General features: G+C 65.2%; 58 protein-coding genes and 1 pseudogene (2 of these 59 only partly in view). 32 read left to right on the top strand and 27 right to left on the bottom strand.

Features of this window, described 5'->3' with window-relative positions; all coding sequences use genetic code 11:
• The 9 genes from ACNJYA_RS07465 to ACNJYA_RS07425 form a co-directional block, all read right to left on the bottom strand.
• Window positions 1-241 carry the 5' end (the start) of an ATP-binding cassette domain-containing protein gene (locus ACNJYA_RS07465; RefSeq protein WP_439402316.1) on the bottom strand. 596 nt of this gene lie to the left of the window's left edge, so the window shows 241 of its 837 coding nt (coding positions 1-241); it begins with the start codon at window positions 239-241; its stop codon lies beyond the left edge, outside the window.
• A 20-nt stretch (window positions 242-261) separates the two neighbouring features.
• Window positions 262-1,068 carry an aliphatic sulfonate ABC transporter permease SsuC gene (gene ssuC, locus ACNJYA_RS07460; protein WP_439402315.1) on the bottom strand — a complete coding sequence of 269 codons (807 nt, stop codon included), beginning with the start codon at window positions 1,066-1,068 and terminating at the stop codon, window positions 262-264.
• Window positions 1,065-2,228 (bottom strand): FMNH2-dependent alkanesulfonate monooxygenase, encoded by a 1,164-nt coding sequence (ssuD, locus tag ACNJYA_RS07455; RefSeq protein WP_439402314.1) that lies wholly within the window; start codon window positions 2,226-2,228, stop codon window positions 1,065-1,067. Before ssuD ends, ssuC begins: the two co-directional genes overlap by 4 nt.
• Window positions 2,229-2,238: 10 nt before the next feature.
• Complete coding sequence (locus tag ACNJYA_RS07450; RefSeq protein ID WP_283813578.1) at window positions 2,239-2,361, bottom strand: hypothetical protein; 123 nt, start codon at window positions 2,359-2,361, stop codon at window positions 2,239-2,241.
• A 2-nt stretch (window positions 2,362-2,363) separates the two neighbouring features.
• Window positions 2,364-3,314 (bottom strand): sulfonate ABC transporter substrate-binding protein, encoded by a 951-nt coding sequence (locus ACNJYA_RS07445; RefSeq protein ID WP_439402313.1) that lies wholly within the window; start codon window positions 3,312-3,314, stop codon window positions 2,364-2,366.
• A 520-nt stretch (window positions 3,315-3,834) separates the two neighbouring features.
• The gene (locus ACNJYA_RS07440; RefSeq protein ID WP_439402312.1) at window positions 3,835-5,001 is read right to left on the bottom strand and encodes a cytochrome P450; all 1,167 of its coding nucleotides are present in this window, start codon (window positions 4,999-5,001) and stop codon (window positions 3,835-3,837) included.
• Between the two features lie 229 nt (window positions 5,002-5,230).
• Window positions 5,231-5,779, bottom strand: a complete 549-nt coding sequence (locus ACNJYA_RS07435) for an ABC transporter substrate binding protein (protein ID WP_439403389.1) — start codon at window positions 5,777-5,779, stop codon at window positions 5,231-5,233.
• 29 nt (window positions 5,780-5,808) lie between these two features.
• Window positions 5,809-6,243 carry an ABC transporter substrate binding protein gene (locus tag ACNJYA_RS07430; protein ID WP_439402311.1) on the bottom strand — a complete coding sequence of 145 codons (435 nt, stop codon included), beginning with the start codon at window positions 6,241-6,243 and terminating at the stop codon, window positions 5,809-5,811.
• 564 nt (window positions 6,244-6,807) lie between these two features.
• Entirely contained in the window at window positions 6,808-6,984 is a 177-nt protein-coding gene (locus ACNJYA_RS07425; protein WP_439402310.1) for a hypothetical protein, read from the bottom strand.
• 339 nt (window positions 6,985-7,323) lie between these two features.
• Here ACNJYA_RS07425 and ACNJYA_RS07420 point away from each other — a divergent pair, with 339 nt between their 5' ends.
• Window positions 7,324-8,436 (top strand): helix-turn-helix transcriptional regulator, encoded by a 1,113-nt coding sequence (locus ACNJYA_RS07420; protein ID WP_439402309.1) that lies wholly within the window; start codon window positions 7,324-7,326, stop codon window positions 8,434-8,436.
• 312 nt (window positions 8,437-8,748) lie between these two features.
• Entirely contained in the window at window positions 8,749-8,952 is a 204-nt protein-coding gene (locus tag ACNJYA_RS07415) for a hypothetical protein (RefSeq protein ID WP_172784677.1), read from the top strand.
• A 37-nt stretch (window positions 8,953-8,989) separates the two neighbouring features.
• Here ACNJYA_RS07415 and ACNJYA_RS07410 read toward each other — a convergent pair whose 3' ends face one another.
• Window positions 8,990-9,772, bottom strand: coding sequence for a helix-turn-helix transcriptional regulator (locus tag ACNJYA_RS07410; protein WP_172784678.1), 783 nt, complete (start codon window positions 9,770-9,772; stop codon window positions 8,990-8,992).
• Window positions 9,773-9,992: 220 nt separating this feature from the next.
• Between ACNJYA_RS07410 and ACNJYA_RS07405 the strand changes: the two genes are divergently transcribed.
• The 4 genes from ACNJYA_RS07405 to ACNJYA_RS07390 all read left to right on the top strand — a co-directional run bounded on the left by ACNJYA_RS07405 (window position 9,993) and on the right by ACNJYA_RS07390 (window position 12,640).
• Window positions 9,993-11,267 carry an SDR family oxidoreductase gene (locus tag ACNJYA_RS07405; RefSeq protein ID WP_439402308.1) on the top strand — a complete coding sequence of 425 codons (1,275 nt, stop codon included), beginning with the start codon at window positions 9,993-9,995 and terminating at the stop codon, window positions 11,265-11,267.
• Window positions 11,267-11,746 carry a DUF2269 family protein gene (locus ACNJYA_RS07400; protein WP_212254331.1) on the top strand — a complete coding sequence of 160 codons (480 nt, stop codon included), beginning with the start codon at window positions 11,267-11,269 and terminating at the stop codon, window positions 11,744-11,746. The genes ACNJYA_RS07405 and ACNJYA_RS07400 overlap by 1 nt, the downstream gene beginning before the upstream one ends.
• Window positions 11,747-11,883: 137 nt before the next feature.
• The gene (locus ACNJYA_RS07395; protein ID WP_439402307.1) at window positions 11,884-12,336 is read left to right on the top strand and encodes a YidB family protein; all 453 of its coding nucleotides are present in this window, start codon (window positions 11,884-11,886) and stop codon (window positions 12,334-12,336) included.
• Between the two features lie 40 nt (window positions 12,337-12,376).
• Window positions 12,377-12,640 (top strand): GlsB/YeaQ/YmgE family stress response membrane protein, encoded by a 264-nt coding sequence (locus ACNJYA_RS07390; protein ID WP_172784682.1) that lies wholly within the window; start codon window positions 12,377-12,379, stop codon window positions 12,638-12,640.
• A 187-nt stretch (window positions 12,641-12,827) separates the two neighbouring features.
• On the opposite strand, the gene ACNJYA_RS07385 is transcribed toward ACNJYA_RS07390, so the two are convergent.
• Window positions 12,828-14,033, bottom strand: a complete 1,206-nt coding sequence (locus ACNJYA_RS07385) for an LLM class flavin-dependent oxidoreductase (RefSeq protein WP_439402306.1) — start codon at window positions 14,031-14,033, stop codon at window positions 12,828-12,830.
• Between the two features lie 267 nt (window positions 14,034-14,300).
• Here ACNJYA_RS07385 and napE point away from each other — a divergent pair, with 267 nt between their 5' ends.
• The 6 genes from napE to ACNJYA_RS07355 all read left to right on the top strand — a co-directional run bounded on the left by napE (window position 14,301) and on the right by ACNJYA_RS07355 (window position 19,878).
• Window positions 14,301-14,486 carry a periplasmic nitrate reductase, NapE protein gene (gene napE, locus ACNJYA_RS07380; protein WP_439402305.1) on the top strand — a complete coding sequence of 62 codons (186 nt, stop codon included), beginning with the start codon at window positions 14,301-14,303 and terminating at the stop codon, window positions 14,484-14,486.
• A gap of 26 nt (window positions 14,487-14,512) precedes the next feature.
• Window positions 14,513-14,857, top strand: coding sequence for a chaperone NapD (locus tag ACNJYA_RS07375; RefSeq protein WP_439365786.1), 345 nt, complete (start codon window positions 14,513-14,515; stop codon window positions 14,855-14,857).
• 16 nt (window positions 14,858-14,873) lie between these two features.
• Window positions 14,874-17,387: a nitrate reductase catalytic subunit NapA gene (napA, locus tag ACNJYA_RS07370; RefSeq protein WP_439402304.1), complete on the top strand. Its 2,514-nt coding sequence runs from the start codon at window positions 14,874-14,876 to the stop codon at window positions 17,385-17,387.
• A complete protein-coding gene (locus ACNJYA_RS07365) occupies window positions 17,384-17,854 on the top strand; it encodes a nitrate reductase cytochrome c-type subunit (protein ID WP_260382177.1) in 471 nt (156 codons plus the stop codon). The genes napA and ACNJYA_RS07365 overlap by 4 nt, the downstream gene beginning before the upstream one ends.
• Complete coding sequence (locus ACNJYA_RS07360) at window positions 17,851-18,504, top strand: NapC/NirT family cytochrome c (RefSeq protein ID WP_172784687.1); 654 nt, start codon at window positions 17,851-17,853, stop codon at window positions 18,502-18,504. The genes ACNJYA_RS07365 and ACNJYA_RS07360 overlap by 4 nt, the downstream gene beginning before the upstream one ends.
• Window positions 18,505-18,762: 258 nt before the next feature.
• Window positions 18,763-19,878, top strand: coding sequence for an ATP-dependent DNA helicase (locus ACNJYA_RS07355; protein WP_172784688.1), 1,116 nt, complete (start codon window positions 18,763-18,765; stop codon window positions 19,876-19,878).
• Window positions 19,879-20,008: 130 nt separating this feature from the next.
• Here the strand turns inward: ACNJYA_RS07355 and ACNJYA_RS07350 are convergent, their stop codons facing one another.
• Window positions 20,009-21,697: a caspase family protein gene (locus ACNJYA_RS07350; protein ID WP_439365785.1), complete on the bottom strand. Its 1,689-nt coding sequence runs from the start codon at window positions 21,695-21,697 to the stop codon at window positions 20,009-20,011.
• Between the two features lie 266 nt (window positions 21,698-21,963).
• Here ACNJYA_RS07350 and msrA point away from each other — a divergent pair, with 266 nt between their 5' ends.
• From msrA to ACNJYA_RS07330, 4 genes are all read left to right on the top strand, one after another.
• The gene (gene msrA, locus ACNJYA_RS07345; protein WP_172784690.1) at window positions 21,964-22,668 is read left to right on the top strand and encodes a peptide-methionine (S)-S-oxide reductase MsrA; all 705 of its coding nucleotides are present in this window, start codon (window positions 21,964-21,966) and stop codon (window positions 22,666-22,668) included.
• 30 nt (window positions 22,669-22,698) lie between these two features.
• Complete coding sequence (gene msrB / locus ACNJYA_RS07340) at window positions 22,699-23,118, top strand: peptide-methionine (R)-S-oxide reductase MsrB (protein WP_439365783.1); 420 nt, start codon at window positions 22,699-22,701, stop codon at window positions 23,116-23,118.
• Between the two features lie 106 nt (window positions 23,119-23,224).
• On the top strand, window positions 23,225-23,389 hold the full coding sequence (locus tag ACNJYA_RS07335) for a DUF3309 family protein (RefSeq protein WP_172784692.1): 165 nt from the start codon (window positions 23,225-23,227) through the stop codon (window positions 23,387-23,389).
• 212 nt (window positions 23,390-23,601) lie between these two features.
• Window positions 23,602-23,895 carry a hypothetical protein gene (locus ACNJYA_RS07330; RefSeq protein WP_024337713.1) on the top strand — a complete coding sequence of 98 codons (294 nt, stop codon included), beginning with the start codon at window positions 23,602-23,604 and terminating at the stop codon, window positions 23,893-23,895.
• 224 nt (window positions 23,896-24,119) lie between these two features.
• On the opposite strand, the gene ACNJYA_RS07325 is transcribed toward ACNJYA_RS07330, so the two are convergent.
• Window positions 24,120-24,662, bottom strand: coding sequence for a DUF4112 domain-containing protein (locus tag ACNJYA_RS07325; RefSeq protein WP_212254323.1), 543 nt, complete (start codon window positions 24,660-24,662; stop codon window positions 24,120-24,122).
• Between the two features lie 45 nt (window positions 24,663-24,707).
• Window positions 24,708-25,133, bottom strand: coding sequence for a DUF5413 family protein (locus ACNJYA_RS07320; RefSeq protein WP_172784695.1), 426 nt, complete (start codon window positions 25,131-25,133; stop codon window positions 24,708-24,710).
• A gap of 143 nt (window positions 25,134-25,276) precedes the next feature.
• Between ACNJYA_RS07320 and ACNJYA_RS07315 the strand changes: the two genes are divergently transcribed.
• The 3 genes from ACNJYA_RS07315 (at window position 25,277) to ACNJYA_RS07305 (ending at window position 26,302) form a co-directional block, all read left to right on the top strand.
• A complete protein-coding gene (locus tag ACNJYA_RS07315) occupies window positions 25,277-25,519 on the top strand; it encodes a cysteine rich repeat-containing protein (RefSeq protein WP_172784696.1) in 243 nt (80 codons plus the stop codon).
• A gap of 35 nt (window positions 25,520-25,554) precedes the next feature.
• Window positions 25,555-25,770 carry a hypothetical protein gene (locus ACNJYA_RS07310; RefSeq protein WP_172784697.1) on the top strand — a complete coding sequence of 72 codons (216 nt, stop codon included), beginning with the start codon at window positions 25,555-25,557 and terminating at the stop codon, window positions 25,768-25,770.
• Window positions 25,771-26,029: 259 nt separating this feature from the next.
• A complete protein-coding gene (locus tag ACNJYA_RS07305; protein WP_246570588.1) occupies window positions 26,030-26,302 on the top strand; it encodes a hypothetical protein in 273 nt (90 codons plus the stop codon).
• 127 nt (window positions 26,303-26,429) lie between these two features.
• Here ACNJYA_RS07305 and ACNJYA_RS07300 read toward each other — a convergent pair whose 3' ends face one another.
• Both ACNJYA_RS07300 and ACNJYA_RS07295 read right to left on the bottom strand, forming a co-directional pair.
• Entirely contained in the window at window positions 26,430-28,019 is a 1,590-nt protein-coding gene (locus ACNJYA_RS07300; RefSeq protein WP_439365782.1) for a hypothetical protein, read from the bottom strand.
• Between the two features lie 37 nt (window positions 28,020-28,056).
• Entirely contained in the window at window positions 28,057-29,349 is a 1,293-nt protein-coding gene (locus tag ACNJYA_RS07295) for an adenylosuccinate synthase (RefSeq protein WP_439402303.1), read from the bottom strand.
• A gap of 423 nt (window positions 29,350-29,772) precedes the next feature.
• Between ACNJYA_RS07295 and ACNJYA_RS07290 the strand changes: the two genes are divergently transcribed.
• Window positions 29,773-30,705, top strand: a complete 933-nt coding sequence (locus ACNJYA_RS07290; RefSeq protein WP_212254321.1) for a DMT family transporter — start codon at window positions 29,773-29,775, stop codon at window positions 30,703-30,705.
• Window positions 30,706-30,872: 167 nt separating this feature from the next.
• On the opposite strand, the gene ACNJYA_RS07285 is transcribed toward ACNJYA_RS07290, so the two are convergent.
• Window positions 30,873-31,274: a DUF1330 domain-containing protein gene (locus ACNJYA_RS07285; protein WP_439365781.1), complete on the bottom strand. Its 402-nt coding sequence runs from the start codon at window positions 31,272-31,274 to the stop codon at window positions 30,873-30,875.
• Between the two features lie 93 nt (window positions 31,275-31,367).
• Here ACNJYA_RS07285 and ACNJYA_RS07280 point away from each other — a divergent pair, with 93 nt between their 5' ends.
• Window positions 31,368-32,303, top strand: coding sequence for a DMT family transporter (locus tag ACNJYA_RS07280; RefSeq protein ID WP_439365780.1), 936 nt, complete (start codon window positions 31,368-31,370; stop codon window positions 32,301-32,303).
• Window positions 32,304-32,401: 98 nt separating this feature from the next.
• Entirely contained in the window at window positions 32,402-33,379 is a 978-nt protein-coding gene (locus ACNJYA_RS07275) for a Bug family tripartite tricarboxylate transporter substrate binding protein (protein WP_212254319.1), read from the top strand.
• 111 nt (window positions 33,380-33,490) lie between these two features.
• Here ACNJYA_RS07275 and ACNJYA_RS07270 read toward each other — a convergent pair.
• Window positions 33,491-35,175: pseudogene (locus ACNJYA_RS07270) on the bottom strand (methyl-accepting chemotaxis protein).
• Between the two features lie 250 nt (window positions 35,176-35,425).
• Here ACNJYA_RS07270 and ACNJYA_RS07265 point away from each other — a divergent pair.
• The 5 genes from ACNJYA_RS07265 to ACNJYA_RS07245 all read left to right on the top strand — a co-directional run bounded on the left by ACNJYA_RS07265 (window position 35,426) and on the right by ACNJYA_RS07245 (window position 41,321).
• Entirely contained in the window at window positions 35,426-36,469 is a 1,044-nt protein-coding gene (locus ACNJYA_RS07265) for a C-terminal binding protein (protein WP_439402302.1), read from the top strand.
• A gap of 86 nt (window positions 36,470-36,555) precedes the next feature.
• Entirely contained in the window at window positions 36,556-37,896 is a 1,341-nt protein-coding gene (locus ACNJYA_RS07260) for an ABC transporter substrate-binding protein (RefSeq protein ID WP_439402301.1), read from the top strand.
• A gap of 133 nt (window positions 37,897-38,029) precedes the next feature.
• Window positions 38,030-38,986, top strand: coding sequence for a carbohydrate ABC transporter permease (locus ACNJYA_RS07255; RefSeq protein WP_439402300.1), 957 nt, complete (start codon window positions 38,030-38,032; stop codon window positions 38,984-38,986).
• Window positions 38,979-39,881 carry a carbohydrate ABC transporter permease gene (locus ACNJYA_RS07250; RefSeq protein ID WP_212254314.1) on the top strand — a complete coding sequence of 301 codons (903 nt, stop codon included), beginning with the start codon at window positions 38,979-38,981 and terminating at the stop codon, window positions 39,879-39,881. Before ACNJYA_RS07255 ends, ACNJYA_RS07250 begins: the two co-directional genes overlap by 8 nt.
• A gap of 84 nt (window positions 39,882-39,965) precedes the next feature.
• Complete coding sequence (locus ACNJYA_RS07245; protein ID WP_439402299.1) at window positions 39,966-41,321, top strand: esterase-like activity of phytase family protein; 1,356 nt, start codon at window positions 39,966-39,968, stop codon at window positions 41,319-41,321.
• Window positions 41,322-41,440: 119 nt separating this feature from the next.
• Here the strand turns inward: ACNJYA_RS07245 and ACNJYA_RS07240 are convergent, their stop codons facing one another.
• The 6 genes from ACNJYA_RS07240 to ACNJYA_RS07215 form a co-directional block, all read right to left on the bottom strand.
• Window positions 41,441-42,271 (bottom strand): TonB family protein, encoded by an 831-nt coding sequence (locus tag ACNJYA_RS07240; RefSeq protein WP_439402298.1) that lies wholly within the window; start codon window positions 42,269-42,271, stop codon window positions 41,441-41,443.
• Entirely contained in the window at window positions 42,271-42,711 is a 441-nt protein-coding gene (exbD, locus tag ACNJYA_RS07235) for a TonB system transport protein ExbD (RefSeq protein WP_172784711.1), read from the bottom strand. Before exbD ends, ACNJYA_RS07240 begins: the two co-directional genes overlap by 1 nt.
• Window positions 42,712-42,714: 3 nt before the next feature.
• Window positions 42,715-43,491, bottom strand: a complete 777-nt coding sequence (exbB, locus tag ACNJYA_RS07230; protein ID WP_439402297.1) for a tonB-system energizer ExbB — start codon at window positions 43,489-43,491, stop codon at window positions 42,715-42,717.
• Window positions 43,492-43,517: 26 nt separating this feature from the next.
• Window positions 43,518-44,027, bottom strand: coding sequence for a heme utilization cystosolic carrier protein HutX (hutX, locus tag ACNJYA_RS07225; protein WP_439402296.1), 510 nt, complete (start codon window positions 44,025-44,027; stop codon window positions 43,518-43,520).
• Window positions 44,028-44,056: 29 nt separating this feature from the next.
• Window positions 44,057-44,392 carry an antibiotic biosynthesis monooxygenase family protein gene (locus ACNJYA_RS07220; protein ID WP_035998838.1) on the bottom strand — a complete coding sequence of 112 codons (336 nt, stop codon included), beginning with the start codon at window positions 44,390-44,392 and terminating at the stop codon, window positions 44,057-44,059.
• 136 nt (window positions 44,393-44,528) lie between these two features.
• The gene (locus tag ACNJYA_RS07215) at window positions 44,529-46,928 is read right to left on the bottom strand and encodes a TonB-dependent hemoglobin/transferrin/lactoferrin family receptor (RefSeq protein ID WP_439402295.1); all 2,400 of its coding nucleotides are present in this window, start codon (window positions 46,926-46,928) and stop codon (window positions 44,529-44,531) included.
• A gap of 263 nt (window positions 46,929-47,191) precedes the next feature.
• Here ACNJYA_RS07215 and ACNJYA_RS07210 point away from each other — a divergent pair, with 263 nt between their 5' ends.
• From ACNJYA_RS07210 to ACNJYA_RS07195, 4 genes are read left to right on the top strand one after another with little or no spacing between them, the layout of a single operon-like run.
• Complete coding sequence (locus tag ACNJYA_RS07210; RefSeq protein ID WP_246504594.1) at window positions 47,192-47,398, top strand: hemin uptake protein HemP; 207 nt, start codon at window positions 47,192-47,194, stop codon at window positions 47,396-47,398.
• Between the two features lie 5 nt (window positions 47,399-47,403).
• Window positions 47,404-48,354, top strand: coding sequence for a heme/hemin ABC transporter substrate-binding protein (locus ACNJYA_RS07205; RefSeq protein WP_439402294.1), 951 nt, complete (start codon window positions 47,404-47,406; stop codon window positions 48,352-48,354).
• A complete protein-coding gene (locus tag ACNJYA_RS07200; protein ID WP_439402293.1) occupies window positions 48,351-49,436 on the top strand; it encodes a FecCD family ABC transporter permease in 1,086 nt (361 codons plus the stop codon). The genes ACNJYA_RS07205 and ACNJYA_RS07200 overlap by 4 nt, the downstream gene beginning before the upstream one ends.
• Window positions 49,433-50,269: a heme ABC transporter ATP-binding protein gene (locus ACNJYA_RS07195; protein WP_439365770.1), complete on the top strand. Its 837-nt coding sequence runs from the start codon at window positions 49,433-49,435 to the stop codon at window positions 50,267-50,269. Before ACNJYA_RS07200 ends, ACNJYA_RS07195 begins: the two co-directional genes overlap by 4 nt.
• A gap of 96 nt (window positions 50,270-50,365) precedes the next feature.
• Here ACNJYA_RS07195 and ACNJYA_RS07190 read toward each other — a convergent pair whose 3' ends face one another.
• Window positions 50,366-52,045, bottom strand: coding sequence for a mucoidy inhibitor MuiA family protein (locus ACNJYA_RS07190; RefSeq protein WP_439365769.1), 1,680 nt, complete (start codon window positions 52,043-52,045; stop codon window positions 50,366-50,368).
• Between the two features lie 180 nt (window positions 52,046-52,225).
• On the bottom strand, window positions 52,226-52,834 hold the full coding sequence (locus tag ACNJYA_RS07185) for a response regulator transcription factor (RefSeq protein WP_172784719.1): 609 nt from the start codon (window positions 52,832-52,834) through the stop codon (window positions 52,226-52,228).
• A 200-nt stretch (window positions 52,835-53,034) separates the two neighbouring features.
• Between ACNJYA_RS07185 and ACNJYA_RS07180 the strand changes: the two genes are divergently transcribed.
• Window positions 53,035-54,063: an AraC family transcriptional regulator gene (locus tag ACNJYA_RS07180; protein ID WP_439402292.1), complete on the top strand. Its 1,029-nt coding sequence runs from the start codon at window positions 53,035-53,037 to the stop codon at window positions 54,061-54,063.
• A gap of 2 nt (window positions 54,064-54,065) precedes the next feature.
• On the opposite strand, the gene ACNJYA_RS07175 is transcribed toward ACNJYA_RS07180, so the two are convergent.
• A protein-coding gene (locus ACNJYA_RS07175; RefSeq protein WP_212254303.1) for an NnrS family protein crosses the window boundary here: on the bottom strand, window positions 54,066-54,560 show its final stretch. Its footprint extends 717 nt past the window's final position; the window shows 495 of its 1,212 coding nt (coding positions 718-1,212); the start codon falls outside the window, past its right edge; it ends in the stop codon at window positions 54,066-54,068.

The raw sequence follows: 54,560 nt of genomic DNA, 5'->3' as shown, positions 1-54,560 counted from the left end.
GCGTGCTCTTGCCGCAGCCGCTCTTGCCGACGATGGCGACGAACTGGCCGGCGGGAATGTGAAGGTCGATGCCGCGCAGCACTTCGTTGTCGCCGAAGGACTTTCGCAGACCGCGGATGCTGAGCGGCAGGCCGCTGGCCTGAACCGGCCGCTCCTCGCGCACGACACGCGCCTGCGGCGCGAAGTTGGCGCGGCCGGCGAGCTCGGTTTCGGGAAGGGAGGTACGGAGGGCTGTCTGCATTTGATTCACGGTATTTCTGCTCAACGTTTCTGGAAGGCGGGGTGCCAGGAGAGCGTCAGACGCTCCAGCACGCGGGAGGCGCTGTCGGCGAGCTTGCCGAGCAGCGCGTAGATCAGGATCGAGAGCACGACGACGTCGATCAGCATGAACTCACGCGCCTGCATCGCCATGTAGCCGAGGCCGGAAGAGGCCGCGATGGTCTCGGCGACGATCAGGGTCAGCCACATGATGCCGAGCGCGAAGCGGATGCCGACGAAGATCGAGGGCAGCGCGCCCGGGAAGATGACGCGGCGGAACAGTTCGCCGTCGGTCATGCCGTAGATGCGGCCCATCTCGATCAGCTGCGGATCGACGGTGCGGATGCCGTGCAGCGTGTTGAGGTAGATCGGGAAGAACACGCCCAGCGCCACCAGAAAGAGCTTTGCGCTCTCGTCGATGCCGAACCAGAGGATGACCAGCGGGATCAGCGCCAGATGCGGCACGTTGCGCACCATCTGCAGCGTGGTGTCGGTGAGCTTGGCCGAGAGCTGCGACAGGCCGTTGGCGAGGCCGAAGGCGAAGCCGATGCTGCCGCCGATCAAGAAGCCGATCGAGGCGCGCCAGAACGATACCCAGATGTTGCGAACGAGCTCGCCGGAGAGCAGCAACTTCCAGCCGGAGAGCACGACGTCGCTCGGCGCCGGCAGCACCCGCGTCGGCACGAAGCCGGTCACGCTCGCGACCTGCCAGACCGCGATGATGGCGAGCGGCACGATCCACTGGATCAGGCCGTCGACGCGCGGCAGGCGGATGCTGCGCGGAAGCGAAATGCTGTCGATGAGGCTCATGATTGCGACACCCGGTGCTGCGGACGGAAATCGCTGCCGACCGTCTCGCCGAACGGACCGCCGTTGAAATGCAGCTTGGTCACGTTGGAAGGCTGCTCCAGCGCGAGCAGCGGGAACACCAGCTCGGCGAAGCGATAGGCTTCCTCCAGATGCGGGTAGCCCGACATGATGAAGGTATCAATGCCGAGATCCTGATACTCCTTGATGCGGGCCGCGACGGTCTGGGCGTCGCCGACCAGCGCGGTGCCGGCGCCGCCGCGGACGAGGCCCACGCCGGCCCACAGGTTCGGCGCGATCTCGAGCTTGTCGCGCTTGCCGCCATGTAGCTGCGCCATGCGTTGCTGGCCGACCGAGTCCATGCGGGCAAAGTTCTTCTGCGCCAGCGCGATGGTGTCGTCGCTGACATGCTTGATCAGCTCGTTCGCGGCGCGCCAGGCTTCTTCATTGGTCTCGCGGACGATGACATGAAGACGGATGCCGAAGGAGAGTCTTCGGCCGCGCGCGCTCGCGACCTCCCTCACCTTGGCGATCTTCTCGGCAACGAGCGCCGGCGGCTCGCCCCAGGTGAGATATTTGTCGACGGTGTCGACGGCGACGTCGATGCCGGCATCGGAGGAGCCGCCGAAATAGAGCGGCGGGCGCGGCGACTGCACGGGCGGAAACAGCAGCTTGCCGCCCTCGATATGGATGTGCTTGCCCTCGACGTCCACCGTCTTGCCGGCGAGCAGGTCGCTGTAGACATTCAGGAACTCGCGGGTGACCTCGTAGCGCTCGTCGTGAGCGAGGAAGATGCCGTCGCCCTTGTTCTCGACGGGATCGCCGCCGGTGACGACGTTGACGAGCAGCCGCCCGTTCGAGATGCGATCGAGCGTCGCGGTCATGCGCGCGGCAACGCTCGGCGATTGCAGGCCGGGACGAACGGCGACGAGATAGCGCAGCCGCTCGGTGAACGGCGCGACTGAGGAAGCGACGATCCAGGAATCCTCGCAGGACCGCCCGGTCGGCAACAGCACGCCGAAATAGCCGAGCTGATCGGCGGCCTGCGCGATCTGGCGCAGATAGTTGAAGTTGACCTCGCGGCCGCCGATGCCGGTGCCGAGATAGCGGCCGTCACCATGGGTCGGCAGGAACCAGAGGATGTTGGCGTTGGATTGGCTCATCGATGTGCCCCTAGCCGTAAGTCGTGCCGACAGCGGCGGCGACGATGCCGATCGAGAGCACGATGGCTGCGATCATGCGTTGAACGATACGCCTCATGTTCAGACCTTTGGAAATGGGAAGAGTTGTCGGCACGGTCAGGCTGCCGGGTTGCGCCAGACGATGTCGCGGATATGAATCGGCTTCGGGATCAGGCCGAGCTTGTAGAAGCGGTCGGCGACGCCCTGCTGTGTCGCGACGATCTCGTCGGTGACCGGACCGATCACGAAGTTCGCGCGGTTGGCGGCGACGGTCTGGATATCCAAGGGAACGCCGGTGATCGCGGCGAGCGATCTGGCGACCTCGTCGCGATGCTGCTCGGCCCATTTGCCGGCCGCAGCTGTGACCTCGACGATCTGCTGCAGGATGGCACCGTGGTTCTTCGCGAACTCGCGGTTGGCGATGAAGAAGGAATTGGTCTTGGTGACCTCGCGCGCATTGATCAGGATGCGGCCGTTCTGCTTGGTCTCGCCGATCGCGAAATACGGATCCCAGATCGCCCAGGCCTCGATGCTGCCATTGGCGAAGGCGGGCCCGGCGTCGGGCGGCGTCAGGTAGACCGGCGTGATATCGGCGTAGGTGAGGCCCGCCTTCTCCAGCGTCTGCACCACGACGTTGTGAGCGCTGGAGCCCTTGGTGAAGCCGATGCGCTTGCCCTTGAGGTCGGCGATGTCGCGGATCGGCGAATCCTTGGGCACCAGGATGCCCTGGCCGTTGGTGATGGGCTGGCCGGCGGCGTAGACGATCGCCGCGCCCGCGGCCTGGGCAAACACCGGCGGGGAATCCCCGACCGCGCCGAAATCGACGCTGCCGACGTTCATCGCCTCCATCATCGGCGGCCCCGAGGAGAACTCGATCCATTTCACCTCGATGCCTTGCGACGTGAAATGTTTTTCCAGGGCGGCCTGCTGGCGCGTGATGACCAGCACGCCGGTCTTCTGATAGCCGATACGAATTTCCTTCACCGCGCCTTGCGCGATCGCGGGGGACGCGAACGCAGCGGCGGCGACAGTTCCAGCCGATAGCTTCAGAAAGTCTCGACGCTGCATTCCACACTCCGGGCCGCGTGCGGCCGTCATCATTCACGTTTGCGGAATGATGGTGCGGGCCGTCAGAAGTGTCGAGACGTCTGGGAAAATAGCGATGCGAGCACTGCGGTTCATGCTGCGCGCGTGATCAATCTTTCAAGCGGCGAGGCGAATGAGGATGGAATTTTTCTGCACGCGAATGTGAGAGCTGCACGGATTTTGTCCAGGCCAGACGAACGGAACACAAAGTGTCGCAAAACAACCCCATGCACAGTAGCCGGGGCGTGCGAAAACAATGATTTACGTATTATCCGAAGCGCGTTTGACTCGTCGGGCAAAACAGGAGCAGAATGGCATGATCGCGGATCAAGGGCTGAGGTGTGAAGCCCCCTCTCCCACTGTCATTCCCCGCGAAGGCGGGAATCCAGTACGCCGTGGCCCATCGATTCAACCACAACTGTCTCGGAGTACTGGATCGCCCGGTCAAGCCGGGCGATGACACCGAACGTGTGACGCGCCACGTGCCCCAAGCACGACCGGCCTAATGCAGCCACCTCACCGGCAGATTCTGCAGCCCGCGGAAGGCCCAGCCGCCGATCCGCACCTCCTCGTCCTCGGCGATCTCGATGCGTCCCGCGCGCGCGAACAATGTCGGCAGCGCGACGTCGGCGATCATGGCGCGCGAGGCGAAGGCGCCGGCGCAGAAATGCGGGCCGGCGCCGAAGGCGACGCTCTTGGAGGTGTCGCGCCGCACGTCGAACTGATCGGCGCGCTCAAAATGCTTCTCGTCGCGGTTGGCTGAGCCGAACATCAGGAATACGCGCTCGTCGCGCTCGAACGAGACGTCGCGAATGGTCCAGGGCTTGGCGATGCGACGCGGCGACATGCCGATCGGCGAAATCCAGCGGGCATATTCCTCGAAGGCCTGCAGCCAGGTCACCTCGCCGCCCAGGACGAGATCAAGCTGGTCGGGATGGGTCAGCAGCGCCCAGACCGTGCCGGCGATCGCCTTGCGCGGCTCGTTCTGGCCGCCTGATATCGCGAGTTTTACATTCGCGCGCACGCTCTCCATCGGCATGCCCGAGCTAAGGAGCACGCCGAGAATGCTCTGGTCCGGGTTCTTGCGCATCACCGGCAGGATGTCGTCGATCGCGGCGTCGATGCCCGCGGTCGCCGCATGGCAGCGCGCCTCGACCTCAGGGTCGCCGGCATAATTGGCGATGCCCTCGATCATGCCCTGCGACCACGCGTCCATGTCCTGAAAGCCGATATTGGTGAGGCCGGTGATCGACTTCAGGCATTCGCCGGAGAACGGCAGCGCGAAGTCGCGCATGAGATCGATCCGGCCCGGTTCGAGCGAAGCGATGATGCGATTCGCATGGGCCTGGAACTGGGCGGTCCAGTGCGCCTTCACCGTCTTCGGCGAGACCGTCGGAAACATCGCGCGACGCTCGACGAGATGCGCCTCGCCGTCCTTGCGCATCATGTTGTGGCCCATCAGCCTGTTCATCAGGCCGGCGGGCTGGTGCGAGGAGAACACGTCGATCTGCTTCTCGGAGATCGAGATGTCGTCGCGGCTCGCCAGCAGCGTCGAGCCGAGCTGCGGCACGAACGCGATCGGCGCCTCCTTCCGCATCCGGGCGAGCATCGGATAGGGATCGGCCCAGAAGGCGGCCGGGTCGATGTCGATGCGCGGCGCGGTGCTCAAGCTTCGCTCCCTTGTCGTCTCCTTGATGCCAAGGCTAGCGCCTTCGCGAGCCGCCGTCTGTCCCCAGCGATTGGGACGGGCGGCCTCGGGGGGCGTACCTTCAAGACCAAAGCACGCGCGGGCGAGACAGCGAGGTCCGCATTGCCCACAACGGCGGATGCTGAAGATGCATAGGCGGACTTTCGTTAAGGGCCGTTTTCAGCCCCTTGCACCGCAGCAAATGGCTTCCTCATTCGATGACCTCGTCGGCACGCGCAAGCAGCGTCGGCGGCATTTCGAGGCTCAGGGCGCTGGCGGCCTTCAGGTTGATCACCAGGTGGAATTTGCTGGGCCGGTAGATTGGGATGTCGCCCGGCCTGGTCCCGTTGAGAACCTGGTGGACATCAACGGCAAGCCGTTCGGCAAGCTCACCGAGATCCGGCGCATAGCTGATCAGCCCACCCGAATCCGCATAGTCGCGGAAGGGATAGATGATCGGAAGATGAAGTTTCCCGGCTAGCTCGGTGATCGAGGCACGTCGTGCCAAAAAGCTGCCGCTCGCGTCAACCATGGCAGCGTCGAACCGCTGTGACGTCAACTCGGCAAAGGTCCGTCGGAGTTGCTCATCGTTCACCTCTGGAAGGAAATTCCAGCTCAGCACGATGCCCAGGGCCTGCCCTGCCTTCTGAAGCGACAATCCCAGGGGAGTATCCATCAAGGTACGCGACGATGTCAGGTAAGCGACCTTAGCGGCCGAGGGCATCGCCTCCTTCAGGATTTGCAGGCGCTTCGCGACGATTTCGTAACCTGCATCGATGCTGACACCCGTCAGGTTGCCTCCGGATGCGCGAGGTTTGCAACCAATCCTGTCGCGATCGGGTCTCCCATGATCGCGACAATCGGTATCGTTGTCGTGGCCGCGGCGAACGCTTCGATCAGCTCGTTAAGATTTACAACGATCACTTGCGGATCGCTGCCAACGACGGCAGCGGCGAGAGACGTAAAGTGCTGGGAGCGCCCCTCGGCTGAATATCGCTGGACGACGATATTGCTGCCTTCGGCATAACCGAGCTTACGCAACGTTTGATAAAACCGCCGCACCCAGAAGGGGCCAGCAGTCTCGGTCAACTGATCAGCAGGGATACCCGAATGAACCAACGCAATGCGGTGTTGCCGCCGCGCCTGCTGTGCTCGCCCCGCGAGCGGCCAGGCGGCTGCCGCACCGCTCACAAGCGTGATGAAGTGCCGTCGCTGCATCGCCAATCCCCGATGCTCCCAACCCGAGCGTAAGCAATATTTGGCGCAGGTCCAGGATATACGCACCCTTGCATCAAAGCATATCGGTGTCCACGAACGTCGGTACGCTCCCGTCAGGGCCCAGCTCGACGGGGTTCGGCCCATCGTGTATCCTTGTCTTGCCTTCTACTCAGATGGCAGCTCCGGCCAGCAAGAAAACGCCGCCAAGCGCGACCATCACAAGTCCAGGCCAGTTCGATTTGACGCCGAAGCCGCTACCGGGCCTTTCAGGCTCCAGCGTATCACTCCCGGAGCGAAGCCACTTCCCACCGCTGAACCGGCCTCGCCAAATGGGCTGATACGCCATTTGGAACACGCCTCCGAAAACAAGGAGCACTCCAAGCAATATGAGAGTCATGCTCACCTCCTCTACCCGCGAACGCCGATAGGTTGCGGCGCCGAGAACCGTGGCCCATTCAACGTCTGCCCGCGGAATCAGACCGACCTTGAAAGCCGCCGGGCGGACCAGCGCGCTGCACGCAGGCTGGAGATCGCGCTCACCGAAGCTCAGACTATGTCCAAGCGTCCTGCCTAGTCCTCGTCCGGCTCGCGCACGACCGCCGGTTCGTCGGTCTGGTTTTCTTCATCGTCTTGCTCGTCCTCATCCTCTTCGTCGTCATCAGGATCTTGCGGCGGCATCGTGTTGGTCATGACCGCAAAGACATGCCGGTCGGTCCCGGCGGTAACCAGCTCAGGAAGTAGGGTCATGTTGTTGCTCCTCGGATGTGACCCTGGGACACTCTGTCCCTATTCGGCGGAGCAGACACGAAACGCCCCGCCAACGGCCCGCTGGAGCCCGGATCACCCGGGCCTCCAGGTCCTGAGATCGCGCGACGCTGGGATAACGCAATATCTCTCAAATAGTTGAAATATGAATATGATTTCTGCTAGGCGTCTATTGGTGCCCACCCGGGAAATAGTAGCAATTGAGTTCCGCTGAAGCGGGTTGGTATCAAGGGCCTTGGACGAGCGAAGCACGAACGCTCCTGCAAAGATGCACGCCGTGCGTCTGAAAGATCGGTCGAATCTGATGGGTCCAGCGCAGCAATGACGGGCATCGATTTCGAGCAGATCGTGGACCGCATCCACGAGGCAGCGACCGTTCCGGAGCTCTGGCCTGATGTCCTGGAGCAAATCGCACATGCCGCGGGCGCGCATGGCATGGTCATGATCACCACGGACTCCGATCAGTGGTCCGGTGTCTGGAATGGTGTCGTGACGTCGCCGTCGATCCGCGAGGCCTTCTCGGCGTTCCTGCGTAGCGACCTCTCCAGCCGGACGGAGACGACGCCGAGACTCCTGGCGCTTGATCATCCAGGCTTCGTCGGCGAGCAGGAGGTGTTTTCGCCGGAAGAATGGGACCGCGATCCATATCGGGTGGAATGGAACAAGAAGTGGGGTTTCGAGCATGCTTGCGCGACGGCGGTCCGCAGCCCGTCCGGTGAGATCATCGTCTTCCATATGGAAAGACTGGCCGGCCGGCCCGCCTTTTCGCGGCAGGACCTCGATTTTCTCGACCGCTTTCGCCCCCATCTCGCGCGGGCGGCTTTGCTGTCGACGCGCTGGCGCCTCACCCGGATGCGCGCGGCAACCGAGGCGTTGTCGCTGGTCGGCCTACCGGCCCTCGCGATCACGCGCTCCGGGCGGGTTCTGGCCGCCAACGCCTTGATCGAAGCCATGACGGATGTTCTGCAATGGCTGCCGAAGGACCGGATCGCCATCAGGGACCGCGCGGCCGACACCCTGCTGCGCGCCGGCCTTGCTCAACTCGATGCGCCGGACAAGGCCGTGTGCTCCTTCGCCGCGCGTCGCACCAGCGATCTCGATCGCGTGGTTCTTCATCTCGTTGCGATGCCGGGCGAAGCCCGCGATCTCTTCGATGGGGCGGTTGGCCTTCTCATCGCGACACCGGTCGCCGCCTCGCAAGCACCGAGCCTCGCCCTCATTCGTGGCCTGTTCGATCTCACCCCGAGCGAAGCGCGCGTTGCGCGCGGAATTGCGCAAGGACAGACGATCGGCGACATCGCCGCGCATCACGGACTCAGCCGCGAAACCATCCGCACGCAGGTCAAGGCCGTCCTCGCCAAGACGGGAACGCGGAACCAGAAGAGCGCAGCTGCACTCTTCGGCGCGATCCCCAAATTGCCGCTGAGGGACTGACGCCAGACTTGTCGCCCGTGACTCGTAGCAGCGGCCTGCGCGCACGCCTCGTCCTTCGAGACGGCGCTGACGCGCCTCCTCAGGATGAGGCTCATCGGCTTCAGTTCTCGTTGAAACTGCTGCCGCGAACTCTATCCTCATCCTGAGGAGCCCGCCTTAAGCGGGCGTCTCGAAGGATGGCCGCAGGGAAAAGCTCTGCAACAGCCTGCCCCGGCAGGAGCAAGCTCCGCTTCACCCAAATGGGTGAAGACACAGGCCGACGCTCCGGGTTCAACTCCGCCCAAATTGGATCTCTGGCGAGAAGCGGCGGCGATGGCGGGACCGGAATTTCCGATTTTCGAGATGACCCTGGCGCAGCGCAGGCGCAGGAAATGGAACTGGAGCGTCTGCACCGTTCAAGGCGCGGTCGTGATGCAGGGCCGGGAATCCAGCCGAGCGGCCGCAAAGTACCGGGCCGAACGAGCGCTTTTCATGCTGCTGCTCACCGCGCCCTATCGTTCCCGACTTTCCGCATAGCAAGGCTCTCGTCGAGGGCTGCAGGGTTGCCGACGCCTTAGTTCATGCTGCGCGTCAGCAGGCGCAGCACGATCGCAAACAATTCGCTCTGCGACGAGATGCCGAGCCGTTCATAGGCGCGCTTGCGGTAGGTCAGCGTCGAATGCAGGCTGATGCCGAGCGCTTGCGAGATCGCCTCTGAGCTGAAGCCTGCGAGGATGCGGCGGCAGACCTCCTGCTCGCGCGGCGTCAGCGCGGAGAGCGGCGCGCGCGTGGCGAACAACGCGGCGATGTTCTGGTCGGGTGTCGCGGTCTCCGCCTGCTGGAAATGGCGGGCGACGCTGGCTGCGATCGCCGGCGCGATCGTCCCGAGCCGGTGGCGCTGGGCGGCGCTGAAGCGGCCCTGCGCGGCGATGCGGTAGAAATTGACGTAGAAGCAGGTATCGCCGGCCCAGATCGCGGTCGCGCATTTGTCGACAATGCCGGAATCCTGGAAGAAGATTTTTCGGTAACGCGCCCCGTACATGCGCGGCGCGAAGTGGGGCAGCACGATCGGCGCGCCGCCCTCGCCTTCGAACAGCGCGTCGCGGTTGGGATCCGTTTCGTGAAACTGGCCGGCATAGGCGGCGCCGAGATCGCCGCCGATCGGGATGTTGCCGGCATCGAGCAGGCAGCTTGCCGCGCCGGCCCGGCTCAGCGCGAACACCATGCAATGGCCGACGTCCGCCTGCCGGCGCAGCGTGTCGATGAGAACGTTTGGAAAATTCGAGCGGCCGATGGCGAGCACCGCGGGCGTGACATCGCCGGCGGCAAAGCCTGAACCTGTCCCGTTGGGCGGCATCGCTCTCTCCCGGTCCTTTCCTTATGGCTTGTGCCGATTTGTAGCAGCAGCTCTCGATGGCGTGAATGACTCATCTGTCTCGGGGTCTTCCGGCACAGAGCCAGTGAGGTTCGTCGGGCTACCCGGTTCCGCCTGGAGGAACAAGTGCGGTGGCCCCGCCTTGTCCAACCGATGAGATCAGCCGTTTGTCGGCATTCGGTTGCCTATCGAAGGAGGAGTCATGCGAATTCTCCTCGTTGGCGGTACAGGGTTTCTCGGCTCGGCGATCCACGCCAGGCTGTCGGCCGAAGGCTACGAATGTATGTCGGTGTCGCGCCACCCGGCAGCAGAGCGCGATCGGCGCCATACCAGCCTCGACGTCGCCCGCACAACCGATCCCTCGCAATGGAAGGGCGTCCTTGCGGGCGTCGATGCGGTGATCAACCTGGCCGGAGCGCTCCAGGGACGGGATCTACACGGGGTTCATGTCGCCGGAAGCGCGGCACTCTACAGCGCCTGCGAAAGCGCAGGCGTCCGCCGCGTTGTCCTGTTCTCGGCCATCGGCAGCAATGTCGATGCCCCCAGCGATTTTTCTCGTACCAAGCGGGAAGGCGAAGCCGCCTTGATGGCGCGCGACCTCGATTGGGTCATCCTGCGACCCTCCGTCGTGATCGGCCGCGCCGCCTATGGCGGCAGCGCGCTGTTGCGAGGACTGGCGGCGCTGCCGATTCTACCGGTCGTCCCCGACACGGCGGCGATTCAACCGGTGCATCTCGACGACGTCGTTGAGACCGTGCTGTTCTTTCTGCAGTCGGGCGCGCCTTGCCGCATCGCCATCGATCTGGCCGGCCCACGGCAGATCGCCTTCAGCGACGCGGTCGGGCTATTTCGGACCTGGCTGCGCTGGAGGCCGGCGTACCGCCTGCAGCTGCCATCCTGGGCAGCTTCGGTTGCTTTCCGCGCGGGGGACGTTGCGCAGATGCTGGGATGGCGAACGCCCATCAACACGACGGCACAGGCGGAAATGCGCCGCGGTGCGACCGGCGATCCCGAGCCCTGGCGTCGATTGACCGGCACTCCACCGCGCGATCTCGAAGTCGCGCTCGCACGCGAGCCTGCGTCGGTGCAAGAACGATGGTTTGCACGGCTGTATACGCTCAAGCCGCTGATCTTCGGCGTCTTCGGCGCGTTCTGGATCGCCACAGGCATCATATCGCTGAGCGCGGGCTGGAACATCGGCATGTCGTTGCTGCTTGAAGGCGGGCTGCAAGGGAACGTCGCGGCGCTCGTCGTCACCGCGGGCGCGCTCGCCGACATCGTCATCGGCCTTGCCATTCTCTGGCGGCCTCTGAGCCGCTATGGACTCTGGGCAGCACTGATCATCTCGCTCACCTATGCCGTGATCGGCACCGTCCTGGTGCCGCGACTTTGGGCCGAGCCGCTCGGCCCAATGCTGAAGATCTGGCCGGTGATCATGCTCAACCTGGTCGCCATGGCGATCCGGGAGGATCGCTAATGCTCTACCTCCTCGTGAAGATGGCGCACATCATCGGCGCTGCCGTGCTGCTCGGCACCGGGGCCGGCATCGCCTTCTTCATGCTGGTGGCGCATCTGCGCGGCGACCCGCGCGAGATCGCCGGGGTTGCGCGGACGGTGGTGCTGGCTGACTTCCTGTTCACGGCGAGTGCCGTGATCCTGCAGCCAATCACCGGGACTTGGCTCGCTTGGTCGAGCGGGTATTCCCTCGGCGACGGCTGGGTGGCGGCGTCGATTGCACTGTATCTCGTGACCGGCGCCTTCTGGCTGCCGGTGGTGTGGATGCAGATGCAGATGCGCGATCTCGCCGTCGCAGCGGTCGCTAGCAACAGCGAGCTGCCCGCCCGCTATAACCATCTCTTCCGATGGTGGTTCGCCTTCGGCTTTCCGGCTTTCGCGGCCGTGCTGATCATCTTCTGGCTGATGATCGCCCGTCCGGCCATTCCATTCTGGGATTAGATCGGCGCCTTCCAGCTTGATTGGCTTCTCATTGCGCCTGCTTCCAAATGACCGGCGCCGGATTCGGCAAGCTTCAGGAACAGAACCGGACCGGCCGAGTTCGACCTGTTTGGCGCTACATACAATGGAGTTACACGATGAGCCGCGGAATGCCGTCGATGACCGCACTTCTCGGACTGCTCGCAATCGCGGGATATCAGAATCGGGACAAGCTGGCGGAGTTGCTCAGAGGTCCGGGGGCCGGATCCCTCGAACCGTCCAGCGGCCAACAACCGCTTGGCGGCCTGCTCGGAAACCTGACGGGCATGCTGAGCGGGGCCGGGGTTGGAGGACTATTGCAGGGAGGAATTGGCGAGCTGCTGGAGAGATTCAACCAAAACGGCCACGGTGATGCAGCCCAGTCGTGGGTCGGCACGGGGCCGAACAAGGGCATCTCGCCCCCGCAATTGCGGGAAGCAATCGGGCCCGACGTGCTGGACAAACTCGAGAAGGAGACCGGGCTTTCGCAAGAGGAAATTCTCGCGAGGCTCTCGCGCGAGCTGCCGCAGGCGGTCGACAAGTACACGCCCGAGGGGCGTCTGCCGAGCTGACGGCCTCGTCATTGTCGCCATTGATCAGGAGGAGTGGAGAATGGGAATTATTTGGACGATCATCATCGGCTTTATCGCGGGCATTATCGCGAAATTCATCATGCCGGGTGACAATGAACCCTCCGGGTTCATTCTCACGACCATCCTGGGCATCGTCGGCGCCTTCGTTGCCACTTACCTCGGCCAGGCCCTAGGCTGGTACCGTCCTGGAGAGGGTGCCGGGCTGATCGGCGCGGTCGTCGGCGCCATCATCGTCCTCTTTGTGTATGGTCTCTTCGCCGGACGACAACGGCGCGCGATCTGAAGAGCAGCAGGCCGGCCCGGTCGGTGGCGACCTGCGTGCGAGCCGATGAGACCTGCCCAAATCCCAGCGGGCGAAGGGGCGCCATTGACCGCAGCCCCTTCGCTTTCTTCGTCTCAAGGAGACTGCACCCCGGCTCGGGCAGCTGCCGCAGCAGCGCCAGGAAGCAGGGCCTGTCGTTGCTTACACGCTACCCCGCCGCCGCCTTCGCGGGGGCCACGTTGATCGCCAGCTTGCCGTAGCGATCCGTGAAGGCTTCGGTGTCGATCTCTTCCAGCTCGATCTCGCCACTCATCACGCCCTGCTTCCACGCCGCCTGCACCGGATCGTTCTGGAACTCCGGCATCACCTCGCGGCCGAACAATTCGAGCGACTCGCAGATGTGCTCGTGGCTGTTCTTGCCGGCCTGGTTGAGCAGGATGACTTGGTCGATATGCGAGGACTGGAAGCGCTTCAGCTTCTTGCGGATCGTCTCCGGCGAGCCGATCAGGCCGCCGCGCAGCGCCGCCTCCTGAGCTTCTGGATTGTCGCGCTTCCACTTGTTGTACTCGTCCCACATGTTGACGGTGTAGGGCGCGGGACGCTGGCGGTTCTGCGCGGCGCCGTAGAAGCGCAGCGCGAACTGGAAGAAGGTGGCGCCATCGGCGCGGGCGCGCGCCTCTTCATCCGTCTTGGCGCACATGAAGAACGAGACCAGCGCCATGTTGGGATTGATCTCGTAATCGGCGAGCTTGTGCAGGCGTTTTGTCATCGCGTTGTAATAAGCGTGCACCCAGGCGTGCGCGGCGTCCGCACTTACGAACTGGAAGCCGAGCGCGCCGAAACCGTGGCGGCCGGCGCGCTCGATGGTCGGCAGCTGCGAGCAGGCCATCCACAGCGGCGGATGCGGCTTCTGCACCGGCTTCGGCACGACGTTGCGCAAGGGGATGTCGAAATATCTGCCGTGATGCTCGCTGCCGGCGTCCTTGAACATCGGGAAGATGGCCGCGACCGCCTCCTCGAACACCTCCTTCTTGGTCTCCATGTCACGGCCGAACGGCTCCAGCTCGGTGATCGAGGCACTCTCGCCCATGCCGAACTCGCAGCGGCCGTTCGAGAGCAGATCCAGCACCGCGACACGCTCGGCGACGCGCGCCGGATGGTTGGTGGTGAGCTGGAGGATGCCGTGGCCGAGCCGGATGTTCTTGGTGCGCTGGCTTGCGGCAGCCAGGAACGATTCCGGCGAGGGCGAGTGCGAATATTCCTCGAGGAAGTGATGCTCGACCACCCAGGCATGGTCGTAGCCGAGCTTGTCGGCGAGCTCCATCTGCGAGAGCGCATTCTGATAGAGGGCGAGCTCGTCGCCGGCTACCCATGGCCGCGGCAGCTGCAGCTCGTAGAAGATGCCGAACTTCATGGCGTCGCTCTCCCGCTTATTGTTGTTGAGCTCATCTTAATGGGTGAGGTGAAGCTGTCTACGCAGCGGCAATTCCGCCGCGCGGGAGAATGATTTTGCCGCCGGCCTGCCGAGCGGGGATCGTCTTGCCCCCTGCGCTGCGACATCCGCGCAAGGGGGCGGGTTGATCCAGATCAACGCCGTGGCGGCCCGAATGCATCAGAAGTGCAGCAAGGCAACGGCCCGGATGCCGTCCCGATTCCCCATCTCATCCCGAAGAGACCGAATATGTCGGCCCCTGACGACACGACGTCGCGCGTGCGCCGTAAGCGCATGGAGATTTTTGCGTTCCTGTTCCTGACCGCAATCGTGATGCCCGCTCTCGCGGTCGGGACGGTCGGCTCCTATGGGCTCGGCGTCTGGATCTACCAGATGTTCGCCGGCCCTCCGGGCCCGCCACCCTCCCCGCATTGATCCGCTCAAAGCGAAAGACAGGCATCATGGCCCAAGCCACATTCAACAATGCCACATTCAAAAGTGCCAAGCTCAACCGCCGCGCCCTGATCACCGGCCGCGTGCTCACCGCCGAGCGCATCGTGCCGCCGCCGGGCGCCGAGATCGCCAGCATCATCGTGCAGGCGCGGCCCGAGCGCCTTGCCGAACTGGAAGCGGAGATCGCGGCACTTCCCGGCTGCGAGATCCATGCCCGCGACGCGCGCGGAAAGCTCGTCGTCGTCGCCGAAGCGCCGGATGCCGGCAGCCTCGGCACCATGCTCAACACCATCCAGTCGCTGCATCATGTCTATTCCGCGGCGCTGGTGTTCCACGCCATCGAAACGACTTAAGGGCCGGAGAGCCATCATGACATCGCCGAAGCTCGACCGCCGCCAGATGCTCAAGCTCGAGGCCGCCGCGATCGCCGCGGCCGCCGCCGGCCTTCCTGCACCGGCGCTCGCCGCCAACCTCGCCGCCGAGCGCGAAGTGAGCGAATTGAAATGGGACAAGGCCGCCTGCCGCTTCTGCGGCACCGGCTGCTCGGTGATGGTCGCGACCAAGGACAACCGCGTCGTCGCCACCCACGGCGACATCAAGGCCGAGGTCAATCGCGGCCTCAACTGCGTCAAGGGCTACTTCCTCTCCAAGATCATGTACGGCCACGACCGCCTGACGCAGCCGATGCTGCGTAAGACCAATGGCAAGTACGACAAGAACGGCGACTTCACGCCTGTTACCTGGACCGAAGCCTTCGACATCATGGAGCTGAAGTGGAAGGAGGCGATCAAGAAGCGCGGGCCGAACGGCGTCGCCATGTTCGGCTCCGGCCAGTGGACGATCTGGGAAGGCTATGCCGCGTCAAAGCTGTTCAAGGCCGGCTTCCGCACCAACAACATCGACCCCAATGCGCGGCACTGCATGGCCTCGGCGGTCGCCGGCATGATGCGCACCTTCGGCATCGACGAGCCGGCCGGCTGCTATGACGACATCGAGGCCACCGACGCCTTCGTGCTGTGGGGCTCCAACATGGCGGAGATGCACCCGATCCTGTGGACGCGCGTCGCCGACCGCCGGCTGTCCGCGCCGCATGTCCGCGTCGCCGTGCTCTCCACCTTCGAGCACCGCTCGTTCGACCTCGCCGACATCGGCATGGTGTTCGTGCCGCAGACCGACCTCTACATCCTCAACGCGATCGCCAACCACATCATCAAGACCGGTCGCGTCAACAAGGATTTCGTCGCCGCGCATACCGTGTTCAAGCGCGGCCAGACCGACATCGGCTACGGATTGCGGCCGGAACACCCGCTGCAGAAGAAGGCGACGGGCGCGGCCAAGGCCAACGACTCCACCGACATGAGCTATGACGAGTTCGTCAAGTTCGTCTCGGAGTATACGCTGGAGAAGGCGGCGCAGATGTCGGGCGTGCCGCTGAACCGGCTCGAAGCACTCGCCGAGCTCTATGCCGATCCGAAGACGAAGGTGGTCTCGTTCTGGACCATGGGCTTCAACCAGCACACCCGCGGCGTCTGGTGCAACAACCTCGTCTACAACATCCATCTTTTGACCGGAAAGATCTCCGCGCCCGGGAACAGCCCGTTCTCGCTGACGGGCCAGCCCTCAGCCTGCGGCACCGCGCGCGAGGTCGGCACCTTCTCGCACCGCCTGCCCGCCGACATGGTAGTGACCAACAAGGCGCATCGCGACCATACCGAGCAGATCTGGCAGTTGCCCGAAGGCACCATTCCGGACAAGCCCGGCGCCCACGCCGTGCTGCAAAGCCGGATGCTGAAGGACGGCCTGATCAACGCCTATTGGGTCCAGGTCAACAACAACCTTCAGGCCGGCCCCAACGTCAACGAGGAGACCTATCCGGGCTTCCGCAACCCCGACAATTTCATCGTGGTCTCGGATGCCTATCCGACCGTGACGGCGCTCGCCGCCGATCTGATCCTGCCGACCGCGATGTGGGTGGAGAAGGAAGGCGCCTACGGCAATGCCGAGCGGCGCACGCAGTTCTGGCACCAGTTGGTCACGGCACCAGGCGAAGCCAGATCCGATCTCTGGCAGCTGATGGAATTTTCAAAACGCTTCAAGATCGAGGAGGTCTGGCCCGCGGAGCTGATCGCCAAGAAGCCGGAATATCGCGGCAAGACGCTGTTCGACGTGCTCTACAAGAACGGCCAGGTCGACAAATTCCCTGTGACGGAGATCGAGGCCGGCTACGCCAACGAGGAAGCCAAGGCGTTCGGCTTCTACGTGCAGAAGGGACTGTTCGAGGAATATGCCCAGTTCGGTCGCGGCCACGGCCACGACCTCGCGCCGTTCGACACCTATCACAGGGAGCGCGGCCTGCGCTGGCCCGTCGTCAACGGCCAGGAGACGAAGTGGCGCTTCCGCGAAGGCAGCGACCCCTACGTCAAGCAGGGCACCCGCGTGCAGTTCTACGGCTATCCCGACGGCAAGGCCCGCATCTTCGCGCTGCCCTTCGAGCCGGCGGCGGAATCGCCCGACAACGAATATCCCTACTGGCTCTCGACCGGCCGCGTGCTGGAGCACTGGCATTCCGGCACCATGACGCGCCGCGTGCCCGAGCTGTTCAAGGCCTTTCCCGAAGCCGTCTGCTTCATGCATCCGGACGATGCGCAGGACATGAAGCTGCGACGCGGCGACGAGGTGAAGGTGGTCTCCCGCCGCGGCTTCATCCGCGCCCGCCTCGAGACGCGCGGCCGCGACCGGCCGCCGCGCGGCCTCGTGTTCGTGCCGTGGTTCGACGAATCCAAGCTGATCAACAAGGTGACGCTCGACGCCACCGATCCGATCTCGCTGCAGACCGATTTCAAGAAATGCGCCGTGCGCATCGAGCGGGTGAACATGTCATGATGAAACGATCCGCAATCGTCCTGCTCGCCTTCGCGGTCGCAGCGGGGACGGGCTCGCTGACGGCGCAGACCGTGACCTCCGGCCTGCGCGGCCCGACCCCGCTCAACGACGAGGGCCCGGCGCCGCCGATGCTGCCGAACCGCAACACCTCCGAGAAGGAGGTGCGCAACTATCCGGAGCAGCCGCCCGTCATCCCGCACAATATCGACGGCTATCAAGTCGACCTCAACGGCAACAAATGCCTGTCCTGCCACGCGCGGGCGCGCACCGCCGAGTCGCAGGCGCCGATGGTCTCGATCACGCACTTCATGGATCGCGACGGCCAGTTCCTGGCTTCGGTCTCTCCGCGCCGCTTCTTCTGCACCGAATGCCACGTGCCGCAGAACACCGCCAATCCGCCGGTCAGCAACGATTTCACCGACATCGACACGCTGCTGTCGCGTGCAAGTCCGGGTGGCCGGCGATGACGACGACTGCTGACGAGCCCAATGCGGAGCTGAAGGCCAAGCGCGGCTTCATCGCGCGCAGCTGGGCATTTCTGCTCGAGCTCTGGCAGGTGCTGACCCGGCCGAGCTCGGTGTTCGCCCTCGGCACCCTGGTGCTGGCCGGTTTCGTCGCCGGCGTGATCTTCTGGGGCGGCTTCAACACCGCGCTGGAAATCACCAACACCGAAAAATTCTGCACCGGTTGCCACGAGATGAAGGACAACGTCTACGCCGAGCTGAAGTCGACCATCCACTTCTCCAACCGCTCCGGCGTGCGCGCGACCTGCCCGGACTGCCACGTGCCGCACAACTGGACCGACAAGATCGCGCGCAAGATGCAGGCCTCCAAGGAGGTCTGGGGCAAGATCTTCGGCACGATCGACACGAGAGAGAAATTTAGAGATCACCGGCTCGAGCTCGCCGCGCACGAATGGGCGCGCTTCAAGGCCAATGATTCCCTGGAATGCCGCAACTGCCACAGCGCCGATTCCATGGACATCACCAAGCAGTCGCCGCGGGCCTCGGTGGCGCACCAGCGCTTCCTGTTCACCAAGGAAAAGACCTGCATCGACTGCCACAAGGGCATCGCCCACCAGCTGCCCGACATGCGCGGCGTTCCCGGCTGGCAGTAGGGCTTGGCGAGGCCTGAGCAAGCGCCTCGTCCTTCGAGACGACCGCTTTCAGCGGTCTCCTCAGGATGAGGCTGAGCGGCATCTTCGCCTGCCGAAACTGCTGCCACACGCTCCGCCCTCATCCTGAGGGCCCGCCAAAGGCGGGCGTCTCGAAGGATGGGCCGCGGGGAACGGCCTCCCTACGCTTGAACGGGCGGGGCGAATGGTTAGTTTTGGGGGAAGGCGAATCGCCTCATTCGCCGCTCCCTCAAGATAGACATGGCCACTTTCACCCCGCATCAGGATGCTGCGCTCAAAGCCGTCGGCGATTGGCTCAAGGCCAGGCCGGGACGCGGCGGCACGCCGCCGGTGTTCCGCCTGTTCGGCTTTGCCGGCACCGGCAAGACCACGCTGGCGCGGCACATCGCCGAGGGCGTCGACGGCGAGGTGAAGTTCGCCGCCTTCACCGGCAAGGCGGCCCTCGTCATGCGCAACAAGGGCTGCGACGGTGCCTCGACCATCCATTCGCTGATCTACCGCGCCCGCGAATCCGGCGAGGAGCAGCCGAGCTTCGAATTGTGGGACGATGCGCCGGCCTCGAAGGCGAAGCTGATCGTGATCGACGAATGCTCGATGGTCGATGCCGAGCTCGGGCGCGACCTGATGTCGTTCGACTGTCCGCTGCTGGTGCTTGGCGATCCCGCGCAGCTGCCGCCGATCCAGGGCGGCGGCTTCTTCACCAACACCACACCCGACGCGATGCTGACCGAGGTGCATCGCCAGGCCCAGGACGACCCGATCGTGCGGATGTCGATGGACGTCCGCGAGGGCCGCGAGCTCGACATCGGCCGCTACGGCGAGAGCGAGGTGGTGTCGCGGAAGGAGCTCGACCCCGATCGCGTCATGGGCGCCGACCAGATCCTGGTCGGCCGCAACAACACGCGCCGCGCCTACAACATGCGGGTGCGCCAGCGCCAGAACATCGAGGATCCGTTTCCGGTCGCCGGCGACAAGCTGGTGTGCCTGCGCAACAACCGCAAGAAGGGCCTGTTCAACGGCGGCCTGTGGCGCGTGAAGTCGCGCAACACCTCGCGCTCGAAATCGCGCATCCTCTCGATGCGGCTATCGCCGGACGAGGATTTCGGCCACAAGGTGACCAAGGTCTCGGTGCGCGCCGATTGCTTCGAGGGCGGCGTCGAGCAGATCGCCTGGGAGCAGCGCAAGCCCTATGACGAGTTCGACTACGGCTACGTGCTGACCGTGCACAAGTCGCAGGGCTCGCAATGGGACGATGTCGTTCTGTTCGACGAGAGCTTTGCGTTCCAGGATTCGCGGGCACGGTGGCTGTACACGGGGATCACGCGGGCGGCGAAGCGGTTAAGCATCGTCGTCTAGAGTCCGCTGCCGTAGGGTGGGCAAAGCGCAGCGTGCCCACGCACTATTGCTTGAGGAGAGAGATCGTGGGCACGGCGCGTTGCGCCTTTGCCCACCCTACGGCACCGCAGATGTGGCGCGAGTATTCCCCTCACTTCCCCGCGACGAAGTAAAAATCCTCCCGCCCCGGCGGCGATCCATATGTGAACGGCTGCTGCTCGTGCTTGGTCGCGGCCCAGACGTCGTCGCGGACGATGTCGAACAATTTTCGGATCTCGACGCGCGGCTGCTTGATCTCGCGGGCGAGCGCGGTAGCGAACGGGCTGTTGGCGGCACCGTCGCCGTCCATCGCGGTCTCGCCGTGCTTGGCGGCGTAGACCACCATGAAGCCGGCACCGGGCTCGATGTTGGAAAAGCCCTTCTCCACCAGCTTCAGCGACAGGGTGCGTTGCATGGCCGGCGCGAACGGATTGTCGCGGCAGGCATCGAGGACAACGAGGCGAACTTTCCGCGCGGCGCCGACCGCAGCGATCACCTGCTCGAGCGCGACGGCCTCGGTCTCGGCGTCCTTGTCGGCGGTGAGCCTGGCGTCGACCGGGACGAGATAGTTCACGCCGCCGATCTCAAAACCATGGCCGGCATAATAGACCACGGCCCAATCGGCTTTTTCCGCTTCCTCGGCGAAGGCCTTCAGGGTCTGAAAGAACGTATCGCGGGTGAGGTCCTTGGTGTCGAGCACGGTCTGGAAGCCGAGGTCGCGCAGCACGCCCGCGATCAGCTTCGAATCGCGCGGCGGATTGGGCAGCGGGTGGGCGTTCTTGTAGGCGCCGTTGCCGATCACAAGCGCGACGCGACGGCCGGTCGTCGCGCTCGCCGCTGCTTTCGGCGACAGGGCGGCGAGCCGCTCCTGCGCGATGGCGCGGGCGCGCGCAACCTCGGTGTCGTCGAACCTCGTCAGCGAATAGGCCGCGGCGCGATAATCGGCGCGGGCCTGCGCGAGATCCTTCCGCCGCTCGTAGATCTGGCCGCGGCCGGCATGGGCGCGGACGTTGTTCGGGTTGATCTGGATGGCCGTGTTGTAATCCTTCAGCGCGGCCTCGAGGTCGCCCTTCATCATGCTGACGTCGGCGCGGTTGTTGATCGCGAACACGTTCCTGGGCTGCTTCTCGATCAGGCCGTTGCAATCGGCCAGGGCGCGGTCGAACTTGCCCATCATGCCGTAGGTGACGCAGCGATTGCCGGCGATCTGCGGCGCGGCCGCATCAATCTTCTCGGCCTCGGCGAAATCGGCGATGGCGCCGTCGAAATCCTTCATCAGCGTGCGCGCGCGGGCGCGATTGGTCCAGGCGAGCAGGAATTTGGGCGTGTACTTGATCGACAGGCTGAAATCGTCGATCGCGCTCTGCAGCGCGCCGCGGCGCGCATGGATGACGCCGCGGTTGTTGTAGGGAACGCCATAGGCCGGGCGCTTCTGGAGCGCGAGGTTGTAGTCGGCCATCGCGAGATCCTCCTGTCCGCTGCGCTCATAGGCGAGGCCGCGCAGGTTGAGCGCGACGACGTTGTCCGGATCGAGGTCGATGGCCATGGACAGCGTCTCGATCGCGTGGACATGGTCGCGCTTGTTGAGCAGGATATTGCCGCGCACGGACAGGGCGATCGCCTTGTCCTTGCCGGTGAGACGATCGGCGTTCAGCAGGTTCTCGCAAACCGTGGCGCGGGCCTGCAGCTCGGCCTGACGGTCGCGGCACAAAGCGAGATCGTCGCCGGGTTGGGGATCGGCCGCGGCACTGCAAGTGCCGGCGGCGAGGACGGCGAGGATCAGGAATACGACGCGCAGCATGTTGTCAGGCCAGCTCCAGCCACCATTTGGTCGATCGTCGATCGCGCCGGTTCATCTAGCGCGGAGTTCCGCACCCCGCCAAGCGGGCCGGTTGCCGCGTCACCCCTGCGCGTCCTCACGGTCTCGTGTCCGCCCCGGCGTAACAATCGGCGGCTCGGCCCGTATCTCGGATGATGCGAAAACGTGGCCTGGCAGGCTGTTCGCCCGGTCCCGTCCCCCCTAGACTGTCAGACCTCCCAAAAGAGGATTGCCGAAAGAGGATTGCCATGCGCCGAACCGCCCTCGCCACCCTGCTCGCCGCAACCACCGCCGTGACGCTGGCTTTCTTGATGCCGTCCCGGGCCGCGGAGGAGGCGGTCGTGATCCCAGCTCCCGCATTGGACGCTTCGCCCGCAAGCGGCATCCAGACCGCCGTGCTCGCCGGCGGCTGCTTCTGGGGCGTGCAGGGCGTCTTCCAGCACACGGCCGGCGTAGTCAACGCGGTGTCCGGCTATGCCGGCGGCACCAAGGCGACCGCAGACTACCAGGCGGTGTCGAGCGGCCGCACCGGCCATGCGGAATCGGTCGAGATCAAGTACGACCCGAAGAAGATCTCCTACGGCAAGATCCTCCAGATCTACTTCTCGGTGGTGCACGACCCGACCCAGCTCAACCGCCAGGGCCCCGACGTTGGCCCGCAATATCGCTCGGCCATCTTCACCACGTCGGACGAGCAGAAGAAGGTGGCGGAGGCCTATGTCGCCCAGCTCAACGGCGCGAAGGTGTTCAACAAGCCGATCGTGACCAAGATCGGCGCGCTGGAGGCGTTCTATCCGGCGGAGGCCTATCACCAGGACTATCTGACGCTGCACCCGAACCAGCCTTACATCGCCTATAACGACATCCCGAAGGTCGAGAACCTGAAAAAGCTGTTCGCGGATAACTACATTGAGAAGCCGACGCTGGTGAATGCCGGCAAGGCCACCAACTGATCGAAAGATCACCAAAGCAACGGGAGACCCATGCCCGACACCAAGACGAAAGCGACCGAGGACAAGGTCATCAAGAGCGAAGAGCAGTGGCGGCGCGAGCTATCGCCGATGCAATACGCCGTGCTGCGCGAGAAGGCGACCGAGCGTCCCTTCTCGGGCGAATATGAGCACGAGCACCGTGTCGGCACCTATGTCTGTGCCGGCTGCGGCAACGTGCTGTTCGAGTCGGACGCCAAGTTCGATTCCGGCTGCGGCTGGCCGAGCTTCACCCAGCCCGCGGTCGAGAGCCACATCGACGAGGAGCGGGACACCAGCCACGGCATGATCCGCACCGAGGTGCTCTGCTCCAAATGCAGCGGCCATCTCGGCCACGTCTTCCCCGACGGCCCCGGGCCGACCGGCCTGCGCTACTGCATCAATTCCGCGGCGCTGAAGCTCGAGCCCAAATAACGCGGCGCGCCGCCGGGTTCCCCCGTGGAACCCGGCGGCGCGATGTGCTTTTCTGCTCTGGCGGTGCGGCCGATGATCGCATTCGGCGGCCGCCAGGGAGGATGCCATGACGCTTGGGACCATCCTGATCATCCTGGTGATCATCTATCTCGTCGGCGGCCTGTCCGGACGGTTCGGCGGCTACGGCTATGGCCTTGGTCATTCCGGCATGGGGATCGGCGGGGTCGTGCTGGTCATCCTGGTCGTGCTGCTGCTTCTTGGCAAAGTTTAGACCATATAAGTTATTGAAATATAAAGATTTTATTGGTCAGCGGAGCTGCCATGCGCGGATTCATCATCTCGCATCGCGGGGGTCGCATTTTTGTCAAATCGGCCTATATTAGAGGGCGACAATGACATGTGGCGGGCCCGCTCGATTGCGGCCCCTGCCCTCCCCAACCCCACGCGCTTAAAGCCCCAGAGAAGATCACGAGGTCTTTGACCATGCGTCCACTGCGTCCGTTCAACTTCAACACCTCCGCCGAGCTCTTCCCCGCCGCCATCCGCAAGAAGAAGCGCGCGGGCTTCACCTATCGCCGGTTCGGCACGGCGGCCGAGGCCGTGCAGTTCGCGATGGAGCAGTTGCCGACGGACTCGCTGAACGGCGCCTATCTCCAGGTCGAGGAAGCGCGCTTCGACCAGAACGGCATCCGCTCGCTGTACGAGAGCGATGCCTTCCCGCTGCCCCGCCGGCCCAAGCCGGCCCCGGCCGCGGAGACCGACGCCGACGCGGCGTAAGCTTTCGCAACAAAGTTCGATGTGCGCAGAAGGCGCGATGGCCGAAAGGTCGTCGCGCCTTTTGTGTTTTTGGGCTGTCCGGCCGTCATTGCGAGCGCAGCGAAGCAATCCAGAGTCCCTCCGCGGAGAGATTCTGGATTGCTTCGCTGCGCTCGCAATGACGACTCTGGGAGATCCGGCGCATTGTCGACCAGTCGGACTCGCGGCGAGCGCTCTCAGCCAGACTACATCCGCGGCTGCTTTTCCAGCCAGCGGCGCAAGAGGCGGACGTTGCGCATGTTGGCGCGGAACATGACGTCGAAGGCGTCGCCCGCGAACGGGACGAGGCCGACCACGCCGTCGACCGCGACATTGCCGAGCATGCGCGCCGTGATGTGCCAGGGCGCGCCCAGCGCGCGGGCCTCGCGCACCAGCCACAGCGAGATCGCGGTGGTGATGATGTCGCCGACGACGGGGATCAGGCCGATCAGCCCGTCGATGCCGTAGCGGATGTTGGTGCCGGGCAGGATGAAGGCGACGTCGAGCAGCTTGGCGATCGCCTCGAGCCGTGCGATCCGCTGCTCGCGGGTCAGATTGCCGAACGGGCCGCCTTGACCGAACTCGAAGCGAAACTCGCGAAATCCCTGCTCCAGGCTTTCGGGCCTGATCTCGTGGCCTTCCTGGTCGATGATCGGCCCGCGGGCCTCGTCGCGCGAAAAGCGCGCACGCGAGCTGCTCCCGGAACGGGATTTGCGCGGAGCGAGGATGTCGTCGTCGGGCATGCCCATGGCCTCGAGTGAACGCGCCAGCGCGGCGGAGGTTGCTGCCGCGCGTCAGGTCGGCGCCGGCGCGGCTTGCGGCTCCTCGACATAGCGATGCACGAGCCAGGACGAAATCACCGCCGGCACGAAACCCACGAGCCCGTACAGGATGAACTGCACCGCGCCCGAATCCGGGCCGCGCGAGCTGTAGGTGAGCGAGGCCAGGACGAAGGCGAACAGGCCGACCAGGAGCATCCGCAAGCCGGGACCGATCCGGCGGATGTGGAGCAGGATGTCGTCGACCGCGCCGATCATCAGCGAGGGGAGGAAGCCGAACAGGTAGCTGTATTGCAGAGTCTTGAAGAACACCGCGAAAAGCTTGCCGACCTCGGCGAGATTGGTCTGCGCCCAATAGCCGGACTGGTAGGTCGTCGTCAGCAGCAGCAGGAACCCGCCGACGAACGGGCCGACCAGCGCAAACACCAGATAGCGTTTCATCAAGCACCTCACACTTTGCCGGCGTTATAGCAGCGCAGCGGGAACCTTGAACAGCGGGCGCCGGGCGCCTCAAGGGGAACAAGTGGCAAGGCGATGAGTTCATGCTGGACCTGAATTCAACCCCTGACAGACTGGAGCCGCCGATGGCCCGCAAGATTCTCCTGGCGACGATCGCGCTGGCGGCCCTCAGCGGGCTGTCGACGTCACCCACGTTCGCCCAAGGCCATATGGGCACGCCGCAGGAGCAGCAGGCCTGCTCGCGCGATGCCCAGCGCTTCTGCCGCAAGGACCTCGGCAATGACGGCGCGGTGCAGAGCTGCCTGCAAGCCAATCGGGCCAAGCTGTCGAAGCCCTGCAGCAAGGTGTTTCAGAGCCACGGCATGTGAGGACGAACCCATCCCCGCGAATGGAGCGTGAAGCCATGTTGCACGACGAAGAGCTCTCGATCCTGCGGGACATCAGCCAGTCCGTCGCCTTCGCCGACGACCGGCAGGGCAAGATGGGGCAATTGATCGCCGACGGCTACGTGATGAAGGACGGCGATCTGTTCGAGCTGACGCCCAAGGGCGTCACCGCCGTCGAGGAACACGCCGCGTCGCTCGGCGCGAGCGATGCGGAACAGGCACGGGCGTCGTAGGCTGGCTGATCTGATCGCGCACGAGTGACTGGCGTGCAACAATTGCGAATTCCTTTGTGCCGGCCATTGCGGGCGCGTGACATTGGCGCATACTTCGCTCGGGCGGCGCAGCACTTTCGATTCGAGCATCACGAAATCGAGCGACCACATGCGGGATTGAAGCTCCCGGCGTGAAGGCTGTGACATGCGGCAGATCAAGCCGCGTGCGGCGCCCCAAAACCAAGTGGCTCAACCCACGGAACTCGGGGACGCAACCTTCATGACGCGCTATCAGACCATCACCTCTCTCTTCGCCTTCGCCACTACCTTCGTACTCCAGACATCACCCAGTCTCGCCTTCTCGCAACAAGCCCAGCAGATGTGCTCGGGTGACGCGATGCGGCTGTGCTCCAGCGAGATTCCCGACATCCCGCGCATCACCGCCTGCATGGTCCGGAACAAGGCCCATGTCAGCCCCGGCTGCCGCGCCGTGATGGACCGCGAGCACGCCGCCGCGGCGGCATCGCGCAAGCGGGAAGCCGCGGCGCAGTAGTCGTTCCATCCAAGATGTCATTCCGGGGCGGTGCGCAGCACCGAGCCCGGAATCCATCAGGCGGCATGTGACACGGTGAAATGGCTTCCGGGCTCGCGCTACGCGCGCCCCGGAACGACAGAAGGGCTCAATCGCCCCACTGCGCGAAGGCGTCGTTGAAGGCGCGCTCGCCGGGGGCGCCCTTCTCGATGGCGATGATGGCACGGCGCTGGTTGGCGTAGACCAGCGGCACGTCGAACCAGGAGCGCTCCTTCAGGAGCTGGACGTTACGGGCGCGGTCGGCGTCGACATTGGAGAGGCCGACCAGGAAGAAGCCGTCGGTGACCTTGACCGCGAGGCCTGCGAGCGGCGTGCCGCGGGCCTGCTCGTTCGACTTCATCAAGATGCCCGGCACGTTGGAGACGCTGCCGCCGGGGAAATCCTGCGGCAGGATGAAGGTCAATTCCGCGGTGTGGCTCGCCGGCAGCGAGGAGTCGGTGTTGCGGCGGAACGACATCGTCATCTTGAACTTGCGGTCGGGGATCTCGATGTCGGCGCGCACGGCGAGGTCGGCCTTCTGGTTGCCCGAGGCCTTGATCGGCTCGAGCCGCCATACCACCGAGCCGACATATTGCTTGCCCTTCGGGTCGGACGGATCCTCGTCGTAGAGCACGACCTTCTGCGCCACCGGCGCGACCGGCTGGTCGCTGGCCGAGGGCTGGCCGACGCGATCGGGAATCTTGGGCTTGCTCTGCGGCTGTGCCGGGGTCGGCGTATCAGCCACTTGCGTCGCGGACGGCTTGAGAAAGCCGTTGACGATCTGGACCAGCTGCTTGCCCCAGAGGATGCCGGCGCCGACCAGGATGAGCACGATGCCGATGGCAATCGCGCTCTTGAACGGAAAGGCGGAGCGGGTACGGGCGCGCTTCTTGACGTCGCGGTCGGGGGCAATGCGCGCACGCGGCGACGGCGGCTGCGGCGTGTAGCGCTCGGCCTCCTCGATCGACTCGTCGTAGGAATAGGGCGCCTCGGATTCGCCGGTGCGGTTTTCCAGGCTCGGCTCCAGCCGGTCGAATTCCGGCGAGGGCGAGGGCACGTTGGCGTAGGTGCGGCGCGCGGCGCGGCTGGCCTGCGCGGCGGCACCGCCGAGATCATTGGCATCGGCCGTGATGTCGCGGAAGCCGCGCACGCCGGGCGAGGACGGCAGCGGCGGCGGCGGTCCCACATCGGGCGGACGGCGCGCACCCTGGCGATCGCGCCCGGCCGGCGGCTCGGGCGGCGCGGGGGGAGGACCCGACGGGCGCGGGGCGTCGAAACGGGGCGCGCGCGGCGGACGCGGTGCCTCGCCCTGCTCGTCGACGTTGAAGGACGGGCGGTCGGCGCGCGGCGGCGTCGGGGCCGGACGCGTGCGCGGCGGCGCCGCAGCCGGGTTGCCCTCGGTGGCACGGGTGCTGGCGCGGCGGAAGGCATCGCCACTGCCGCCGCTACGGGCGCCGCCACCGGGACGCGAGGCCTCGCGGGCACGCTGGGCGGCCTCCGATTCGACCTTGCGGACGGCCTCCTCCAGCGACAGCCGTTCGCGGGTGATCTCGGATTCGGAGAGCGGCGGCTGCACGCTGCGCAGCTGCGCGATCAGGGCCGTGCGCGCCCGCTCATAGAGCGCGCGACGGCTTTCGCCGGGAGCGTTGGGGTCCAGGGCGGCAATAGCGCGGGCGATCAGCGGGTAGTAATCAGCCATTTCTACTCAACTATACGCGCGTCCCGGTAAGATATCGTTAAGCCTCAAACGGATTTTGCACCAGGATAGTATCTTCGCGTTCCGGGCTGGTGGAAAGCAGCGCAACCGGACATCCCACCAATTCCTCGATCCGCCGGACATATTTGATGGCCTGCGCCGGCAGGTCGGCCCAGGACCGCGCATTGGCGGTCGGCTCCTTCCAGCCCTCGATGGTCTCGTAGATCGGCTCGACGCGGGCCTGCGCGCCCTCGCCGGCCGGGAAATGGTCGATCTCCTTGCCGTCGAGCTTGTAACCGGTGCAGACCTCGATCGAATCGAAGCCGTCGAGGATGTCGAGCTTGGTCAGCGCGAGGCCATTGATGCCGCAGGTCCGCACCGCCTGGCGGACCAGCACGGCGTCGAACCAGCCGCAGCGGCGCGGGCGGCCGGTATTGGTGCCGAACTCGCGGCCGCGCTCGCCGATCTTGCGGCCGATCTCGTTGTCCTGTTCGGTCGGGAACGGGCCCTGGCCGACGCGGGTCGTGTAGGCCTTGCACAGGCCGAGCACGTAGCCGACCGCGCCCGGTCCGAGGCCGGCGCCGGTCGCGGCCTGGGCCGCCACCGTGTTGGACGAGGTGACGTAGGGATAGGTGCCGTGGTCGACGTCGAGCAGCGCGCCTTGCGCGCCCTCGAACAGCATGCGCTTGCCGGCGCGCCGCTCGATATCGAGCAGCCGCCAGACCGTCTCGGCATAGGGCAGCAGCTGCGGCGCCATCGCCATCAGCTCCTTCAGGATCACGGCGCTGTCGAATTCCGGCAGGTTGAGGCCGCGGCGCAGCGCGTTGTGGTGCGCCAGAAGGCGGTCGATCTTGTGCGGCAGCGTCTGATGATCGGCGAGATCCATCAGGCGGATGGCGCGGCGGCCGACCTTGTCTTCATAGGCCGGGCCGATGCCGCGGCGCGTGGTGCCGATCGCGGTCGCGGCGCTGGCGGTTTCACGATGCGCGTCGAGCTCGCGGTGCAGCGGCAGGATCAACGTGACGTTTTCCGCGACACGCAGATTGTCGGGGCTGACATCGACCCCCTGCGACCTGAGCCTGGCGACCTCGTCGAGGAAGGCGGCGGGGTCGAACACCACGCCGTTGCCGATCACCGACAGCTTGCCTTCGCGCAGCACGCCGGAGGGCAGGAGCGCGAGCTTGTAGGTCTTGCCGTTGATCACCAGCGTGTGGCCGGCATTATGGCCGCCCTGGAAGCGGACGACGATATCCGCCTGCTCCGACAACCAGTCGACGATCTTGCCCTTCCCTTCGTCGCCCCATTGGGCGCCGACGACGACAACATTGGCCATTCGCGGGTAATCCTGTTCAATCTGTCTCTAGAAGGCATGATCCTCGCGGAAAACCGGTGCCCACTCTTCCGGGATCATGCCTGCGCCCAGCCCAATCGGCGGCCGGAGCCGCCCGCACGCAAGGCAGCCAACCGGATAAAGGAAGCAGCCCCTCTAGGCAAGCAAGAACGGGGCTTTTTCGGGGTCCAAAGCCCGGTCCAAGCCCTTGATATCCGCGGAAAATCCCGACCCTTGCGGGCCGGCGTAGGCGGCTTCGACCAAAGCGTGAGAGGCCCCTTCGCCGCTGGCATGGTCGCGATGCGTCCGCCCCCCGTTGCTGCAACCTCGTTTTCCGTGTCTTTGGACCTGCCGGGTGGATCAGCCGGCCCGGACCTCGCCGGGCCGGAGGGCTCGGCGTACTCGACGCGGGGCCCAACCATCACAATGTCCGCCACCGGCCACACTACGCATGCGGAAACATCCGGCCACAGCTGGATCGCCAACCAGCCTTACCTGCTGCTCAGCATCACCGCGCTGTGCTGGGCCGGCAACGCCATCGTCGGGCGGCTCGCCGCCGGCCACATTCCGCCGGTCACGCTGTCGTTCCTGCGCTGGTTCTTCGCCTTCCTGCTGGTGCTGCCGTTCGCCTGGAAGCACCTCATGCAGGACTGGCCGGCGATCCGCGGCAAGCTCGGCCTGATGATCACGCTCTCGATCACCGGCATCGGCGCCTTCAACACGCTGCAATATTGGGCGCTGGAGCATACCCAGGCGCTCAACACGCTGCTGCTGCAATCGGCCGCGCCGCTGCTGGTGGCGCTGTGGTCGCTGGTCATCCTCGGCATCCGTCTCACCGCGGCGCAGGCCTTCGGCGTGCTGCTGTCGATGTGCGGCGTGCTGACCATCCTGCTGCACGGCGATTTCACCACGCTGTCGAGCATCGACTTCAACAAGGGCGACCTGATCTTCCTGCTCGCGCTCCTGATCTTCGCACTCTATTCGGTGCTGTCATTGAAACGGCCGCCGATGCACGGCCTCTCGTTCCTCGCCTTCACCTTCGGCTGCGGCGCCGCCTGTCTCATTCCGCTGGAGATCTGGGAACTGTCGGCACGCCCGGTGATGAAGCTCGACGGGCCGAACCTCCTGACCCTGTTCTACGTCGCCGTCTTCCCCTCGGCGCTCGCCTATCTCTGCTTCAATCGCGGCGTGCGCCTGATCGGCGCCAACCGCACCGCGCCGTTCTTCCACGTCGTGCCGGTGTTCGGCTCGATCATGGCGATGGTGTTTCTGGGCGAGCACCCGCAGGCGTTCCACTTCATCGGCTTTGCATTGGTGCTGTCGGGCGTGTTCGCGGCGTCAAGGAAGCAGACGACGTAACTCGCCTCGTAGGGTGGGCAAAGCGAAGCGTGCCCACGGCTTCTGCTGTGCGGGGTCATGGTGGGCACGGCGCAAGTGCGCCTTTGCCCACCCTACGAGTCTGCCCGCCTTCAACTTCGATGTGCGAATGCCGTAGCCTCCAAGGGAGGGTAAGCAAGATCGCCCCCCTACTTCGTCCTGAACTTGCTGTAGGCCTCGCTCGTCGCGATGATCACGTGCTCGGCGCAGCCGTTGACGCGATGCGGATCGGCTTCGCGCTCGTAGGCTTCCGAGGTCATCATGTCGAGAAAGGCCGAGACGGACGGGTAATGGACCAGCGCGACGAAGTCCCAATCGTTGCCCGCGTGAGGACCAAGCGCGACCGCCTTGGCTTCACCGGTCCAGAGCAGCGTGCCGCCGCGCGCCTTGATCATCGGCACCGCGATCGCGCTGTAGCGCAAATATGCGTCCCAGCCCGACCCGTTGCCGTCGCGCGAGCGCGCGTGGAAGCGCATCAGGTTCAGCATCACCACCGGCGCATTCGGATCGAGCCGCTCCAGGCCCTCGATGTTCAACATATTGACCGCCAACGGCACCTCCTTAAGGCTCGGCTGCATTGTAGCATTGCGGCGCTGTGACTTGTGCCACGGCGCCGATCCGGCGCAAGCTTGCACAAAACGCCCATGACAATTGCTTCGCCCGCGCCACCGGCCGCCAATCCGGCCAGCTGGCTCAACAACCAACCTTATCTGCTGCTCAGCCTGAGCTCGCTGTTCTGGGCCGGCAACATCGTGCTCGCGCGCCACGTCGGGGCGCATGTTCCGCCGCTGACGATCACCACCATCCGCTGGTTCGGCGTGTTCCTGATCCTGTTGCCGTTCGCCTGGCCGCATCTGAAGCGCGATTGGCCTGCCTTGCGCAAGAGCCTGGCCCTGATGCTGTTCCTGTCGCTCGTCGGCTTCGCCTTCAACAACGCGATCTCGTACTGGGCGCTGCAATACACCGAGGCGCTGAATGCGCTGCTGATCCAGTCGGCGGGTCCGCTGTTCGTGGCGCTGTGGTCGCTGGTGCTGTTCGGCGTGCGGCTGACCGGCGCGCAGCTCGGCGGCATCGCGATCTCGCTGCTCGGCGTGCTGATCATCATCCTGCGCGGCGATCTCGCGGCGCTGGCAAGCATCAGCTTCAACAGGGGCGACATCATGTTCGCCTCCTCGCTGGTGGCATTCGGGCTTTACTCGGCCTTCATCCCGCGCCGGCCGAAGATCCACCAGCTCTCGTTCCTGTCCTTCACCACCTGCTGCGGCGCGACGATGCTGCTGCCGACCGCGATCTGGGAGGCGGCAAGCGGCAGCGTGCTGCAATTCGACGCGATCACGCTGGCGACGCTGGGCTACATCCTGATCTTTCCCTCCACCCTCGCCTATCTCTTCTTCAACCGCGGCGTGGCGCTGATCGGGCCGAACCGGGCGGCGCCGTTCTTCCATCTGGTGCCGGTGTTCGGCTCGGCGCTGGCGATCCTGCTGCTGGGTGAGAAGCTCCAGCCGTTCCACCTGATCGGTTACGCCCTGGTGCTCGCCGGCGTCGTGCTTGCATCGCGCCGGGGCTCGACGATGAAGTAATTCCGCGCGACGGACGCGGTCACGACCTATAGCCATCTTCCGATTCCCCCTTGGACAAGCTAGGTTCCCCGCCAACCAAAAAGAGGGAACGACCAGACATGATTTCAGGGCTGATCCGAAACCTGCGGACCGTCGCCGCGGCCGCGCTGTGCCTCACGGCAGCATCCACCGCTCACGCCGACACCTATCCCAGCCGCAACATCACGCTGGTGCTGCCGTTCGCGGCCGGCAGCGGCACCGACACCACGACGCGGCTGATCTCGCAGCATCTGTCGCAGGCGCTCGGCGTTCCCATCGTGATCGAGAACAAGGCGGGGGCCAACGGCATGCTGGCCGCGACCTATGTCGCGAAGGCCGCTCCCGACGGCTACACGCTGCTGGTGACGACCAACACCACGCATTCGGCCAATCCCTATCTGCTCAAGAGCCTCACTTACGATCCGGTCAAGGATTTCACCCCGATCGCCCGCACCGGCGACCTGCCCTTCATGCTGGTCATCAATCCCGATGTGCCGGCCAAGACCGTCGGAGAGCTGGTGGCCTACGGCAAGGCCAATCCGGGCAAGCTGAGCTACGCCTCCGGCTCGTCCTCGGCGATCGTGTCGGGCGCGACCTTCGCGCACAATGCCGGGCTCGACCTCTTGCACGTGCCCTACAAGAGCTCGCCGCCGGCGCTCAACGACGTCATGGGCGGCCGCGTCTCGATGATGTTCGTGGACATCCTGACCGGCCTGCCCCACGTCAACGGCAACGCCCTGCGCGCGCTCGCGGTCACCACCAAGGACCGCTCGCCGCTGGTGCCGCATCTGCCCTCGATGCAGGAGGCCGGCGTGCCGGACTTCGACATCTCGTCATGGCAGGGCTATTTCGGCCCCGCCGGCATGCCGAAGGAGATCGTGACGCGGCTCAACACCGAGATCCGCAAGATCATCGAGAATCCGGAGGTCAAGGCCAAGCTCGCCACGCTCGGCATGGACGCCTTCTCCGGCACGCCGGAGCAGCTCGGCACCTTCGTGAACGAGCAGCTGGTGCTGTGGGAGAAGCTGATCACCAACGCGAAGATCGAGAAGCAGTAGCGCGGTGTCGTAGGGTGGGCAAAGCGTAGCGTGCCCACCAACCGTCGCGAATCAAAAGAAAAGGTGGGCACGACGCTTCGCGTCTTTGCCCACCCTACGAATACAGCGCACTTACGCCGCGCGGACCTTGGCGAGGAAGCCATCCACGGCATTGCGCAGCGCGCCGGACTGATTGTCCAGCTCGCGGGCGTTGCTGAGCACGTCGGTGGCCGCGCTACCGGTCGCTTCCGCGGCCGAGGTGACGCTGCCGATATGGGCGTTGATCTCGCTCGATCCGGCCGCGACCGACTGGATGTTGCGCGCAATCTCGCGCGTCGCTTCGCCCTGCTGCTCGATCGATGCGGAAATGCCGGCGGTGATCTCGCTCATCTCGGCGATCGTCTGGGTGATGCCGGAGATGGCCGCCACCGCGTCGCTGGTCGAAGTCTGCATCGCCGCGACCTGGGCGGAGATCTCTTCGGTCGCCTTCGCCGTCTGGTTGGCGAGCGCCTTGACCTCGAGGCGACCACGGCGAAGCCGCGCCCGGACTCGCCGGCCCGCGCCGCCTCGATGGTGGCGTTGAGCGCGAGCAGGTTGGTCTGCGCCGCGATCGAGTGAATGAGCTTGACCACCTCGCCGATCTTCTCGGCTCCGGTGGAGAGCTCCTGCACCGTGGCGTTGGTGCGCTCGGCATCGGTGACGGCACGGCTCGCAACTTCAGTCGAGCGCGTGACCTGGCGAGAGATTTCCGCAACCGAGCTCGACAGCTCTTCGGCGGCGGCCGCAACGGTGCCGACATTGCCGGACGCCTTCTGCGAGGCGGCACCGACGGTCGCCGCGCGCGAAGAGGCGTCGCTGGCGGTCGCGGTCATCGATTGCGCCGTGGTCTGCATGCCGGCTGCGGCCGAAGAGACCGAGCGGACGATGCCGTTGACGCTGCGCTCGAAGTCGTCGGCGATCTCCTCCATGGCGCTGCGGCGTTCCGCCGCGGCGCGTTCCTTGGCGTCCGCCTCGGTCCTCTCGAGGTCGCGGATGCGGACCGCGTTGTCCTTGAAGATCTGGACGGTCGCCGCCATCGCGCCGACCTCGTCGCCGCGTCCGACGCCGGGGATTTCGCCTTCGAGCTTGCCGTCGGCGAGATCCTTCATGCGGGTGCCGAGCCGGGCGAGCGGAGCACTGATGCTGCGGCCGATCAGCCAGGCGACGCTGCCGGCAACGATGACGATGCCGAGCACCGCCAGTCCGAGCAGCCAGTAGACCGGGCCCATCTTGGCGTCGATGTCGTCGAGATAGGCGCCGGTGCCGAGATACATGTCGAAGCCGGGCACCGCGACGGCGTAACCGATCTTGCGGATCGGCGTTTCCTGGCCGGGCTTCATATATTCATAGTGAAGCAGAATCTCGCCGTTGGCCTTGACGCCGTTCATCAATTCCAGCGACAGCTTGCGGCCGTTGGTCACGACGTCCATTCGGTTGGTGCCGATCACCTTCGGATCGGGCGCGAGCTGGGTGAGACCGTCATAGGACGTGCCGAACAGGTAGCCGGCACCCTTGTCGTAGGTCATCGCGTTGCCGTAGCGGCGAAGCTCGGCCATCGCGGCGTCCTTCGTCATCTCGCCGGCATCGACGCGCTTCTTCAACGCGGCGGCATAGTTGCGCGCCAGCTCGACGATCGCCTTGGCCTGGTCGATCCGCGCATTCACCATCTCGCGCTTCATCAGGTAGCCGGCGAGAACTCCGGAGATGCAGAGGCCGAACAGCGTGACGCCGACGAGAATGCCAAGCTTCGGCGCGATCTTCAGATTGCTCAACTTCACGGGTTAGCTCCGGCAATAATGGTACGGGCGCACGACGAGATCGATCAAATTCGAATCAAGGTTTAGTGGCGGAGCCCTTAGCAAGTTACTTACGTACCTCCGTAAAAGCCCCGACCTTTGCTCGGAAAAGCGGAAAGATACCTCGCTCGCGACAACCATGAATTGTACGCACCCGCCCCGATTTCGCGTAAAAGACGCAAAGGCCCGTCACGAAGGCGGGCCACGACAAGAAACCAATCGGGAGCAGAGAATGCCGAAATACAGGGTGCTGACGCCGAAGGGTGCGAGCTTCACGGTCGCGGGCAGCGATTATTCCTATGAGCGCGAGGCGCTCGATCCGATCGATGCCGAGATCGTCGAGGCGCCGGCCGACGAGGCCGGGTTCATCGCCGCCGCGAAAAATGCCGACGCGATCTACGCCAAAGGCATCCCGATCACCAAGTCGATCATCGACGCACTCGAGAGCTGCAAGGTCATCACGCTCGGCTCGGTCGGCGTCGACAGTGTCGACGTCAAGGCCGCCACGGCCCGCGGCATTCCGGTCACCAACATCCCCGACACGTTCATCGAGGAGGTCGCCGACCACGCCATGATGCTGCTGCTCGCGGGCTTCCGCCGCCTGGTCGAGCAGGACCGCATGGTGCGCGACGGCCGCTGGGCCGAGGGCCGGCCGGCGCTGCTCAAGATCCCGAGGCTGATGGGCCAGACGCTCGGCTTCGTCTCGTTCGGCCGCGTCGCGCGCGCGGTTGCGAAACGCGCAGCGCCCTTCGGCTTGCGCATGATGGCCTACGACCCCTTCATCCAGGAAACGCTGATGTACGACCACGGCGTGATCCCGGCGACGCTGAACGAGGTGCTGTCGCAATCCGACTTCGTCTCGATGCATGCCCCTGCGCGGCCCGAGGTGCACCACATGCTGACCGAGAAGCACTTCCGGCAGATGAAGAAAGGCTCGATCTTCATCAACACCGGCCGCGGTGCCACCGTCGACGAGGAGAGCCTGATCAAGGCGCTGCAGGAGGGCTGGATCGCGCACGCCGCCCTCGACGTGCTTGAGAAGGAGCCGCCCTCGCACAACAATCCCCTGCTCGGCATGGAGAACGTGACCCTGACCGCCCATGTCGCCTCTGCCTCGGCACGGTTCGACGAGGCGCGCAAGCGCCGGGTGGGCTACGAATTGTCACTGGTGCTCCAGGGCATGTGGCCGGTAAGCTGCGTCAATCCGTCGGTGCTGCAGAACACCGCGCTCCGCCGCTGGCAGCCCGTCAGCATGGACCGCGGGCCGAACAGCTAGGCGGGCGGCGCAGCAAGCGCCGACGACCGAAACGGCCCTTCACCGGCGATCAACGCCGGGAAGGGAGACATCATAGGGAGGAACTGATGAGGAACGACATCACACGTCGTGATGCCTTGGCGCTGGGCCTGTCCGCTGCAACGCTCGCGGCCACCGGTGCTGCAGCGCAAACATCCAATATCAAGGCTGCCGACGTCACGGCACCCAAGCTCGAGATCGAAAAGGGCGCGTCCTTGCGCATGCTGCGCCCGGTGCGCTTCGTCCAGGCGGACGAGGACGTGTTCCGCGCCAATGCCGCAAAGTTCACCAAGGACACCGGGGTCGAGGTCAAGGTCGACTTCGTCGGCTGGGAAGACATCAACCAGCAGACCGCGGTGACCTCGAATTCCGGCGCCGGCCCCGACATCATCATCGGCTTCTCCGACGCGCCCCATATCTACATCGACAAGCTGATCGAGCTCACCGACGTCGCCGACTATCTCGGCAAGAAGTATGGCGGCTGGCTGCCGCTGGCGCAACGCTACGGCAAGAAGAACAAGAGCGAATCCTGGATCGGACTGCCGTTCGGCGCCACCGCGGGTCCCCTGATCTACCGCAAGTCGGTCGTGCAATCGGTCGGCTTCGACAAGGTTCCGGAAGACCATGCCGGCGTGGTCGACCTCTGCCGCAAGCTGCACAAGGCCGGCAAGCCGGCCGGCTTCGCGCTCGGCAACGCCAAGGGCGACGGCAACGGCTTCGCCAACTGGGCGCTGTGGTCGCACAACGCCTCCCTGCTCGACGAGGAGGGCAACGTCACCATCAACAGCAAGGAGACGATCGCTGCGCTCAACTGGGTCAAGGAGCTGTATCCGACCTTCATCGCCGGCACGCCGTCCTGGAACGACGTCAGCAACAACCGGGCGTATTCCTCGCAGGAGATCGCGCTGACGGCCAACGGCGTCTCGCTGTACTTCTCGCTGAAGAACGATCCGGCCACCAAGGCCATCGCCGAGGACAGCGAGCATCAGCTGCTGCCCAAGGGCCTGGCCAAGGTCTCGCCGATGGCGGGCCTGACATTGAACGCCATGGTGTTCAAGCACAGCCCGTACCCCAACGCCGCCAAGGCCTTCCTGCAATACATGCTGGAGAAGGACCAATACGAGCCGTGGCTCAATGCCAATTCCGGCTACTGGTCCCAGCCGCTGGCCGCCTATGCCGAGGCTGCCGTGTGGTCGCAGGATCCGAAGGTGAGCCTGTTCAAGAACACGATGAACAGCACCTACTATGACGGCTACAAGGGGCCGATCTCGACGGCGACCGGCGCGGTCAGCGCCGATTACGTGCTGATTCAGATGTGCGCGTCCGTCGCCACCGGCGCTGCCACGCCGGAAGCCGCGGCCGCCGAAGCCGAGCAGCGCTGCAAGCGCTACTTCCGACGGCAGAAGTGACGGCCGATAGGCCGTCATTGCGAGGAGCCCTTGCGACGAAGCAATCCAGACTTTCACCGCGGAAGCAGACTGGATTGCTTCGCTTCGCTCGCGATGACGGCGTGTTGAATTTCAAGAACAGGACAACACACTAATGTCCGTGACCACCCTCTCCTCCGCCGCACTGGCACAACGGCAGCCGAACTGGATCGTGCGGCTGTTCGACTACAAGCCGTTCCTGATCGCGATGTGCCTTGCGCCCGCGCTCGGGCTGCTCTCGGTGTTCCTGACCTACCCGCTCGGCCTCGGCGTCTGGCTCGCCTTCACCGACACCACGATCGGCCGGCGCGGCATCTTCGTCGGGCTCGAGAATTTCCAGTACCTGCTGACCGATCCCTTGTGGTGGAACGCGGTATTCTACAGCGTGTTCTACACGGGGGTGGCGACCGTCGGGAAATTCGCGCTCGGCTTCTGGCTCGCCCTGCTGCTCAACAACCATTTCCCGTTCAAGAGCCTACTGCGCGCCATCGTGCTGCTGCCCTGGATCGTCCCGACGGTGCTCTCGGCGCTGGCGTTCTGGTGGATCTACGATCCGCAGTTCTCGATCATCTCGTATCTCCTGGTCGACGTTCTGCACTGGAAGTCGAGCAATATCGACTTCCTCGGCTCGCCCTGGCCGGCGCGCTTCTCGCTGATCGCCGCCAACATCTGGCGCGGCATTCCCTTCGTCGCGATCTCGCTGCTGGCGGGCCTGCAAACCATCTCGCCCTCGCTCTACGAGGCCGCAATGCTCGACGGGGCCAGCGCCTGGCAGCGCTTCCGCTACATCACCTTCCCGATGATGATGCCGATCCTCGCCATCGTCATGACGTTCTCGATCATCTTCACCTTCACCGACTTCCAGCTGGTCTACGCCATCACCCGCGGCGGCCCGGTGAACTCGACCCACCTCTTGGCGACGCTGGCGTTCCAACGCGGCATCGCCGGCGGCGAGCTTGGGGAAGGCGCGGCGATCGCAGTGTCGATGATCCCGTTCCTGGTGTTCGCGACGCTGTTCTCCTATTTCGGCCTGGCGCGCCGCAAATGGCAGCAAGGAGAGGCCAATGACTGACACCGTCGCACAAGGCTCCACGGTCGCCGACGCGAAGGCGCCACCCGACACCATGGCCTGGGATTCCGGGCTGCGGCGGCTGATGATGATCTACCTGCCGCTCGGTTGCTTCGTGCTGATCCTGCTGTTTCCGTTCTACTGGATGGCGATCACCTCGTTCAAGCCGAACGCGGAGCTGATGAACTACCGGGACAACAACCCGTTCTGGATCTCCTCGCCGACGCTGGCGCACATCAAGCATCTGTTGTTTAACACCGCCTATCCGCAATGGTTGAAGACGACGATGCTGGTCGCGATCGGCTCGACCACGCTGTCGCTGATCGCGAGCACACTGGCGGCCTACGCGATCGAGCGCCTGCGCTTCCGCGGCAGTCCCTATGTCGGCCTCGGCATTTATCTCGCCTATCTCGTGCCGCCGTCGATCCTGTTCATTCCGCTCGCGACCGTCGTGGTGCAGTTCGGCCTGTTCGACTCGCCACTGGCCCTGATCCTGGTCTATCCCACCTTCCTGGTGCCGTTCTGCACCTGGCTCCTGATCGGCTATTTCAAGTCGATTCCTTACGAGCTCGAGGAATGCGCGCTGGTCGACGGCGCCACGCGCCTGCAGATCCTGCGCCGGATCACGCTGCCGCTCGCGGTGCCCGGGCTGATCTCGGCCGGCATCTTCTCGTTCACGCTGTCCTGGAACGAGTTCATCTACGCACTCGCCTTCATCCAGAGCGGCGCCAACAAGACCGTGCCGGTCGCGATCCTGACCGAGCTCGTCACCGGCGACGTCTATCAATGGGGCGCGCTGATGGCGGGATCGCTGCTCGGCTCGCTGCCGGTCGCGATCTTCTACTCGCTGTTCGTGGATTATTACGTGTCATCGCTGACGGGGGCGGTAAAGGAGTAGACGAAGCTGCGGCCTTTGGCCCGGCTTCACAATCCTGCAACATGCGATCCGCATAAGCGTTGCGTCCGCCAACAGGAGACGCACATGCGCGCGACTTTTCTTTGCACCGTCGCCACGATGATTCTCACCGCGAGCACCGCGCTCGCGCAGAGCGAGGGCGAATTCCCCGCCAAGCTCGCCGGCCACGTGGTGATGCCGGCTGAATCGTTCATCGAGGCGCCGGCCGATGCCCCCGCCGATCTCAAGGCGGCGGGCAAATATACCACCGGCAAGCGGGTCGACGCGCCCGGCACCGTCATGGGCAAGTCCTTTGAACGTCCGACCGGCGTGTCGCTGCCGTTCAAGGGCCAGCCTCTGCAGGGCCATTCCGGCATCAAGACCATGCCCGACGGCACGTTCTGGGTCCTCACCGACAACGGCATGGGCGCGCGCGCCAACTCGCCGGATTCGATGCTGTACCTCAACCGCTACAAGATGGATTGGGCCAGCGGCAAGATCGAGCGGCTGGAGACCATCTTCCTGCACGATCCCGACAGACGCGTGCCGTTCCGCATCGTGCATGAGGACACCCAGAAGCGCTATCTCACCGGCTCCGATTTCGACACCGAAGGCTTCCAGATCGTCGGCGACACCTTCTGGATCGGCGACGAATTCGGCCCCTATATCCTGAAGGCGGACAAATCCGGCAAAATCCTCGGCGTGTTCGACACGGTGGCCGACGGCAAGCCGGTGCGCTCGCCCGACAATTGGGCGGTGGGAACGCCGGCCGCGCCGGGCGCGACCTACACCAACGTCAATCTCCGCCGTTCCAAGGGCTACGAGGGCTTCGCCGCGTCGAAGGACGGCAAGTTCCTCTACGGCCTGCTCGAGGGACCGCTGTGGGATGCCGAGAAGAAGGATTGGGAGAAGGTCGACGGCAAGGAAGCCTCCCGCATCCTCGAATTCGACGTCGCCGCGGAGAAATTCACCGGCCGCTATTGGCAATATGTGTTCGAGCAGAACGGCAACGCCATCGGCGACTTCAACATGATCGACCAGGCCTCCGGCCTCGTCATCGAGCGCGACAACGGCGAAGGCACGGCCGACAAGGCCTGCCCGCAAGGCCAGCGCGGCGAGAACTGCTTCCCCGACCTCGCCAAGTTCAAGCGTGTCTACAAGATCGAGCTGACCGACGCCAATGTCGGCAAGCCCGTGCGCAAAATCGGCTATATCGACCTGATGAAGATCAGGGATCCCGACAAGAAGGCGAAGAAGCCGCTCAACGAGGGCGTCTACACCTTCCCGTTCTTCACCATCGAGAACGTCGATCGCGTCGACGACACCCACATCATCGTCGGCAACGACAACAACCTGCCGTTCTCCTCCAGCCGCGATCCCAACAAGGCCGACGACAACGAATTCGTGCTGCTCGAGGTCGCGGATTTCCTGAAGGCGAAGTGAGCGCCCCACCCTCATTGTCATCGCCCGGCTTGACCGGGCGATCCAGTACGCCGCAGTAGTGAATCTCGCTGCCTCTGGAATACTGGATACCCCGCCTTCGCGGGGCATGACACCGAGGGCTACCTCACCGTAAATGCCACCGGAATCGTGAAGTTCATCGCGCCGTTCTTGATCTCATCCGGGATCGGCGGGAACGGCGAGGCCTGGCGGAGCATGGACATCGCCTGGGCGTCGAAGGCGGCGATGCCGGACGCACCACTGAGGCGGCTCGACGTCACCTGCCCGCTGCGGCTGATGGTGAAGCTGAGCCTTGCAACGCCGCGCTGGCCGCCGCCGCCGGCCGGATAGGAATGGAAGCGCATCAGATGCGCGCGAACGCGTTGGTTGAAGGATGCGACCGCGGCGGCCGTCGCACCCGCACTCATGGCGGATGCCATGGGCGCCTCACGCTCGGCGCGCGGCGGTGCGCTGGTGCGCGGCGCCGGAATTGCGTCCGACGGCCTCTTTGCCTCACGTCGAACCACCTTCGGCTTCTCCTGCGCGGGCTTTTCGACCGGCACGATTTTCGCCGGCTCGGGCCTGGCGGGCGTCGGCTCGAGCTTCTGCTCCGGCGGCGCGACCACCTCCGGCCTTTCCTGCGGCGGCGTCGGCGCGATGGTCTCCTCGACGGCCTGCCGCTGCACCGGCTCCGGCGGCGAGGCATCCGCCTCCTGCATCAGCGGCCCCGGCGCGACGTCGTCCAGCGTCGACTGCGGCGCCGATGTCACCGGCGACATGTCGACCATGATCGCGGGCAGGCTGACGCCCTGCTCGGGTTGCGTCCTGAGCCAGCTCATTGCAAGCAGCGCGGCGGCGACATGCAGCGCCACGATCACGCCCGCCGAAAGGCCCCAGCGCGCGCCGTCGCGCTCGCCGAGCGGCTCGTGCAGGGCGAAGGCATTCGCGGCCATCAGCTGCGTCCGTCGAGGCCGACAAGGGCGACCTTGAGATAGCCGGCGTTGCGCAAGGTGTTCATCACCTCCATCAGCTCGCCATAGGAGACGGCCTTGTCGGCGCGCAGATAGATGCGCTCGTCCTTGCGGCCCTTGGTGGCGGCATCGAGCGAGGTGCTGAGCACGTCGCGAGCGACGATATCCTCACCGACCGCGATCGAAAGGTCCGGCTTGACCGTGACGAAGACCGGCTTGTCGGGCCGTGGTGCCGGCTCGGCCGCCGTTGCCGGCAGATCGACGCCGATGTCGACGGTGGCAAGTGGCGCCGCCACCATGAAGATGATCAGGAGCACGAGCATCACGTCGATGAACGGCGTGACGTTGATCTCGTGCGTGACCTCGAGCTCGCCGGCATCGCCGCGCGAGCCGAGCTTCGATGTCCCGAGCCTGGCGGCCATGACCTACTCCGCCGCTCGCGCCAGACGGAAATGGCCGTGGTCGCGCTGGCGGCTCACCAGCAGCATGAGCTGCGCCGAGGCGTCGCCGAGCAAAGCGCGGTAATTGGCGATGCCGCGGACGAGGTGATTGTAGATCACCACCGCCGGAATCGCGGCGACGAGACCGAGCGCGGTCGCGAGCAACGCTTCGGCGATGCCGGGCGCGACCACCGCAAGACTGGTGGTATGGCTCTCGGAGATGCCGATGAACGAATTCATGATGCCCCAGACGGTGCCAAACAGACCGACGAACGGGGCGATGGCGCCGATGGTCGCGAGCACGCCGGTGCCGCGCGCGATCTGCCGGGCCATCGCCGCCTCGACCCGTTCCAGCCGCAACGCGATGCGCTCCTGCAGGCCGTCATCGACGATGCCGCCGGAGAGCTCGGCCTCCCTGGCGCAGGACTGGATCAGCTGCGCGACCGCATCGCGCGCGTCGCCGGTCCGTGCGCATGCTTCGGCCAGCGTCATGTTGCCCTCGAGGGCACGTGTCCGCTGCACGGCGAGCGAGGCCTTGCGGCGGAGCTCGACGGTCTTGGCGAGCCACACCGTCCATGTCACCAGCGAGGCGATGGCGAGGCCGACCATCACGACCTTCACGACGATGTCGGCACCGAGAAACATGCCCCAAGGCGACAGATTGCGCGGCAACAGCGCCGCGTCGATCGCGAAGGCCGGAGCCGGCGCGAGAGCCAGCGCGATTGCTGGGACCACATGCCGAAGCCTGGACTTGCTCTGCATCCTGATCTCCCGACCGTTGAAGCAAACTAGAGTGCGGGCGCGATCCGGTCCGCAAGCTGCCGGAACCGTGCCAGCTGATCCGCCCGCAGCGCCCTCGTCTCGTCGCGGCCGACGAAGACCTTGAACATGATGCCGCCGTCGGCGTTCACGAAGGCGACGAAGGCCGACATCTTGCCCATGAAGGGCCGCTCGACGAAGGCAATTCCTGCGCAGCGCTCGTGGCGGAGATGACCGTGCAGGCCCTTCGGCTGCATCAGGTTGAAATAGCCGCGGCCGACCTCGCCCGCAGGGATCGATCCCGTGAACTCGAAGATCGCGTCATCGGTGTGCACGATCAGCGTCACCTCGCCCCATTCCGAAATGTCCTGCATGGCGGCGGGGAAATGCTCGCCGCCTCCCATGCGCACCATGGACGGCGGCAGCGCCTCGATCACCGCGCGCGGGGTGACCTTGCGCTCGCGCGCAACGTCCTCGACCACCGCGCCGGGATTGTCGGCCATGTACGCCTTGAGATCGGCGAGTTCGGTGCTCAGCATGTCCGGCTTCCCTTCGTGATCGGCCGCGATCAGGCCGCCGCGCTCGCCTTGCGCTCGGTCATGATGACCTCGAAGCCTTCGAACTTCGGATGACCGAGATAGAGGCTCTCGCCGGTCTTGTTGTCGGCGCGCGCATGAGCGCGGCGGAATTCCTCCGAGCGCGTCCAGGCCTCGAAGGCCGCCTTGTCGACCCACACGGTATGCGAGGAATACAGCGTGTGGTCCTCGGCGACCGGCCCCTTGAGCAGATGGAATTCGACGAAGCCCGCCATGCTGCCGAGATAGGACTCGCGGGTCCGCCAGACGGTTTCGAACGCGGCTTCCGAGCCGGGCTTCACCTGGAAACGATTCATAGCGATGAACATTCGACTTTTCTCCTGTGACTTGTAGATCGGCAATTGCCGATCGGATCTTTCATGACGGATCGAAAGCCACGCTGACGCATCAGCGTGGCTTTCGAGATCAGCTCGGCATCCCTGGAGAGAACCTCCGGTGTCTCCCTCAGGTGCCGCCAAAGTGGTACTTGAGACCTCCCTTGATCACGAGCCCGGCACCGGCGCTCGCCCACTTCACGTCATTTTGCGTGTCACCCGTGCTACCGACCGGAATGGCGTACGGCCGATAGTAGCGGTTGAAGAGGTTCTCGACCGAGAAGTTGAGCGTGAGATCGCGCGTCGGGTGATACTGCGCGTAAAGATTGACGAGATCGTACGACGTCGCCGGCGTGTAGGTCCTGGGGATGTCGTAGTTGGCGATTGCCGACGTCCACATCATCGAAAGGATGAGGGTGCGGTCGAGCAGACGCACGCCGGCCGTCGTCGTGATCTTCTGCGGCGGAATGCTGTAGAGGCCGAAGCCGGTCTGGAGATTCTTTCCGCTCTGATAGGTCCCGGAGAGGCCGAAGAACCACAGGTTCGCGTCATACATCGCCTCGGCCTCGACGCCTTGAATAAGCGCGGACGCCACGTTCTGATACTGCAGGAACGGAAGCACCGTGATCGACGGTGCCGGTGGCGGCCCGGTCGGGACCACGAGCGGGTTTCCGTAAGCGACCTGATCGATGAAGTCGCTGATGTCGTTGCGGAACACGTTGATCTTGCCGCGCAGCGTGTCGCCCGCCGTGAAGAGATCGTTCTTCTTGATGTTGAAGCCGATCTCCTTGTTCTTGCCGATCTCGGGGCGCAGGTTTGGATTGGGCACGAAGCAGAAGGTCGAATCCGCGCCCGGTCCCGGCGTGCCCGACGGACAACGGAAGAACGAGTCGTTGACCGTCGCGCCGGCATGTGGCCCGCTCACCAGCGTCTCCGTGATCGAGGGCGCCCGATAGCCTTCCGCGTAGCTGGCATAGGGGGTCACCACAGCGGTCGGAACGAGAGCAACGGTGATCTTCGGCGAGAGGCGATCGCCGCCCGACGACGACGACGACGCCGAGGAAAGCTGATAATTGTCGTAACGGAGCGCACCGATCACCTCGAGCATCGAGGTGTAGTTCGCCCTCCACTGCACGAAGCCGCCCGATACTGTGCGCTGACCGCCGGGGGTCGTGACCTCGGATGTACCGGTCCTGTCTTGAGATGACACCTTGTCCTGGAACGCATCCAGACCGTAAGTCACCGCGTGGCGCCAGCTTCCCGTTTCGAAGCGCGTCGTGTTGTGCACATCGATGCCGATTGTATCGAGCAGGTATCCGCGATTGCTCCCGATGCATCCCGAGACGGCGTTGCCGGGCACGCCGCCACAATAAACGGAGGGCGTCGCAGTGGTGTGCCGGGTCTTGATCTGGTCGTTCTCGGTGCGATTCCAGTAGATCTTGGCATCCCAGTCGAACCACTGATCGTCCGGCTGCGCGTATTTCCAACCGAGCGTCGTGGTGTAATTCTTCACGTTGGACGCGTAGATGGATGTGCCGCTCAGATTGTTTGTGCCGTTCGCATTGGTCGAATTGGGATCGCCCGCGCGCCGCGGTGGTTGGCCCACACTGAAGATGTCCTCCTGGAAGATGGCGCCGAGCTTGACTTCGTGGCCGTCGGCCGGACGAACCGTCAGCTTGGCGATGCCGCTACTCAGACGGTTGCCAGTGTTTGCGACTTCATAGCCAGTACCGTCCTTGTAGCTCTCCTGCGTCGAATAGGTACCCCCTGCGAACACGTCGACATTGGGATTGACGTGAACACCGCCAAAGGCGGATCCGAGTGCGCGTCCGTAGTTGCTGCCGAGGATGGTTTTCACGTCGACGCCCCAGCGCTCTCCCACGCGGACAACGTCCTCGATGTCCTTGGTGCGGAACGAGGCCACGCCGCCGATCGCACCGGAGCCGTAGATGTTCGCGGTCGGCCCGCGCACGATGTCGATGCCGCTGATCAATTCCGGATTGAGGAAGAACGAACCATTGGCGAAGTGACCGGTGCGCTGGTAGTTCTGCCGCGCGCCGTCGACCACGACGGCAACGCGGCCGAAATCCTGGAGGCCGCGAATGTTGATCGAGGTGGCCGGATCATCGCCGCGATTCTGAACCCAGACGCCGGGCAAGTTGTATATGAGATCGCCGATGGTGCTGGCTTGGCGGGCTTCGATCTGCTCGGACGACACCACACTGACCGGCGCCAGCGCGTCGACGGCGCGCTCTTCCGTCTTGGTCGCCGCAGCCGTGATGGTGTCGAGCACCTGAACGGGTGCCGTGCTGCCAGCCTGGGCGCGCGCATTCAGGGCGTCAGGCGTCGGCTGCTGTGCGACTTGCGGCTTCGCAGGCTTGCGCTTGGCCTGTTTCGGTCGTTCGGAGGACGCGTTTTCACTCTGCGGCGATGCGGTCTGCGCGAGACTGCCTTCCGCCGTCATTGCCGCAATTGAAACCACCGACGCGCCCAAAATCAGGGCGCGCGCAAACCTAGCCCCGTCAGCCATATCAGCCCCAGCCTGCACTTCACTTTAGTTTTTGATGTCGTCTGGCTGGCGTGCGCTCGCAACGCGAGCGACTGGCTGGCTGATTGTCTCGAGAGGCGGGCAAGTTCCCCGCTGCCAGAAATGGTTACGTGGCAACACTCTGACGGTCAATGACATCAGGTTGCAGTTTATATCGATTGTAAACTGCGAACGTTGGAATGCGCTTGGCGCCGCCTATACAAACGGGCGGTACTCCAAGTTTTCGAAAGCGCATCACACCGACTATGTCAGCAACATCAGGAGACAGCAGCGGCAGCGCGGCAGGGCCGGCACAAAGCCCTTCTGCAACAACGCGAACGCTCACCATGCGCGGGAGCCGTATCGACAGCCGCGAGCTGTTTGCCGCCGAGCGCGAGATCATCATTGCGCATGGCGAGGACAGTTATCGTCTCCGCCTGACCTCGCAGAACAAGCTGATCCTGACGAAGTAATTGCAATGACATCTTGCCGCACCCTCGCCAGTCTTCTGCTCTCCGGTGGAATCGCGTTCGCGTCTGCTGCGCACGCCGCGGGCATCACCGTGCATGACGCGCGCAATCGCGACGTCACTGTTGCCGATTTTGCCCGCACGGTGTCGATCGGCGGCGCCATCACCGAGATCCTCTATGCGCTGGGATTGGAAAGCCGGCTGGTCGGCGTCGACACCACGAGCCTTTATCCGGCGGCGGCGCTGCACGACAAACCCAATGTCGGCTATATGCGCCAGATCTCGGCCGAGGGCGTGCTCGGTCTCAACCCGACGCTGATCCTGGCGATCCAGGGCTCGGGCCCGCGCGAGACCATGGACATCCTGGAGACGGCGAAGGTGCCGCTGGTGCTGGTGCCCGAGACCTTCTCCGAGGAAGGCCTGATCGAGAAGATCAAGCTGGTCGGCCACGCCATGGGCGTCGATGCGCGTGCCGAATGTCTCAGCGCCGCGGTCGGCGCCGATCTTGCGCAGCTCCGCGCTCTGCGCGCCAAGGTGACGAAGCCGGTGCGCGTGATGTTCGTGATGTCGCTCCAGAACGGGCGGGCGATGGTGGCGGGCCACAAGACCGCGGCCGACGAGATCATCCAGCTGGCGGGCGCGGCCAACGCGGTCGACGATTACGACGGCTACAAGACCATCGGCGACGAGGCGATCGTGGCCGCAAAGCCCGATGTCGTGCTGTCGATCGAGCGCGGCAAGGAATCGCTGCAGGCCGATGCAGTCTACACGCACCCCGGCTTTGCGCTGACGCCGGTCGCGGCCAACAAAAGCTTCATCACCATGGATGGGCTCTATCTACTCGGCTTCGGGCCGCGCACCGCGGCGGCGGCGCGCGATCTCTCGGTCAAGCTCTACCCGGCCCTGGCTGCGGGCGGCGCGTTCACGTCGGCGCTGTCGACGGCGAATTGCCGGCAATGAGCGTGGCCGTCGGCATCGAAGCACGGAGGGCGCGACGCCGCGCGGGACGGCGGGCCGCATCGTTCGCAATTCCCCTTCTGCTCGTGGTGCTGGCGATCACCGCGATCGCCGCCCTGACGGTCGGCGCCGCCGGCATCCCGCTCTCCCGGCTGCCTGCCGCGCTGGGCTTGGCCGGCGAAAGCACGGCCATGACGGCACGCGACCAGCTCGTGCTGTGGTCGATCCGCATCCCCCGGATCGCGGCCGCCGCGATGATCGGCGGCCTGCTTGCTGCGGCCGGCGCGATCATGCAGGGGCTGTTCCGCAACCCGCTCGCCGATCCCGCCCTGGTCGGTGTCTCCAGCGGCGGCGCGCTCGCGGCCGCAAGCGCGATCGTCTTCACCGATTCCCGCTTCGGCGAGGCGCTGCGCTTTCTCCAGACCGAGCTGTTGCCGCTGGCGGCCTTCGCGGGCTCGCTGGCGACCACCGCAATCCTCTACGGCATCTCCAGTCGGTCGGGGCGCACCTCGATCGCGATCTTCCTGCTCGCCGGCGTCGCCATCACCGCGATCGCCAATGCGGGCATCGGGCTGCTGGTTTTCATCGCCGACGATCGCCAGCTGCGCGACATCACGTTCTGGATGCTGGGCTCAATGAGCGGCGCAACCTGGACCAAGGCCGCCGTGCTCGCGCCGATCCTCATCGCCGGACTCGCGGCCTGCGCCTTCATCGCCCGCGGTCTCGACCTGCTGGTGCTCGGCGAGGCCGATGCCTTTCACGGCGGCGTCGATGTCGAGCGCCTGAAGCGGATCTCGATCGTGATCGTCTCGGCCATGACCGGCGTCGCGGTGTCGATCAGCGGCGTCATCGGCTTCGTCGGCATCGTGGTGCCGCACCTGCTCCGTCTCGTCATCGGCCCTGCGCATCGCCTGCTGCTGCCAGCCTCGGTACTATCAGGCGCGATCCTGATGGTCGGCGCCGACACGCTGGCACGCACCATCGTCGCGCCGGCGGAGATGCCGATCGGCATCCTGACCGCGGCCGTCGGCGCACCCGTCTTTCTCTTCATCCTGCTGCGGCAGCGCGGGCTCGCAGCGCTATGACAGCGGTGCTCGAGGCACGACACTTGGGCAAGCGCGCCGGCCGCGCGACATTGCTCGACGGCGTCGGCCTGACGGTCGCGGCCGGCGAGATCGTCGCCATCATCGGCCCGAACGGCGCCGGCAAGTCGACGCTGCTGCGGCTGCTCTCCGGCGATCTCCGTCCGAGCGCCGGCGAGGTGCGGCTCAAGCAGCGCGACATCGGTAGCTTCACGCCGCGCGAGCTCGCCGCGCGCCGTGCCATGCTGTCCCAGCACATCAACGTCACCTTTCCCTTCACCGTCGAGGAGATCGTGCTGATGGGCGCGGGCGAGCGCAGCTTGCGCGAGGCTGGCCCGCTCGTCGATGCCGCCCTGGACGAGGTCGGCCTGTCGCATTTCCGCGAGCGGCAATTGCCGACGTTGTCAGGCGGCGAGCAGCAGCGCGCCCATTTCGCCCGCGTGCTGGTGCAGCTCGCCTGCGGCGAGGCCGAGCATGGTCCCGGCCTCCTCCTGCTGGACGAGCCGACCTCGAGCCTCGATCTGCGTCACCAGATCGATCTCGTCGAAGCGGCGCGCCGCCGAGCGGCTGCCGGCACCGCCGTGATCGCGATCCTGCACGATCTCAATCTCGCGATCCGCTTTGCCGACCGACTGGTCGTGCTGGCCGGCGGCAGGCTCGCCGCGGACGGCCCCCGCGCCGATGTCGTCACACGCGAGAGGATCCGGGAGATTTTCGAGATCGACGCTCTCGTGCATCAGGCTGACGGCGTGCCGTATGTGCTGCCGCAGTCGATGCGGGCTGCCCCTCACCTCTCCCCAGCGGGGAGAGGTCGGATTGCGCAGCAATCCGGGTGAGGGGCCGCAGCGACACGTGAGGATGTAACCCCTCACCCGAAACGCATCTTCGATGCGTTTCGACCTCTCCCTATGGGAGAGGTGAAGGCACCACCTCTACCCCGCCGGCACGATCACCATGCTCTTGTCCTTCGGCCAGCGGACGCGCCAGGCGAAGTTGATGTCGCGGGCCTCGCCGGGCTTGGCGTCGAACGACCATTCCAGCACGCCGCGCTTGTCGCGGATGTTGGTTGCGGTCGGCTGGGTGCTCGAGGGCAGCAACTCGACGACGATGTCCTCGTTCTCGCTGACCGGCAGCTGATCCTCGATCGCGACGCGAATCGGGAAATCATGGCCGTTGCGGATCGTGGTCTTGAACGAACGCTCGTCGGTCTTCGACGTCGTGACCAAGAGGCCGGCCGAACCTTCGTTGCGCTTGAGCACGGCGCGCTCGATCTTGACCTTGTCGTCGGCGCCGAAACCGAGCCGCACAATGTCGTCCTTGGCGGACGCCGTGATCTTGCCGCGGCCGACGAAGGTACCGTCGCGGTAGATCGCGACCTTGCCGGGCAGCAGCGTTGTGTCGTCGGTCTGCTTGAAGCTGGCTTCGAGGAACGCGGTCGGATCCAGCACCGGCGCGGCGCGCACCGCGAGATCGGCGGGCACGTTCACCGAAGCGATGCGGAGGCTCTTGGCGCCCTCGGCGGCGCCGAGGCTGACGCGGCCGGGAATCCTGAAGGTCGCCTGGAAGTCGCCGATCTCGGCGATGGCCTGCTGTTCGTCCGCCCGCTCGCGCGACTCGGCCGCCTCTGCGATCTTGGCCATGGCGGGCGATTGCGCCTGGCGCGTCATTGGCGCGGGCCGCGCCAGATCGGAGACCGAACCTGCTGCCAGCGGCTTCGGTACCTGCGGATATTGCGCGATCAGCGAATGCAGCTCCGGCGCACTGCCGCCGCGGCTGATGCGGGTCGTGGAGACGCCGAGCGTCACGTTCGACCAGTCCTCGCCGGTGGATTGCGTCACCTCGGCGCGACGAACCAGTTCGAGCTGCGGCTTGCGATCCCTGGCGCCGGTGTCGAGCCGGGCGTCGTAGAGCGGCACCCAGCGTGCGTTGCGCACGGCATAGGTCACTCGCAGCGTCGCCTTGGTCGCGGCGGCCGAGGCGACGTCGATCCGCACTTCCAGCTTGCTCGGCGGCTTGGCCGAGCGCTCGGCTTCCAATTCCGCGATCTGGCGGTCGAGCTCGCGCTGTTTTCGCGTCGCATCGCGAATTGCGCTGTCGGCGGTCGCGACCTCCTCGGCGACCGCGGCAAAGGCCGCGCGCCATTCGGCGATCGGGCGCGCCTCGCCCTTCTCGCCGAGGCCGGCCGGCGAAGCTTCTGCAAAATGCTGCGCGAACTTGCGCCGGGCATTGGCCGAGTCGATCGCACCCTGCAGGTCGGCCCGCTGATCCCTCAGCGCTTCGAGGCGCTTGTCGAGCTCGGGCTGGTTGACCGGCGGCGCGGCCTTCGGCGGGCGCGCATCGATCGTGCCGATGGTGAGCTTGGCGCCCGCCTCGCCTTCGACGCGGAGGGACGACGGATCGAGCGAGAGTGGAAAATCCTTGGCGACCAGCGTCGAATCGCCGGAGGCCAGATCCAAGGAAATGACGCGGGTGATGGTGGCGCCGTCGGGATAGACGGTCACCGTGTCGATCGCCGACGTGGCGTCCACGTTGGCCGCCCATGACGGCGACGCGAGGGCCGTGGTCACCAGGACCAGGCCCGTGGTTGCCAAATATCTGGCGGTGATGCGCATGAAGTCCCTCCTGCCGGTATCGCCGCGCCGCCAGCCGGACGCGCGCGATGAAATGCCTCGCCATCGTGGTTGGACGCGGCAGGGAAGGAACTGGTTCGATTGAGGTATCCATGGGGCGCCGCCGCGGCGGCACCATGGCCGCGGAACGCTCGGGTGATCCCGGCAGCTTCAGGCCTGGGTCTACGAGCCCTGGCCGAAGATGCGCCGGAGCAGATCGGTGACGTTCTTGGCGCCGGCCTTCTTCAGGATGCTGGCGCGGTAACCTTCGACCGTCCGCGCGCTCAGATGCATCCGCCGGGCGATCCCCTTGTTGGTGAGGCCGGCGGCAAGATGCTCAAGCACATCGGCTTCGCGCGCGGTCAGAGGTTCGCAGCCCGGCAGCCAGCGTTGCCGGATCGCGCCGGGTTGCGCGAATTCATCGATGGCGGCATCGATCCGGCCGACGATGTCGTGGGTCCGGAACGGCTTTGCGATGAAGTCGGTCGCGCCGCTCTTGATGGCGTCGACTGCCATGGCAATGCTGCCGTTCGCCGACGTCACCAGCACCGGCGCCATGCAATTCTCCTCGCGCAACCGCCTGAGCACGTCGAGAGCGGAGCGATCCGGCGGCATCTCCAGCAGCACACAGGCCGGCATCCGGGCCTTGGCTTCCGAGAGCAGAGACGCGCCATCGGCAAAGCAGATCACGTCATAGGCGCTCTGCTCAAGCGCGGCGGAAAGTTGTTCGCGGAAGGCGGCGTCAGTGTCGATGACGAAAACCTCGCCCTTGGAAAGCATGTTCCCCGGCATAGTCCCGATCCAGCAATGTCTTGGTCAAATGGCCGAGACGGCCGGAGGCTCCGTCGCGCCCCGCCGTCGTGCGCACGGCATTCACGCCAGTGCTTCGGTTTCTCTTATGTATGCGCCACCCGGTTCCCGGATTTGACGGATTGAGACAGAAACTTTACATTTCGGGACATCTGCGGGAATGGCTGGCAGGAACGGGTCGCATGACCGACCTCATTCGCAGCGCAGGCTTGAGCTATTACCCCGAGGTCGCCCGGTCGGTCGGGCTCGACCCCAACCAGATGATGCGCAAGGTCAGGCTGCCGCTGGCCTGCCTCGACAAGCCGGACATCCCCATCGCCGTCACGGGCCTGCGCCGCCTGCTGGAATTATCGGCGGCGGCGTCCGGTGCCGAGGATTTCGGCCTGCGTCTCGCCGAGCGCGGCGGCCTCACCAATTTCGGCGCGGTCGGCCTGATCGTGCGCGAACAGGCGACCGTCGGCGAAGCGATCGAGGCGTTCTCGCGTTTCATTCACATCCATCATGACGGCATGCGGCTCGACGTCATGCGCGACAAACGGACCGTGACCATCACGCTGCATTTGCGCGGCCGGCAGCCGCGCGCGCCGAGGCAGTCGATCGACATGGCGCTCGGCAGCGTCCACCGCATCATCCAGTCGCTGTTCGGCGGCGATTGGCGGCCGCTGGAAGTGCATCTGCATTACCCGCCGCCGCACGACCGCAAGCGCTACCGCGACTTCTTCGGCTGCCGGGTGGCCTTCAATGCGGATGACGATGCGATCCTGCTGTCGGCGCACGACCTGGAGCGCCGGATTCCGAGCGCGCATCCCTTGATCGCGAATTACTTGCGCAAGCGGATCGAGGCGATCGAGACCAGGCCGGCCAGCTGGGAGGCGAAGGTCGACGAGGTGGTACGCACCCTGCTCGCCAGCGGCGATTGCACGGTCGAGCGCGTCGCCGAGCATCTGGCCTGCACCCGCCGCACCATCCACCGGCGCCTCGCCGCATCGGGCACAAGCTTCTCGGCCATCCTGGACGCGCAACGCGCCGATCTCGTGGTCCAGCTGATCGAGGATCCCGCCCGGCCTCTGGCCGACATCGCGGTGCAGCTCGGCTTCTCCGCGCAGAGCGCCATGGCGCGCTGGTTTCGCGGCCGCTTCGGCTGCACCATCACCGATTGGCGCAAGGGCGTGCGGCCTCCGTCAGCACAGCCCTCGGCGACTGCCGCCTGAATTCAGCGCGCGGGAGCGGGCACGCCCATCGTGGCGAGCGCCCGTCGCCCGCTGCCGGCGAGCAGCGGTCCGAACGCGACGGCAAATCCGAGGAAGGCGATGATCCAGCCGCAGGCGGCAATGTGCAGCAGCACATCGTTATACGCGGGCGACACGACGGCACCGACGCGGGCCAGGGCCGCGATGATGATTGCAGCATAGATTCCCTGGATCGCAGGCGAAGCCGTCAGCGCCTGTCCGGTATGGCCGAGGCTCGCGCGGGTCATCACCGCGAGCGTCATCGTTCCCGCCGCACCTGCCATCCAGGCGTGGATCCCGGCGCTTGGCGGCAGTTCGCCCAAGGCGGCCACAGCATTCAGGATGAAGCCGAGCGGCACGAAGACGTAACCGACATGCAGGATCAGCAGCAGCCGTTCGCGCGTGGTGCGATCGCCGGCCCAGCGTGCAAGCCGAACCAGATGCAGCACGCCAACCACCGCCATCGCAACGCCGGTGAT

Origin of the sequence: Bradyrhizobium sp. BLXBL-01, assembly GCF_051853025.1 — a bacterium.
GTDB lineage: Bacteria > Pseudomonadota > Alphaproteobacteria > Rhizobiales > Xanthobacteraceae > Bradyrhizobium.
The sequence above is the reverse complement of the archived record's forward strand: the minus strand, read 5'-3'. Positions and strand labels throughout refer to the sequence as shown.

Coding starts and splice junctions, on each gene's coding strand:
- ACNJYA_RS07280 (WP_439365780.1), top strand. CDS start 31,368: ATGACAATTGCTTCGCCCGCGCCACCGGCCGCCAATCCGGCCAGCTGG.
- ACNJYA_RS07215 (WP_439402295.1), bottom strand. CDS start 46,928: ATGGCTGACGGGGCTAGGTTTGCGCGCGCCCTGATTTTGGGCGCGTCG.
- ACNJYA_RS07180 (WP_439402292.1), top strand. CDS start 53,035: ATGACCGACCTCATTCGCAGCGCAGGCTTGAGCTATTACCCCGAGGTC.
- ssuD (WP_439402314.1), bottom strand. CDS start 2,228: ATGAGCCAATCCAACGCCAACATCCTCTGGTTCCTGCCGACCCATGGT.
- hutX (WP_439402296.1), bottom strand. CDS start 44,027: ATGCTGAGCACCGAACTCGCCGATCTCAAGGCGTACATGGCCGACAAT.
- ACNJYA_RS07315 (WP_172784696.1), top strand. CDS start 25,277: ATGGCCCGCAAGATTCTCCTGGCGACGATCGCGCTGGCGGCCCTCAGC.
- ACNJYA_RS07295 (WP_439402303.1), bottom strand. CDS start 29,349: ATGGCCAATGTTGTCGTCGTCGGCGCCCAATGGGGCGACGAAGGGAAG.
- ACNJYA_RS07275 (WP_212254319.1), top strand. CDS start 32,402: ATGATTTCAGGGCTGATCCGAAACCTGCGGACCGTCGCCGCGGCCGCG.
- ACNJYA_RS07310 (WP_172784697.1), top strand. CDS start 25,555: ATGTTGCACGACGAAGAGCTCTCGATCCTGCGGGACATCAGCCAGTCC.
- ACNJYA_RS07205 (WP_439402294.1), top strand. CDS start 47,404: ATGACATCTTGCCGCACCCTCGCCAGTCTTCTGCTCTCCGGTGGAATC.
- ACNJYA_RS07360 (WP_172784687.1), top strand. CDS start 17,851: ATGACGACGACTGCTGACGAGCCCAATGCGGAGCTGAAGGCCAAGCGC.
- ACNJYA_RS07220 (WP_035998838.1), bottom strand. CDS start 44,392: ATGTTCATCGCTATGAATCGTTTCCAGGTGAAGCCCGGCTCGGAAGCC.
- ACNJYA_RS07375 (WP_439365786.1), top strand. CDS start 14,513: ATGGCCCAAGCCACATTCAACAATGCCACATTCAAAAGTGCCAAGCTC.
- ACNJYA_RS07325 (WP_212254323.1), bottom strand. CDS start 24,662: ATGGGCATGCCCGACGACGACATCCTCGCTCCGCGCAAATCCCGTTCC.
- ACNJYA_RS07240 (WP_439402298.1), bottom strand. CDS start 42,271: ATGGCCGCGAATGCCTTCGCCCTGCACGAGCCGCTCGGCGAGCGCGAC.
- ACNJYA_RS07330 (WP_024337713.1), top strand. CDS start 23,602: ATGCGTCCACTGCGTCCGTTCAACTTCAACACCTCCGCCGAGCTCTTC.
- ACNJYA_RS07335 (WP_172784692.1), top strand. CDS start 23,225: ATGACGCTTGGGACCATCCTGATCATCCTGGTGATCATCTATCTCGTC.
- ACNJYA_RS07350 (WP_439365785.1), bottom strand. CDS start 21,697: ATGCTGCGCGTCGTATTCCTGATCCTCGCCGTCCTCGCCGCCGGCACT.
- ACNJYA_RS07410 (WP_172784678.1), bottom strand. CDS start 9,772: ATGCCGCCCAACGGGACAGGTTCAGGCTTTGCCGCCGGCGATGTCACG.
- ACNJYA_RS07320 (WP_172784695.1), bottom strand. CDS start 25,133: ATGAAACGCTATCTGGTGTTTGCGCTGGTCGGCCCGTTCGTCGGCGGG.
- ACNJYA_RS07245 (WP_439402299.1), top strand. CDS start 39,966: ATGCGCGCGACTTTTCTTTGCACCGTCGCCACGATGATTCTCACCGCG.
- ACNJYA_RS07415 (WP_172784677.1), top strand. CDS start 8,749: ATGGCGGGACCGGAATTTCCGATTTTCGAGATGACCCTGGCGCAGCGC.
- ACNJYA_RS07255 (WP_439402300.1), top strand. CDS start 38,030: ATGTCCGTGACCACCCTCTCCTCCGCCGCACTGGCACAACGGCAGCCG.
- ACNJYA_RS07445 (WP_439402313.1), bottom strand. CDS start 3,314: ATGCAGCGTCGAGACTTTCTGAAGCTATCGGCTGGAACTGTCGCCGCC.
- ACNJYA_RS07395 (WP_439402307.1), top strand. CDS start 11,884: ATGAGCCGCGGAATGCCGTCGATGACCGCACTTCTCGGACTGCTCGCA.
- ACNJYA_RS07195 (WP_439365770.1), top strand. CDS start 49,433: ATGACAGCGGTGCTCGAGGCACGACACTTGGGCAAGCGCGCCGGCCGC.
- ACNJYA_RS07305 (WP_246570588.1), top strand. CDS start 26,030: ATGACGCGCTATCAGACCATCACCTCTCTCTTCGCCTTCGCCACTACC.
- msrA (WP_172784690.1), top strand. CDS start 21,964: ATGCGCCGAACCGCCCTCGCCACCCTGCTCGCCGCAACCACCGCCGTG.
- ACNJYA_RS07190 (WP_439365769.1), bottom strand. CDS start 52,045: ATGCGCATCACCGCCAGATATTTGGCAACCACGGGCCTGGTCCTGGTG.
- ACNJYA_RS07355 (WP_172784688.1), top strand. CDS start 18,763: ATGGCCACTTTCACCCCGCATCAGGATGCTGCGCTCAAAGCCGTCGGC.
- ACNJYA_RS07405 (WP_439402308.1), top strand. CDS start 9,993: ATGCGAATTCTCCTCGTTGGCGGTACAGGGTTTCTCGGCTCGGCGATC.
- msrB (WP_439365783.1), top strand. CDS start 22,699: ATGCCCGACACCAAGACGAAAGCGACCGAGGACAAGGTCATCAAGAGC.
- ACNJYA_RS07185 (WP_172784719.1), bottom strand. CDS start 52,834: ATGCCGGGGAACATGCTTTCCAAGGGCGAGGTTTTCGTCATCGACACT.
- ACNJYA_RS07250 (WP_212254314.1), top strand. CDS start 38,979: ATGACTGACACCGTCGCACAAGGCTCCACGGTCGCCGACGCGAAGGCG.
- ACNJYA_RS07400 (WP_212254331.1), top strand. CDS start 11,267: ATGCTCTACCTCCTCGTGAAGATGGCGCACATCATCGGCGCTGCCGTG.
- ACNJYA_RS07260 (WP_439402301.1), top strand. CDS start 36,556: ATGAGGAACGACATCACACGTCGTGATGCCTTGGCGCTGGGCCTGTCC.
- ACNJYA_RS07290 (WP_212254321.1), top strand. CDS start 29,773: ATGTCCGCCACCGGCCACACTACGCATGCGGAAACATCCGGCCACAGC.
- ssuC (WP_439402315.1), bottom strand. CDS start 1,068: ATGAGCCTCATCGACAGCATTTCGCTTCCGCGCAGCATCCGCCTGCCG.
- ACNJYA_RS07300 (WP_439365782.1), bottom strand. CDS start 28,019: ATGGCTGATTACTACCCGCTGATCGCCCGCGCTATTGCCGCCCTGGAC.
- ACNJYA_RS07200 (WP_439402293.1), top strand. CDS start 48,351: ATGAGCGTGGCCGTCGGCATCGAAGCACGGAGGGCGCGACGCCGCGCG.
- exbD (WP_172784711.1), bottom strand. CDS start 42,711: ATGGCCGCCAGGCTCGGGACATCGAAGCTCGGCTCGCGCGGCGATGCC.
- ACNJYA_RS07265 (WP_439402302.1), top strand. CDS start 35,426: ATGCCGAAATACAGGGTGCTGACGCCGAAGGGTGCGAGCTTCACGGTC.
- napA (WP_439402304.1), top strand. CDS start 14,874: ATGACATCGCCGAAGCTCGACCGCCGCCAGATGCTCAAGCTCGAGGCC.
- exbB (WP_439402297.1), bottom strand. CDS start 43,491: ATGCAGAGCAAGTCCAGGCTTCGGCATGTGGTCCCAGCAATCGCGCTG.
- ACNJYA_RS07390 (WP_172784682.1), top strand. CDS start 12,377: ATGGGAATTATTTGGACGATCATCATCGGCTTTATCGCGGGCATTATC.
- ACNJYA_RS07385 (WP_439402306.1), bottom strand. CDS start 14,033: ATGAAGTTCGGCATCTTCTACGAGCTGCAGCTGCCGCGGCCATGGGTA.
- ACNJYA_RS07425 (WP_439402310.1), bottom strand. CDS start 6,984: ATGACCCTACTTCCTGAGCTGGTTACCGCCGGGACCGACCGGCATGTC.
- ACNJYA_RS07365 (WP_260382177.1), top strand. CDS start 17,384: ATGATGAAACGATCCGCAATCGTCCTGCTCGCCTTCGCGGTCGCAGCG.
- napE (WP_439402305.1), top strand. CDS start 14,301: ATGTCGGCCCCTGACGACACGACGTCGCGCGTGCGCCGTAAGCGCATG.
- ACNJYA_RS07420 (WP_439402309.1), top strand. CDS start 7,324: ATGACGGGCATCGATTTCGAGCAGATCGTGGACCGCATCCACGAGGCA.
- ACNJYA_RS07210 (WP_246504594.1), top strand. CDS start 47,192: ATGTCAGCAACATCAGGAGACAGCAGCGGCAGCGCGGCAGGGCCGGCA.